Origin of the sequence: Pseudomonas sp. NFX224 (genome assembly GCF_048565165.1) — a bacterium.
Classification (GTDB): domain Bacteria; phylum Pseudomonadota; class Gammaproteobacteria; order Pseudomonadales; family Pseudomonadaceae; genus Aquipseudomonas.
In genome coordinates, this window is record NZ_CP183416.1 from 689,574 (window position 1) to 747,244 (window position 57,671).

A 57,671-nucleotide genomic window follows, 5' to 3' on the forward strand; every position below is an offset into this window, starting at 1 on the left:
GAACTGATCGGCAATACGCCACTGGTGCGTGTCAGCCGTTTCGATACCGGCCCCTGTACCCTGTTTCTCAAACTCGAATCACAGAACCCCGGCGGTTCGATCAAGGACCGCATCGGCCTGGCGATGATCGACGAGGCCGAGCGCGATGGTCGCCTCAAGCCCGGCGGCACGATCGTCGAAGCCACTGCCGGCAACACCGGCCTGGGCCTGGCGCTGGTCGGCCGTGCCAAAGGTTATCGGGTGGTGCTGGTGGTGCCGGACAAAATGTCCACGGAAAAAGTCCTGCACCTCAAGGCCATGGGCGCCGAAGTGCACATCACCCGTTCCGATGTCGGCAAGGGCCATCCGGATTATTACCAGGACGTCGCCGGGCGTCTGGCCGCAGAAATTCCCGACGCGTTCTTCGCCGACCAGTTCAACAATCCGGCCAACCCGCTGGCCCACGAATGCAGCACCGCGCCGGAGATCTGGGCGCAGACCCAACATGATGTGGACGCCATCGTCGTCGGCGTCGGCTCGGCCGGCACGCTGACCGGGTTGACCCGTTTCTTCAAACGCGTGCAACCGGACCTGGAAATGGTGCTGGCCGACCCGATCGGTTCGGTGATGGCCGAATACAGCCGCAGCGGCACCCTCGGCACCCCCGGCTCCTGGGCGGTTGAAGGCATCGGTGAAGACTTCATTCCGTCGATCGCCGACTTGTCCAGCGTGCGCCACGCCTACTCCATCAGCGACGAAGAAAGCTTCGATCATGCCCGCCAGTTGCTGCGCGCCGAAGGCATTCTCGGCGGCTCGTCGACCGGCACCCTGCTCGCCGCCGCGCTGCGCTATTGCCGCGAGCAAACCGAGCCGAAACGGGTGGTCAGTTTCGTCTGCGATACGGGCACCCGTTACCTGTCGAAGGTTTACAACGATCAATGGATGAGCGATCAGGGCCTGCTGCAAAGCAAGCGCTACGGCGACTTGCGCGACCTGATCGCTCGGCGTTTCGAGGATGGCCGGGTGATCAGCGTCGGCCCGGATGACACCCTGCTCACCGCGTTCCAGCGCATGCGCCTGGCGGACGTGTCGCAACTGCCGGTGCTGGTGAACGGGCAGCAACTGGTGGGCGTGATCGACGAATCCGACATTCTGCTGGGCGTGCAGAAAGGTGCTTCACACTTCCGCATGACGGTCACCAGCGCGATGACCGACAAACTGCAAACCCTGGCGCCCGACGCCAGCCTGGCGCAACTGGAAGCGGTGCTCGACCTCGGGCTGGTGGCGATCATCAAAGACGCCTCCGGCTTCCACGGCCTGATCACCCGGGTCGACATGCTCAATCATTTACGGAGATCCCTTGCATGAGTCAGCACGATAAAAACACCGCGCTACACGGCTTCGCTACCCGGGTGATCCACGCGGGACAAACGCCGGACCCTTCCACCGGCGCGCTGATGCCGCCGATCTATGCCAACTCGACCTATTTACAACAGAGCCCCGGCGTACACAAAGGCCTCGACTACGGGCGCTCGCACAACCCGACACGCTGGGCGCTGGAGCGCTGCGTGGCGGATCTCGAAGGCGGCACCCAGGCCTTTGCCTTCGCCTCGGGACTGGCGACGATCTCCACCGTGCTCGAACTGCTCGACGCCGGCTCGCACATTGTTTCGGGCAATGATCTGTACGGCGGCACCTTCCGCCTGTTCGACAAGGTTCGCCGGCGCAGCGCCGGGCACCGTTTCAGTTTTGCCGACCTGACCGACCCGGCCGCCTTCGAGGCGGCGTTACAGGACGACACCCGCATGGTGATGGTCGAGACACCGAGCAATCCCCTGCTGCGCCTCACCGACCTCGCCGCCATCGCCCGCACCTGCCGCGACCGCGGGATCATCTGCGTGGCCGACAATACTTTCGCCAGCCCATGGATTCAGCGACCGCTGGAGCTGGGTTTCGATATCGTGCTGCACTCGACTACCAAGTACCTGAACGGCCACTCCGACGTGATCGGCGGCATCGCCGTGGTCGGCCAGAACGCCGAACTGGCTGAGCGCCTGGGCTTTCTGCAAAACGCGGTGGGCGCCATCGCCGGGCCGTTCGACGCCTTCCTCACCCTGCGCGGCGTGAAGACCCTCGCGCTGCGCATGGAGCGCCATTGCAGTAATGCACTGGACCTCGCGCAATGGCTGGAACGTCAGCCACAAGTGGCGCGCGTCTACTACCCGGGCCTGCCCTCGCACCCGCAGCACGAATTGGCGCGCAAGCAAATGCGCGGCTTTGGCGGGATGATTTCGGTCGACCTCAATACCGACCTGGCCGGCTCCAGACGCTTCCTTGAAAACGTACAGATCTTCGCCCTGGCCGAAAGCCTCGGCGGCGTGGAAAGCCTGATCGAACACCCGGCCATCATGACCCACGCCACCATCCCCGCCGACACCCGCGCAGAACTGGGCATCGGCGATGCGCTGGTGCGGTTGTCTGTTGGAGTGGAGGATCTCGAAGACCTGCGCGCGGATCTGGCGCAGGCACTGGCACGGATTTAGGCTCACGCAAAACCCTGTAGGAGCGAGCCTGCTCGCGATGAGGCCGGTACATCCAAAATCGATGTCGCCTGATACACCGCCATCGCGAGCAGGCTCGCTCCTACAGTTATTACACCAGACTTACAATTTTCCGGATCATCAAGACATGTCCAATCTCAACACCTCCCTGCAAGACACCGCCGCCCCCGACGGCATTTGCTACGGCTGCGGCAGCAGCAATCCCCACGGGCTGCACATCAAGAGCCATTGGCATGAAGACGGCGTGCACGTCGTCGCCGAGCACGTGCCCGATCCCATGTACTGCGGCTGGCCGGATCTGGTCTACGGCGGCTTGATCGCGATGCTGGTCGATTGCCATTCCAACTGGGCGGCCATGGCCTATCACTACCGGGCGGAAAACCGCGAAGTCGCCAGCCTGCCACGCATCAACTGCGTCACCGGCAACCTTGGCATCAAGTTCATCAAACCGACGCCCATGGGCGTTCCGTTGATCCTGCGGGCGAAAGTCGAAGGCGAAGTCGGACGCAAAACCCGCGTTATCTGCGAGGTGTTCGCCGGGGACATGCTGACGGCGGTGGGCGACTCGGTGTTTGTCCGGGTCGATACCAGTCAACTGGCAGACGCGGCTCACGGCCGCTGAGCGTTCCTCATTCCTCTTCCATCAGCGCTGTGATCCGTCCGGACCTTTCCGCGGCCAGCAGCGCTGCATAGTCCTTGGCATTCTGATCGGCATAGGCCACGGCAAACTTGCCGATGGCCTGGTCGAACGAATCCGTTTTCCCCAGATAACCGCTGATAAGCGCCGCATCTCCGGATTTGGCATGGGCACGGGCCAGCGTCTGGCCGCACCATTCGGCGTAGCGCTTCAAACGCGCCGCCGATATGCCTTCAATCGGTGCCGACATTTTCATGTCGCGCAACTGGCGGACAAAAAAGTGCCGGCCTTTCTGGCCACGTGTCCAGCCCAGAAAAATGTCGCTGGAGGACTGCATCAAGCGTTGCCCGGAGACAACGCGCTGTCCCTGGTTGTTGAATTCGCTCTTGCCGGCATAGGGCGCCATCACCGAAGGGCAGGCTTCCTTGAATTGCAGGAGCAACGGATGGTTTTCCGCAGAGAAGAACAGACCGACAAAACAGTAGGTCCCCACGCTGCCGATGCCGACCGCTTTGACGGCAATGTCCTCAAGGCGATAGCGATCGAACAGCACACGCCGTTCATGGGCTAATGACAGTCGATAATCCTGCAGAGCCTCACGGGCGCGCTCCACGAAATCTTTTTCATCCACGTGATAAAGAATGGGTGGCTGATCGATCAATCGGCGCCGCCCCGCCACTTCGCTGCTGATTTTGGGATAGAGGTAATCGCCGACCCGCAGCCTGGCCTTGGCCACCACTTGTTCGCGAAACTTTTTGACTTCGCCGTTGGGCGCCATGTCGATGATCGCCTGGGCATCCAGGCGTTCATACCAAACCTGAAGCGGGCTCAACTTCGACAGTTTGCGCAGACGCTCGCGATAGGCACGCACGCATTCCATGGCGGTGGCCGCTGCCGCTTTGTCGCTGATCCGGTTGTCCCGCGCTGCCACGACAAAACTGATCGCCAGCCGTTTCACATCCCATTCCCAAGGCGCGGGCAGGGTTTCGTCGAAGTCGTTGATGTCAAAAATCAGATTGCGCTCGGGCGTGGCGAACAACCCGAAATTCAACAGGTGACAGTCGCCGCAAGCCTGCACCTCGATACCGGTGGTAGGCGTCTTGGCCAGGTCATGGGCCATCAACCCCGCCGAGCCGCGCAAAAAAGTGAACGGGCTGCGCAACATGCGGCCGTAGCGTACGGGCACCAGATTGGGCAGCCGGTAACGGTTGGACTCTTCCAGAAGTTCAATCGGGTCGCGGTGCTTGCTCGGCGGTTTCCACGTGGCGTGCAGCGAGTGCGGCAGGCTCTCGCGCAATCGCTCACCCGCACTCATGCGCTCCTTGCGCGAACGGAAGACCACTTCCTTGATGGCGATGCCGGATTTGCGGGTCTTAGCCTTGGCAGGCTTGCTTTTACGCGGGGTCATGTCCACTCCCTCGCCCAATGAAACCGACTCGCCTGGGCACGCGGAAACAAACGGGTTACCGAAGTATTTACAAGCGTAGCAGCTCTGATTTGAAGTGGATGACGATGTGCAGCGGCCTCATTTCGGGCCGCTGCGCCATTCAGCCCGGCTACTCGGGCGGATCAATCTGATCCAGCACCCGGTTCGCCGTGATCTCCGCCAGCATCACGCTGTTGGAAATGCCCAGCAGCGCATGGCGCGATTCACCGTCGAGGTGATCGACCAATTGATGGACCATCACATCGACTGAGGCCAGGGTCTCGACTAAATAAACGGCCAGGGTTTCGAGCGTCACCTCAGGGTCGACGGTGAAGAGGGTGCTGACGGTGCGCGGTGTGGCTTTGATATCGGCGGTTGAGGGGAAGTGAACGTCGAGGGCGCGTTCGGCGGCTTCGTTGAGCTTTTCTGAATCGGGTTCGTACGGGGATGCCGGATCGGTGTCCGGCGGGTTTGGCGTTACCTTGAACATAGATGCTCCCTTGTTAAGAAGGGCCGCAACCATCTCGCTACTAAACGATAGGGTGGCAGCTGTGCGCAAGTTAGTAGACCGGCAAGGGAAAGCAAAAACCGGCGCGTCCGAGGACGCCATGCGCACAGCTACCATCAAGCGCAGGCAGATACCTGATTGATGATGCTCATGCGACCGCTATACCTTGGCCGGGCTACTAAACCCGATCACTGATGGGCAGTGACGCGAACCAAGTTACCGATGGCCCCCAAGGCGCACAAGCCGGCGGATTCTGGCGTAAGCGTAGGCAACGGCGCAAGGTCTTGTAGCTTGCATGAAGTAACCTTGCACGCTTTTAAACAAGGGCTGTGCGGGGGATGTTTAATACGGCGCGCAGACTTTGGTAACTGGTAGAAACCGGCCAATAGCGGACACTCAGAGCGTCAAAAATCAACCACTGAATAACACCCATCCCTTCCGGTATCAGGGCGACTGTCTTGGCCAATTTCAAGCGGTTCGATCCGCAAGCCGCTCCTGAATGAGCGGTTACCCCGGCACGCTCGGCACATTGAGCCCGACTTTCACACGGTCCAGCGCCACGATTGTCTTGAACCAGGTAACGTTGGCGTTTTCGGCAAACAATCGCCGCGCCAAAGCCTGGTATTCCTGCATGCTGGCAACGGTTAACACCAGGACGAAATCCACTTCGCCGGTGACGTAGTAGCACTGCTGAACTTCGGGCACCGCAAAGTGTGCCTTCATCGCCTCCAGCGCCTCGATGCTGGTGCGCTCTGCCATCACTTCCACAATGATCGTGATCGGCCGTCCTACGGCGGTGGGATCGACGATGGCGACGTTGCCGGTGATGACTCCCACTTCTTCCATTCGCTTGATGCGGCGCTGAACGGCGGCCGTGGAAAGATTGACCTGCTCGGCCATAAGGCGCAGCGGCATCGTGTTGTCTCGCTGGACCAGGTCCAGGATGGCACGGTCGAATTTGTCCAAGGATTGAGGTGCAGCGTCGTTTTTGGCCATGGTCAATCCGTGAGAAATTTTCTCGAAAACTATCAGAAAACTGCGGCCCTTTATCTAGCCAAGAGAAATATTATTTTGCCAGCAGTCTGCATACGCAGCCTTAGTCGGGAACACACTCAGGATATTATTGGCATGCTCGCACTGTTCCATCTTTCCCCCGTCCTGTTGGTGACAGCCATGCTCGTCGTGCTGCGCCGTCCACCTGTTCACGCCGCCCTTGCAGGCACTCTATTGGTCATGGTGCTCTGGCTCGCCGGCGCTGCCGACGCGTGGCGCCTGGGCAGTATGGTGGCCGCCGCGCAAGATACGGCCGTGCTGTTTACAAGTACGGCTTTCGTGATCGTTCCAGGTCTGGTCTTCGTGATTTTTATCGAGCGCATGGGCGTCAACCTGGCGCTTAGCCAATGGGTGCGGTCACTGGGGCTTGGGCGCGGCGATCAGCTAGTGTTTATCGTCCTTGGACTGGCACCGTTACTCGAGGCGATGACCGGTTTCGGCGTGTCGTTGATCGCTACGGTGCCCCTGCTGCTCAGTCTCTTCGAACGTCGGATCGCGCTACGAATCGCACTGACCGGCATGGCAATCATGCCCTGGGGAACGCTGGGCCTGGCCTCTGTCATTGGTGCTTCGTTGGTTCACCTGGACGCCCCCGCGCTCGCATCGACCTCGGCACTGACCAGCGCACCGGTTTTTTTCGCCCTCAGTGCGATCGCGCTTTATCTTGCAGGCGTTCGTGACGCGCGGGAATGGAGGGCGTTGGGCGCTTTCTGGCTGCTGTTTGTGGGCGTGCTTTACAGTGCCAGTCGGTGGCTGGGCCCGGAAATGGCCGGCGTTGCCGCGGGCCTGGTGACGGCAGCAGCGGTACTCTCTGCCGGGCTGTGGCGCCTGCGCCGCAACGATAGCGAGCGCGGTGCGGTGCAATGGCCGCGTCAGGCATGGCCGTATCTGGTGTTGATTACCTGCATCGTCGCGTTGAAGGTGGTGTGGACGATCACCTCCTGGCAGGATCACTGGGTTGTACAGGGCGCCCAGGTCACCTGGAAGCCACTCGCCTCACCCGGCCTGGCACTGGTTCTGGTGCTGATCGGGCTAGGGTTTCACACGCGCAACGCACAACGCCAGACAGCACTCGACGTCAGCATGACTGCTGCGCTGGTGGCGCGGGCGAAGCGGCCATTGTTGACCATTTTCTTCTTTCTCGCGATGTCGCAGATGATGGTGAAGGCCGGCTTCCTCGCGGGTTTGATGCAACTGCTGGCGGGCCTGTCGCCCACCGCCGCGACGTCGCTGGTGGCCATGTTTGGCGGGCTGTCAGGCTACATGACCGGGTCGAATGTTGGCGGCAATGCGATCTTCATGCCGGCCATCGCGATGTTGCCCGAATCCTCTCGCCTATTGTTGGCTGCCGTCCAGAACAGCTCGGCAGGGCATGCAGCGCTGGGCTCGCTGTCGGTTGTCATGCTGATCCTGGGACTTGCCAAAACCCAGGCCAGGGAGGAAGGCGAACTGGTGAGGTTTGGCTTCATGCTGGTCTGTCTCAATACCGTGTTGGTCGCGTTGGGCGCAGCGTTGCTGAGTGGATGGTTTGGGTAGCAGGGTAGTGGCAGGTGGGCACCCGAATGAGGCCGATTGCTGTCTCACCAGAGGACCTCCTACGCTTGGAAGAATCGATCGGGCCGGCATGGGCAAAGGGCGCTGGACGCTTCGTCATCGATGATCTCCTCACTGGCAAGGCGTCCCACTACCGCCGCCAACGTAACGCCAGGGTGCATTACACAAACATAGACACCGCCCACTTTTGGTAGATAACCGATGATGGGGATGCCATCGGCAGGCATGGGCCTGAGGCCGACGCAAACCCGTTCCGGGTGTATGGAAACAACACCATGGAGATCGTTCTGGATTGTCCTGGCAGTACGAAGCGCAATCGCTCCCGGCTGATTTTCCATGGTGTCGTCCAGGTAATCTTCCGCTGCCAGCAACGCACCATCCGAAGTTTGCCTCACCTCCATTTCAGGGCTGGAGATGAGGGTGTGCACCAGGTTGGGTTGTGACTTGTAACGGATGAAAATGGCAGGCGAGGCCTCTATTGGCAGGGACATTCCAAGTATGTCTGTCAGCTTCGTGATGCCTGTCCCGGCTGCCAGTACGACGATATCGGCATCGATGATGCCTATTGTCGTTTCGACTCCGGTCACCGTTGCACTGCGGGTTACAAAACCAAGCATTCGCGTCTGAGTGAGAATCTTCGCCCCATACGCCTGGGCACCTGCGATCAACGCATGCGTAGCCGCCACTGCGTCCAGCGCTCCTTGTCCAGCCTCATATACAGCGGACTGGGGAGGGTTCTTGAGATTTGGTTCCAGGTTGAGAATCTGCGATCGGGACACCAGGTTTGCCGAAGCTTGGTGAGCTGAGAGCGGGGGGGCTCCAATCGCCGTCACGCTGTAAGACAAGGCACCTGTCCATTGTATCTCCAGACCAGGCAGCTGCGTTTCAAGTCGGTGGTACTCCTTGATGGCAGAACCGCGCAGTTGCGCAATTGGGTCAGGTTCGGGGTGTGAGGTATTGAGCCAAGCGAACGAGCCGCCAGTCACTCCCGAAGCTATATCTCCAGCCTCGACCAAGGTGACATTCGCGCCTTTAGCTGCCAAGTGATATGCCATTGACGCGCCAACGATGCCTGCACCAATGATAACGACTCGCTTGCCCTGACCATTTCCCATATCAACCTCCGTTCTGTCGATGTGCTGATGGTACGACAGCTGGATGATTTCATGACATGAGAACCTGATCGTTCAGCACGCTTTTTGAGTGTCTGCTTCTGGCCGATCTTTGCCTGTCGCGAAGGGCAGAAATCGGCCCAGAGTGTGTAAAAACGCCCGGACAAACCCTTGCTATGATTTCTGAGAATCTCATCGCAAGGGTCGCCTATGAAACGGTTTATCCAGGGTGAACACCGAGGTCAAAGTACCTTACTTCCCGAAAGCCTCGACGACTACGTCAGCGAAACCAATCCGGTGCGCGTGGTCGATGTCTTCGTCGATGAACTCGACTTAGCCAAGCTAGGCTTTGATGGTGTCATTCCAGCCGAAACCGGAAGACCTGCCTACCACCCTGCGATCCTGATGAAGATCTATATCTACGGCTACCTAAACCGCATCCAATCCAGCCGACGCCTTGAGCGAGAGGCTCAGCGCAACGTCGAACTGATGTGGTTAACCGGGCGGTTAATGCCCGACTTCAAGACCATCGCCAACTTCCGAAAAGACAACAGCAAAGCCATTCGCGGCGTCTGCCGCCAGTTCATTTTGCTCTGCCAACAGTTGGGGTTGTTTAGCGAAAACCTGGTCGCTATCGATGGCAGCAAATTCAAGGCGGTGAACAACCGTGACCGGAACTTCACCAGCGCCAAACTGAAGCGGCGCATGGAAGAAATCGAGGCGAGCATCAGCCGTTATTTGGCCTCGCTCGATGCGGCTGATCGACAGATCCCTAGCGCCTCCAAGCCCGACACGGTGAGCTTGGAAGATAAAATCGCCAAGCTCAAAGCACAGATGAAAGAGCTTCAGGGGATTGAGTCTCAGCTCAACGAATCGCCAGATAAACAGGTTTCGCTGATCGACCCCGATGCCCGTTCGATGATGACGCGCGGGAGCGGGATCGTTGGCTACAACGTGCAGACGGCTGTCGATACGCAGCACCACTTAATCGTTGCTCACGAGGTCACCAACAGAGGTTCTGACCGTGACCAACTCAGTTCAATGGCGAAGCAGGCTCGTGAAGCCATCGGCGTAGAAACGCTGTCGGTAGTTGCCGACCGAGGCTACTTCAAAGGCGAAGAAATCCTGGCCTGTCACGACGCAAGCATCACCGCCTACGTGCCGAAGCCGATGACTTCAAGCGCCAAAGCTGATGGCCGATTCAACAAAGATGCCTTCGTGTATAACGCGACGAAAAACGAATACACCTGCCCGGCGGGAGAGGCACTGATCTGGCGATTCTCCAGCGTTGAGAAAGGCTTGTATATGCACTGCTACTGGAATTCAAAGTGCCAGAGTTGCACGCTGAAAGCCCGGTGCACGCCAAGCACAAATCGTCGAGTAAGACGTTGGGAGCATGAAGCTGTGCTGGAGGAAATGCAGCATCGGTTGAACCAAGCACCAGAGATGATGAAGGTTCGAAAACGGACTGTTGAGCATCCCTTCGGGACGCTCAAGCAATGGATGGGGGCAACGCACTTCCTGACTCGAAAACTGAACGGGGTGAGTGCGGAGATGAGCTTGAATGTGCTTGCCTATAACTTGAAGCGCGTTATGAAAATCATCGGTACAGAAGGCTTGCTGAAGGCGATGGCGGCGTAAAAGCGGCAGCTTTTACTGCTCCAAGAGGAGCCAGAGCGCTTCATAAACGCTCTGACGCGCTATCGGCGCTGGTCTTGGCAAGTGTTCGGGAATCGCCTCGCCCAAGAGCGCTGGGCTTAGGCATCCAACATACGGAAAGTGTTTTTACACACTCTGGGCCAATAGAAGTCATTCAGATATGCCGATGAAACCAAACTCGATTCAGGTCTCCCAAGACAAGACCTGCTTTGGCAAAGATATCTGGTAGTCATTCGCTCATGACATCGTCGCCGCCAATGTGCAGTGTCCAAGGATTTAACGGTCCGACGATCGGGTCAAATCCGATGCAAACGACTGGTCGAAGCGAATGGGTGGTCAAGTCAATGCAATTACCCACGCAACAGCCTAAACCGTGGTCAGCCTCTGGTTGTCATTAGATGTGCTAATCATAGATCAGCTGTCTTCACCAACGAACCAGAGATTTTCACATGATTTCGATGAATCGAATACTTCACCCCACCACAGCCCTAGCGCTCGTGACGATCTTCAGCGTCCTGAGCGGACCGGCGCTAGCCGGCTTGGAGGAAGGCGTTGCGGCCTATCAAGCCGGTGACTTACCGCTGGCATTTAAGGAATTTAGCACCGTTGCGGACACAGGCAACGCCGATGGCCAGTTCAATGTGGCTCTAATGTACGAGCAGGGTATCGGGGTCGCCAAGGACGAAACACAAGCAATTAGTTGGTATGAAAAATCTGCGCAGCAAGGCAACTCCAACGCGCAATACAATCTCGGTGTGCTGTATGAAAACGGTCATGGCACTGCCGTGGACTTTGCGCAGGCCAATCAGTGGTATCGCAAGGCAGCAGCGCAAGGCGATGCGCTCGCCGTCGGTAATCTGGGCATGCTCTATATGCGCGGCGATGGCGTGAAGGTGGACAAAAATCTCGGCCTGGCTCTGCTTATACAGTCGGCAACCATGGACAACTCGCCTACAAACAAAGCCAAAAGTAACATTGCAGCGACCAGGGGTTTAACCACCAACATGATCACAACAGCCCAGACACTTTCGGATGAGCTAGGCCACGCCAAAAATCTGCTGATACCGCTGGATCAATACTTGAAAACCACGACGACTACCGCTGGCGGCGAATCGCAATAGGCTGGAACGCGTCCTCCGGAATACAGGGGGGCGCAGGTAGCAAATTACCACCTGCCAATAAGGGGCAGACCACGGTTTGCGAAATTTCGATTTAAACGTGAATCGCCCTGGTTTTGTAGTCACTACCTAATCTCATTACGACCGTGCCACCGGCCGCTCCTGGCCGTTCTCTACCGATCATGGTGACAACGTTCAGGCGGTCACGTGGAGTGCTATTTCGCGACATGGAGTCTGCGTACATGACCTGTTCATGGCGTCACGATGTTGAACCAGAACGGGAAGGTATCGAGCAGCCCCAAAAACTCATCCAGCTTCTCGCGATTGCCCTGCAGTTTCAGATCGCCGCTGGCAAGCGCATCGTCGATGGTGACTTTCTTCATCTGGATCGCGGCCAGCGTGGCCTTGCTCAGGCTCAATGTCACATCGGCGGCAACCAGTGGTTCGCCGTAGTTGAGCACGGCATTTTCCACCGCCAGGCCATATTGTTTGTGGAGGTCAATCAGGTCGAGGTTCAGGCCGATTTTCTTGCCTGCGGCTTTCGGTCCGTTCAGGCGCACCGCCAGGTAATCGAAGAGCAATTCCGGGGACATCGCCTTCATCGCGTCCGGCGAAACGGCGCTGATGCCTCCGGCGCTCGGTACGCCATTGCGCAGTTCGTAGGCACCTTGCAGGTAGACGCCGCGCCACGCGCCACTTTCTGCCTGATAACCCAGTTGCTCGTACGTATCGGCCAACAGGTCCTTGGCCGCCGCGTTTGCCGGATCGGCAAAGACCACGTGCTTAAGGATTTCCGCCACCCAGCGGTATTCACCTTTGTCGAAGTCGGCCTTGGCCTTGGTCATGACCGCTGCTTCGCCGCCCATGTAGTCCATGTACTTTCTCGCCGCCGCTTCGGGTGGCAGGTTGTCGAGGTCCGACGGGTTACCGTCATACCAGCCCATGTACCGCTGGTACACCGCGCGGGAGTTATGCTTGAGGGTGCCGTAGTAGCCTCGGTTCGGCCAGAACTTGTCCAGCTCCGGCGGCAGCTTGATCATCTCGGAGATTTCTTCTCCGGTGTAACCCTTGTTCATCAGGTTGACCGACTGGTCGTGGGTGTACTTGTAGAGGTCGCGCTGTTTTTTCCAGTAGTCGACAATTTTCGCGTTGCCCCACTGCGGCCAATGGTGGCTCTGGAACTTGACCTCGGCCCTGGCCCCGTAATGATTGATGGTTTCGTTTATATAGTGCGACCACATCAACGCATCGCGCACCTGGGCGCCGCGCAGGGTCAGGATGTTGTGCATGGTGTTGGTGGTGTTCTCGGCCATCCACATCGCCTTGAACTGCGGGAACCAGGTGTTCATTTCCGCCGGGGCTTCGGTGCCCGGGGTCATCTGGAATTCCATTTTCACACCGTCGATGTCCAGCACCGTACCGGTCTTGCTGACGAACTGTGTCGGCTGCACCAGTGAAGTGGTGCCGGTCGAGGTGGTCTGGCCCAGGCCACCGGTCACGCCACCGCGCTCGTTGCGGGGCAGCAGCGCGCCAAACATGTAAATGGCACGGCGACTCATGGCGTTGCCGGCGATGATGTTTTCGCTGACGGCGTGCTCGCTGAAACCTTCCGGCGCAATGACCTTGATCTTGCCCGACGCGAAGTCCGCATCGCTGGCCAGGCCCCGTGCGCCACCGTAGTGATCGAGGTGCGAGTGACTGTACACCACGGCCACCACCGGACGTGCGCCCAGGGCCTTGTTCGCCAGTTCAAGGGCTGCCTTTGCGGTTTCCGTGGAAATCAGCGGGTCGAACACGATCCAGCCGGTATCACCCTGGATGAAGGTGATGTTGGACAGGTCATAACCGCGCACCTGGTAGATACGATCGGTGACCTTGAACAGGCCGTATTGCAGGTTCAATTGCGCGTTGCGGTACAGGCTCGGGTTGATTTCCGCCGGTGCGGCCTGGCTCAGACCGATGTACTTCTTGTAGCTTTCCAGGTCCCAGACCACGTCGCCCTTGGCGTTTCTGATGGTCAGGGTATCGGGCTTGGCAATTAGCCCGCGCTGGGCATCACTAAAGTCGGAGGTGTCACTGAAGGGCAATTCGGCGAGCACTTTGGCATTCGCCGCCTGGGTCGCCGGCGTTGCCGGCTTTGGCTGGATCAGTGCCTCTTGTGCATGCACCAGCGGCATGGCAAACGCCATGGCCAGCGCCAGTGAGGTCTTTCGATAGGACTTTAGCAAGGTGCTGTTCATCGCTGCTTCCTGAATCGGGAAAAGTGCGCACCCCACCCCTGATAGCGAATGGAGGCTGATGGCTGGCCGCTACCTTAGGCGTCAGCACATCGACGACCAATACTGAAAAAGGATGACTTTCGACAGGATTCCGGCCATCACGGGAACAACTCGTTACATCCGTTCCCGTTCCTTCTGGCCGTGCTCTGCGACCTTGATAGACCAAGGCCCTTTCCAGCAAAAAACTCCCACCAAAGGATGACTTGCAAATTCACTCTTTTGTCCCGTTACCTCCCGCGCGGCGATTGCGTAGCGTTGCACTTGGCTGCCAGGCCGCCTCGTACCCGTCTCGATAAGGATAAAAACAATGAGCAACCGCAAGCACGTCATACACACGGGCGCCCTGCTATTGAGCCTGTTGGCCAGCAGCGTTATGGCTCAGGTCAGCCCACAGGAAGCTGCCACCCTGGGGAGCAAGCTGACGCCTCTGGGCGCAGAGAAAAATGGCAACGCCGACGGCAGCATTCCCGCCTGGACCGGCGGCCTGCCGGTGAACGCCGGTGCCGTGGACAGCAGGGGCTTTTTGGCCGACCCCTTTGCCGATGAAAAGCCGCTGTTCACCATCACTGCGCAGAACGCCAGCCAGTACAAGGACAAGCTGTCCGCCGGGCAAATGGCGATGTTCCAGCGCTATCCGCAAACCTACAAGATTCCGGTCTACAAGACCCATCGCACCGCGGCCGTGCCGGACGCCATCTATAGCGCCGCGAAACTCAGCGCCGTCAATACCCAGGGCGTCGATGGCGGGAACGGCCTGACCGGCTTCACCGAGAGTCACTACTACGCCTTCCCGATCCCGAAAAGCGGCATCGAAGTGGTGTGGAACCACAGCACGCGCTACCGCGGCGGCAATACCAAACGCCTGATCACCCGGGTCCAGCCACAAACCGACGGCGACTTCAGCATGGTCCACTTCGAAGATGAAGTGGCTTATCCCAGCGAGCTGGCGGACGAAAACAAGAGTTCGGCACAGAACATCCTGTTCTATTTCATCCAGCGCGTCACAGCCCCTGCGCGCCTGGCCGGCAACGTGTTGCTGGTCCACGAGACCATCGACCAGGTCAAGGAGCCGCGCTCGGCATGGCTCTACAACGCCGGTCAGCGTCGGGTGCGCCGCGCCCCGCAAGTGTCCTACGACGGCCCGGCCACGGCCGCCGACGGCCTGGCCACCTCGGACAACTACGACATGTTCAACGGCGCGCCGGATCGTTATGACTGGAAGCTGGTGGGCAAGAAGGAAATGTACATTCCGTACAACAGCTACAAGCTCGATTCACCCTCGCTCAAATACGGCGACATTCTCAAGGCCGGGCATATCAATCAGGACCTGACCCGCTACGAGTTGCACCGGGTCTGGGAGGTGGTGGCCACGCTCAAGCCGGGACAGCGCCACATCTATGCCACCCGACACATGTACTTCGATGAAGACAGTTGGGAACTGGCGGAGGTTGACCATTACGACGGACGCGGCGCGCTGTGGCGCGTCGGTGAAGGTCACATCCAGCAGTACTACAACAAGCAGGTGCCGGGCTACACCGCCGAAACCCTGTACGACCTGGTGGCGGGGCGCTACTCCGTGGTGGGTTTGAAGAACGAAGAAAAACGCAGCGTCGAGTTCGGTTACAAGACCATGGTATCCAACTACACCCCGGCCGCGCTTCGCCAGGAAGGTGTGCGCTGATCCTGCGGTAAGTCCAATTTCCTGCGACATCCCTTGAGGCGGCCTTCGGGCCGCCTTTTTTATCCGTTGGGGCAGGTTTATTTGCGTCATTCGCCCGGGCTCTGTAAGGATAAGCGCCACTAAAACAACAAATCGATCGCGTTCATGGTTCACTCTGCACTCAGCGTTCAAGGGGCCACTGCCCTGCCCCGCCTCAACCCCGGTCATCTCCTGCGTCCACGCCTGAGCAAGGCCCTGCTTGAAGCCGACTGTCAATTGCGCCTGCTGTGCGCGCCGCCCGGCAGCGGCAAAAGCGCGTTACTCGCCGAGTGCCTGCAACACTGTCCTGCCGATACCCGCCTGGTGTACCTGAACCTACGTGGCAAAGCCCTGACGACCGAGGCTTTACTCAATCACCTGGCCAATGCACTCAGGGTGCAAGCGGACCTGGCCGGTATCCGCCAGGCCCTTGAGCGGCACATCGGCCCGCTGTGGTTGATGATCGATGACTACCCGCACTTTCCCGACAGCGCCCTCGACGACCTGGTCAGCGAGCTGATGCAGTCGTGCCCGTCGAACATTGCCTGGTGGATCGCCAGTCGCCGTCGTCCGCAGTTGCAATTGACTCGCCTGTTGCTCGACTGTGAGCTGTTTGAACTGGGCCATACCGAGCTGAGCTTCAATGCCCAGGAACTCTGCGACTTGTTCCAGCACCATCAACTGCATTGGCCCGATGCAGAGGTCCACGCGCTGCTGGAGCAGTCCCAAGGCTGGTGCAGCGGTGTGCGCCTGCACCTGTTGAAGTTCAAGGCGCCGCAACCGCCGACGCCCTACGACCCGGCACATCCGACCCTGATGGAGTACCTCAGGTACGAAGTGCTCGATGAGCTCGCAGCGGAATGCCAGGAAGCGCTGTTCACCCTGGCGCAGTTTTCCTGCTTCGACCGGGATCTGTGCGAGCAGGTGCTGGGCATGGGTGACGGCGCCCGACTGCTGGCGCACCTGCAAGTCTGTGGCCTGTTCATCGAAGCGTCGCCGCAGCGGGAGTCCATGCTGCGGGTGCAGCCCGCGCTGGCGGCGGTGCTGGCCGCGCAGTTGCCGACGGTGAAAATCAAGTCGGTATTTCGCAAGGCCTGCCAGTGGTATGTCAGTCAGAACAACGTGCGCATGGCCCTGGAGTACGCCTTGCGCGCGGACCAGACAGACATGGCCGCCAACTTGCTGCAGCGCTTCACCGGTGACGCTGTGTTGCAGGGACGCAGCCTTGCGCAAGTGATCAGTTGGCGCCAGGACCTGCCCGAAGAGCTGCTGACCAGCACCCCGCGCCTTCTACTGCTCAGTGCCTGGGCCTTGATGCTCAGTGGCCGCCTCGACCAGGCAGCCGAATACACCGAACAATTGGCGCGCTTCCTGCCACAACCCAACGCCCGCAGCCAGCATGAGCTGATCGCCCAGTGGAAGGCACTGAAAGCCAACCTGGCCTTTCATCTGGGCACGGCCGACCAGGCCCGGGAACTGCTCGAGGAAGCCATCGACGAGTTGCCCGACAAAGCCTGGAGCCAACGCCTGTTCAGTTGCGCCTTGCGCCTGGAACAAGCCCTGATCGAAGGTCGCCTGGACGATGCACAGGAACTCAACCGCATCGCCATCAAACAGGCACGCCAACACGGCAGCCTGTCGATGGAAAGCGTGATGGCGCTGGGGCACGTGAAACTCCTGGAAATTCGTGGCGAACTGTTGCGTGCCGAGACCCTGCTCAATCGCCTGTTCAGCGAACTGACCGATGCCTGGGGTAACGAACCCAGCCCGATGCGCGGTCGTGTGCAGTTGCGTCGGGCCGGACTGTTGCTGCAACAGGGGCGTTATGACGAGGCGCAAGTGGCCTTTCTCGCCGGCCAGCACGAATGTCAGCAATGCGGTGACAGCGCGACAATCTGGGGCTATCTGGGGCTGGCGGAACTGGACGCGCTGCGCGGGGATTTCAATGGAGCCTTCCTGCGCCTCTCCGACGCCGAACGCCAAATGCAGTACAACCACGTCAACGAGTCGATGTACCAAGGCCTGCTGGTGCGTGCCAAAGCCAGGATCTGGCTGGCACAGGGGCGTGCGGCCCATGTCGAGCGGACACTGGCGGCCCTGCCAAGATCCGTCATGAGCTTTTCACCCTATGGCAGCCCGGAACTGCACCTGCGCCTGCACCTGCTGCAACTGCAGGCGCGCCTGGCCAACGGCGCGGTGGACGACGCACTGGCCAGCCTGACCGAGCTGTACAAGCGCGCCCGCAATGAGGGTCGGCGGACCCTGGCGTGCGAAATCAGTTTTACCCTCGCCGAAGGCCTGTATGCCAGCAACAAGCCGGCCCAGGCCAAGCAGATGTTGCTGGACGCCGTTGCTTTGGCGCGGCAGATCGGCCTGGTCAGCGTCGAGCGCGCCTTCGCGAAACGCAATCCGGCACTGATACGCTGGCGCGAGGAAACTCTCGCCGATGCCACGACGCCCTCCGAGCTGCTCAGTCGAAGGGAACTCGACGTGCTGAAACTGATTGCCCAGGGTCACTCCAACCAGCAAATCGCCGAACAGTTGTTCATTTCACTGCACACCGTAAAAACCCACGCCCAGCGGGTAAACGCCAAGCTGGGCGTCAAGCGGCGCACCCAGGCGGTGGCACGGGCCAAGGAGCTGGGCCTGACCTAAGCTTCCAGCAACTGACGCCGGCGTGCCCGCGGCGTCATTGCAAACCAGCGGCGGCACGCACGGTTGAACACACTCTGCTCGCTGTACCCCAACAAACCCGACACCTGAGACATCGGCATGCTGCGCTCGGCCAGGTAAGAGTCGGCGCGCTGGCGGCGCACGTTTTCCAGAATCGCCTCGAACCCCTGCCCCGCCTGCTCCAGGCGCCGTTGCAGGACCCGTTCGTGCAGGCCCAGTTGCTCGGCAATGATCGGCAGCCGACAGCGCTGGGTGGCAAGCGTACGCACGATCATCCATTCGACCTGCTCCACCAGGTCCGCCGGTGCCTGGCTGTTGAAGTGACTGAAGTACTGCACCAGCGTGCGGTGCAGTAGAGGATCCTGCTGCTCGATGGCATGCTCCAGCTGTTGGGCAGTCAGCACCATGGTGCTGCAGACCTGGCCACTGTAGACAGTGGTCTTGAAAAAACGCCGGTAGCGCGCCGACGATAAGGGCGAACTACCGCTGAGCAAGATGGCTTGGGCCGCGAACTTCGGACCACAGAGGAGCTTCATGATGTTGTGCGCCACGCCCATGGCCAGTTCGATCATTTGCCGTTGCTGCAATAACCCCGGCAAGCGAATGTCGATCAACAGCCGCGGTGCGCCGGCATCGCTGATATCCAGGTCCAGCTCGATACCCGGGCTGTGAAAACCGATGAACCGCACAATCTCCTCCAGAGCCTGCCCGACCGTCGCCGAGCTGCGGGCGATCAAGGCGATGGGCCCCAATACATCGAGGTCCTGATAATCAGCCATGCGCAGGCCGAAGTCCGGACATTTGAGTTCTCGTGCCGCGCATTCCAGCAACCCTACCAGTGAGCGCAAGGGCACCCTGGCGTCCTCTTCGAAGAGGCATTGCGGGTCTATGCGGTAGCGCTGCAGCAGCGCATCCGGTTGGCCGCCGAACTGCTCGGCCAACTCGCGAAACCCGGTCAGTGAAGTGGTACGGATCAATGCCGTCATAGTCGTTAAAAATCAAAAATAAGTCATGAAAGATCAATAAATCTACGCCCCATCGGTAAAGAATTCCATACCCGAGTTGTCCGTAGACCTGGCACGGCATAGCTCGTTTTTGTAGCGCAACCGAGAATAAAACCAATGGAATTCGACTACATCATCGTGGGTGCCGGCTCTGCCGGTTGTGTCCTGGCCAATCGCCTGAGCGCCAATCCGAACGTCCATGTGTGCCTGCTTGAGGCCGGACCGAAAGACTGGTCGCCCCTGATTCACACGCCCCTTGGCGTCGCGGCCATCCTGCCGAGTCGGCATGTCAACTGGGCGTTCAACACCGTGCCGCAGCCGGGATTGAATGGGCGCATCGGCTACCAGCCACGGGGCCAGACCCTGGGCGGCAGCAGCTCGATCAACGGCATGATCTACATCCGTGGCCACCGCACCGACTTTGACGACTGGGCCGCGCTGGGCAATGCGGATTGGTCGTTCGACGACGTCTTGCCGTACTTCCGCCAAAGTGAACATCACCACGCAGGCGCCAGCGCCCTGCATGGCAGCACGGGTGAACTCTATGTCGGTAAAGCCCAGTCGCACCCGGCCAGCGAGGCTTTCATTGCCGCCGCCGTCGCCGCCGGGCATCGCTACAACCCCGACTTCAACGGCATCGAACAGGAAGGTGTCGGCCCCTACGAGGTGACCATCCGCAATGGCCGGCGCTGGAGCACCGCCACGGCCTTCCTCAAGCCAATCCGCGACCAGCGCCAGAACCTCACGGTATTGACCGACGCCCAAGCCGAGCGCGTGTTGCTCAAAGGCAAAAAGGCCCATGGCGTACAAGTGCGGCACAAAGGCAAAAGCCTGACGTTGCAGGCGCGCAAGGAGGTGCTGGTCAGCGCCGGCGCATTCGGCAGCCCGCAACTGCTGATGCTGTCGGGGATCGGCGCCCAGGGTGACCTCAAGCCCCATGGCATAGCCCTGCAACACGAGCTGCCCGGCGTCGGCCAGAACCTTCGCGACCATCCCGATGTGGTGCAGTGCTACCGCAGCCCCGACAGCACACTGCCCGGCTTTTCGCTCAAGGGTGGCCTGCACATGGGCAAACAGCTGTTGGAGTACACGAGAAAAAAAACCGGCACCTTCGCCAGCAACTGCGCAGAGGCTGGCGCCTTCCTGAAAACCGATCCCGCACTGAGCCGCCCGGACATCCAGTTGCACTCGATCATCAGCTTGGTGGACGACCACAATCGCACGCTGCACTGGGGCCACGGCCTGAGCTGCCATGTCTGTGTATTGCGCCCGAAAAGCGTCGGCAGCGTCGGCCTGAACTCCGCCAACCCCGCCGCGCCCCCGCGCATCGATCCCAACCTGCTGGGCCACGACGATGACTTGCAGACACTGCTCAAGGGCTACCGCATCGCCCGCACCATCGCCGAACAAGCGCCCATGGCGCCTTTCAAACTAAAGGACATGTACAGCCACGGCTTGTATAGCGACGAGCAGTTGATCGAAGTGCTGCGCAAACGCACCGACACCATTTACCACCCGGTCGGCACCTGCAAGATGGGCAACGATGATAGCGCCGTGGTCGACGACCGCTTGCGCGTGCATGGTATCGAGGGCTTGCGCGTTGTCGACGCCTCGATCATGCCCACTCTGGTCGGTGGCAACACCAACGCTGCGACGATTATGATCGCTGAACGCGCCGCCGAATGGATCGCTAGTGCCTGCTGATTGGGTCGATTGCTCATCTTCAGTGCGTTGCGTGGAGATGAGCAGCGAGTAAATTATTTATCGCCTGAAATGTCGTATTGGAAATACTTCTTTTGAATTTTGTCATAGGTGCCGTCCTGTTTGATGGCTGCTAATGCATCATTCAGTTTGCCTACCAATGGATCATTTTTCCGCGTCGCGATACCGGCCCCAGTGCCAAAGTAAGCCTCATCCGTAAAGTTTTGATCGAGCACGTGATAGTCGGCGCCTTGAGGTGTTTTTAGAAAGCCGTCCTCAATGACAAGCGAGCCGGCGAGCGACGCGTCCAGGCGCCCAGTTACCAAGTCGAGAAAAACCTCGTTTTGCGTGCCGTACTTGACGATTTCAGCGCCTTCTTTCTCGAAAATTTCAGTTGCATAGCGGTCGAAGTTAGAGGCCCGTTGGACACAGATACGGTTCCCCGCTGTATTTACCAGCAGCACCTCCAATCCCGATCATAATTCAAAATCAAAAATTACCCCTTAAAGTATGCGCAAATGTTATGAGGTGAATCATGCGTATCAACCACCGCCAAGTTGAGGCATTCCACGCCGTGATGCGAACAGGCAGCATGACGGGGGCTGCCAACCTGATGTCAGTGACACAGCCAGCGGTTACGCGACTGATCAGGGACTTTGAGGAGGCTGTCGGATTACCGCTATTCCAAAGGCGGGGCAGTCAATTAATCCCTACTCCTCAAGCGCAAGCCCTCATTCCCGAAGTAGAGCGATCGTTTATCGGTCTTGATCGGATCGGTCGTCTGGCATCTGGGATAAGAGAAAACACGGCGGGCTCGTTAAGGATCGCGGCAATGCCGGCAGTGGCAAACACGCTATTGCCCAGATTTTTGGCGTACTTTCTTCCGGAGCGCCCGAACCTCCAGATCAGCATTCTGGGAGTTCCATCGCATCAAGTAGCGGAAATGGTGTCAGCTGGCCAAGTCGATATCGGTTACGCCGAAGGACCGCTCAATCCGCACGGCGTCGAAATGCTGTCTGTGGACATGGATGCAGTTGCGGTGATGCCCAGTAATCACCCGATGGCCAAGCTGAAGATCGTGGCGCCGAGCGATTTTGAAGGGCAGCGATTTGTCGCGCCTCGGCCAGGGTCAATTTTTTCTTCCGGGGTGCAGATTGCTCTGGCTCAAGTCCCCCGAATCACTCGGCTCGAGACGAGTTTGTCTTATACCGCTTGTGCACTCGTTGCCCAGGGGCTTGGCGTGAGTATCGTTGATCCGCCCACAGCATTTGATTTTGTGGGCAAGGGACTCGAAATACGCCCCCTCTCGGTGAAAGTGGATACCGGCTTCCTTGTCATCCGCTCAAGCAAAAGCGCTCAGCAGGCGTTAACAGAGGAGTTTTCTCATCAGTTCCTGACGTTCTACAAAAATGGCTGGATGAACCTGCCTGAGCTCTAAATCCCTGACCAGCACGATCAGTGGCCATAATTGACTGAGCTCTGCAAATTGCTGTCTTGCTGTCACAGGCCGCTATAGGCCAAAGGCGATCGGTTACGAACGGCTACTTTTGGCCGCTTTCTGCCTGTCGCGACTGGCTGAAAGCGACCCCCAGCAGCCGGTTGACTATTCGAGTTAGGAGCAGTGGATGTATTCCATGTAGGAATACATTGCGTAAAATAAATGAATTTTTATTGTCGCCGTATATGATGTTGCCGCTGGCGAAGTGACTTCACTAAAGGGGACAGATTTTTCTGAAAGTACATCTGTCCCTTTCCTTTCAATCTGTCCCCGCTGTCGCTCCCTTCATTTTTTGCTTTGTTATCGACGTTCGCCCCAGTGCATCACGCAGCCAGGTACCGGCTTTACCCGAGCGCAAACTTGAAGACCAGACCAGGTCGACGCCCACTTTCCAGTCAGTGCACGGGTAAGCCTCCAGTTGCAGTTCCACAAACTCCCCATTTCGAGCCAGGGTCTGCATTAATTGTCTGGGCACCGTGGCCCAGCCCATGCCGGCGCGCAGCATGTCCATCAAGGTCAAATAGCTTTCGACGCGCCAATGGTTGGGAGAGTTGAGGTATTCGCTGGTGGGCAAGCGGTCTTGGAAGGGCAGGTAGATCAACTGACGGTAGTTGCTCAACTGGTTGAAGCTGACCGTGGGTATCCCGGCCAGCGGATGGTCGCGGCAGGCGACATTGCTGAAAGTAATGCTACCAAGGCGTATGAACTGCAGGTTCCTCGGGTAATGGGTGCGGGTGCACATCACCCCAAACAAGACCTTTTTCTCCTCGATCATCGCCAGGACGTCCTGCCCCGAAAGGTGCAGCACGGTCAGATCAACATGAGTGAAGCGCCGGGAAAATTCTTCCAGCACAGGTGCGAGGGATTCATAGGGAATTGCCTCGTCGATGCTGATCACCAACTCGGTCTCTAACTCCTCCGCTAGGCTGCTGGCACGATTTTCCATGTTGAAGCACTGGCCCAGGATAGCCTCGGCATCACGCAATAAAGCCCGGCCTTCATTGGTCAGTTGCGGATAGCGCTGGCTGCGGTCGAACAGGGTTATGCCCAGATCGATTTCCAGATTGCCCACGGAAATGCTCACCGCGGATTGCGACTTGCCTAGTTTACGTGCCGCCGCCGAAAACGAGCGCTCGCTGACCACCGCTGAAAATGCCGCCAATTGTTCTAGGGACAACCTCATCGCTGCTCCATTAAAAAAATCAATAGGACCCATTTTTACAACGGGTACGGCCAGGCGCATGTTGGCTGTGCGCTACCCATAACCACAATAACTATTTAACTCATCACTGCCTCGACAACACTTTTCAGGAGAGGACACATGACCCATAGCGTGCACCCAGTCGATCAGCGCCTGCCGCTGATACAAACGGCAGTACTCGGTTTCCAGCATGTGCTTGTGATGTATTCGGCGTGCATCATCGTGCCACTGATTCTCGGCGCGGCACTCAGGCTTCCCAAGGACCAGTTGACCCTCATCATCAATGCCGACCTGTTTGCGGCGGGCCTGGCCACGCTCCTGCAGTGCGCGGGCAACCGATTCTTCGGCATCCAGTTGCCGATCATGATGGGCGTGACCTTCGCCTCGGTCACGCCGATGATCGCCATCGCCCTGACTCCCGGCATCGGCCTACCGGGTGTGTATGGCGCGATCATCGCATCGGGGCTGTTCGGCCTGCTGTTCGCGCCGGTGATGGGCCGGCTCATGCGCTATTTCCCGCCGGTGGTGACCGGGACTGTGCTATTGGTGATCGGCATCAGCCTTATGCGCGTCGGCATCGACTGGTCCGCAGGGGGCCAACCGACCCTAGCCAATGGCGGGCCCAACCCGGATTACGGCAATCCGGTCTACCTGGCCATTTCCTTGGCCCAGTTACTGTTGATCCTGGGGCTCAACCGTTTCGCCAAGGGCTTCATTGCCAATATCGCGGTTTTACTGGGTGTCCTGGTCGGCTTCGTCGTTGCCTTCATTCGCGGCGATATCGTCCTTGATGGTATTGCTCAAACCCCTTGGTTCTCCACCATCACCCACTTTGCCTTTGGCCTGCCAACTTTCGATGTCGTGGCGGTGGTTTCGATGTGCATGGTGATGCTGGTGACCATGGTCGAGTCGACCGGAATGTTCCTGGCGCTGGGCAACATGGTCGGCCGGCCGACTACTCGGGAGCGCCTGGTGCGCGGCCTGCGGGCCGATGGCATGGGCGCCATCGTCGGCGGCGTGTTCAACGCATTTCCCTACACCTCGTTCTCCCAGAACATCGGCCTGATCACCATGACCGGGGTCAAGAGCCGCTACGTGTGCATGGCCGGTGCACTGATCCTCATCGGCCTCGGGCTCTTTCCCAAGCTGGCCTATATCGTCGCCTCCACACCGCAATACGTGCTCGGCGCCGCCGGCATGGTGATGTTCGGCATGGTCACGTTGATGGGCGTTCGCATCCTCGCTACCGTCGACTTCGAGCAGTCGCGCTACAACCTGCTGATCGCCGCCACCAGCGTCGGCATCGGCATGATCCCGATGGTCTCGCCGCTGTACTTTCACCACCTGCCCCAATGGAGCCGGGTGTTCACCGAAAGCGGAATCATCCTCACCGTCGTCACGGCGCTGATCCTTAACCTTGTGTTCAATGGCCCCACCCAGCCAGAAGAAGCAGAGACCAGTGCAGTCCGCTCCGCGGTACTGGGCGAAAGCTGACATCCATCTTTCAATAAACACTCAATAAAAGGTCAAGCATGATGATCAGCGAACTCCTGCGGGCAGACGTAGTGCTCACCATGGACGCCCATAACACCGTCATTGAAGATGGCGCCGTATTGATCACCGACGGCGTGATTGCCGATGTCGGACCGGCGAGCGAACTGCTCGCCCGGCATCCCCTGGCCAAGGTCCGGCGCCTGACCGACCGGCTGCTGATGCCCGGCCTGATCAACACCCATTGCCACTCCGGCATACTTCGCGGCACGGCGGAAGGGCTACCGGTGTGGGAATGGCTGCAGCAGTACATCGACCCCATGCACCGCGTCCTGCTCCCTGCCGAAGCGCGCCTGGCGTCCATGCTCTGCTATAGCGAAGCCCTGCTGTCCGGCACCACGACCATCGTCGACATGTGGCGCTACATGCACGGCAGCGCCGAAGCGGCCAATGAACTGGGAATACGTGCCGTGCTGGTGCCCTACGTTGCCGAGCACCCGGACCACGACTATTTCGAGACCCTGGACAGCAACGAAGCCTTGATCGAAAGCTGGCACGGCGCAGCCAATGGCCGCATCAACGTGTGGGTCGGCCTGGAGCACCTGTTCTATGCCGTGCCCAAGGCCTGGCAGCGCATTGCCGATATCTGCAAGGCCAATCAGGTTGGCTTCCACACCCACAGCAATGAAAGCCGCTTCGACGTCGACGAAACCCTGCGCCGCCACGGCATCAGACCGGTGCAGGCCCTGGAAAAATTTGGCCTGCTCGATGCCAAAAAGGTGTTGCTGGCCCACTGCGTCTGGGTCGACGACGGCGAAATCGCATTGATAGCTGAGCGCAACGTGGGCGTGGCCCACAACCCGGTCAGCAACATGAAACTGGCATCCGGTGCAGCCCCGGTGGAAAAACTGCTGGCGGCCGGCGTCGCCGTGGGCCTGGGCACCGACGGCGAAAAGGAAAACAACAACCTGGACATGTTCGAGGAAATGAAAGTCTCATCCCTGCTGGCCAAATTCGCCAGCCTCAACGCCGCAGCCCTCGACGCCTGGTCGGTGTGCCGCATGGCAACTATCGACGGCGCCCGCGCCCTGGGCATGAACAAGCAGATAGGCTCCCTTGAAAAAGGCAAGGCAGCGGACATCATCGCGGTGCGCGTCGACACGCCAAGAATGACCCCGCTGATCACCAAGGGTCCGCTGGCCAACCTTCATCACAACCTAGTCCATGCCGTTCAGGGTGGTGATGTTGACATGACCATGGTGGCGGGGCGGGTGTTGGTTGAAAACGGCCAACTGAAAAACGCTGAACTGGACATGTTGATTACAGAGGTCAACGTCAGTGCTCCCGCTTTGTTTGCCCGACGTAAAATCTGGCTGGACAAAACCGGCGTATCAGTTAACGAGCTTGGTCGAGCGGCTGCTTCATAAGGCCTATCTCCGCGATGCAGGAAAGGGGCGCGTCAATACAGACTCCGCCCATTTCCTGACCGTAGGAAGCCCTCCTGGAGGAGCTAGCATGTTCGGTTGGCGGCCTTGAAAATCCCTCTGATTTAATCCGCCGCTTTGTAACTATGACCGTCGACCCGTTGCTGCCGGTTGTGACAGGCAGCAAGGGGCCAATCTCTCTCGTCCGCTGCGTCGGCAGCCGTGGTAGCACATCCTTGAGATAGGCATACGGATCATACCCATGCATACGTGCTTAGATATCCAGGCAAATTTTCCCGAAATGCTGGTTGGTTTCCTGATACTTGAACGCTTCGACAATCTCGCTCATAGGGAAATGACGATCGATAATCGGGCGCATGCCATTAGCATTGATGGCTCGGATCATGTCCTGCTGCTGGCTGCGGCTACCCACCAATACACCCTGCAGACGCACTTGCTTGATCAGTGCCGGTACAAAATTCATTGCACCGCTTACGCCACTCAATATGCCGATGACGGAGATGTGACCAGCAACCCGAATTGCACTCATCGATTGCTCAAGCGTCGCAGGGCCGCCGACTTCGATGATGTGGTCAACACCACGGCCACCCGTTAGCGCGCGTGCAGTTTCGCCCCAGTTGAGGTCTTTGCGGTAATTGATCACATGATCAGCGCCTAGCGCTTTCAGACGTTCAAGTTTTTCGTCGCTTGAAGAGGTCGCAATAACGGTAGCACCGGCCATTTTAGCGAACTGCAGGGCGAAAATTGAAACGCCACCAGTGCCTTGGACGAGCACGGTGTCGCCCGGCTTGAGTGAGTCATCGGCCATCAGGGCGCGCCATGCAGTAAGGCCGGCGGTGGTTAGCGTCGAAGCTTCAGCATGGCTGTAGCCAATAGGCGCGAGGGTGAACGATGTGGCGTTGGCCGTCACTTGTTCACGAGCATAGCCGTCAATGCCATCACCTGGCACGCTGACAAAGCCTTCAACCAGTGGCGCACCGTTGATCCATTGCGGGAAGAAGGTGCTGACGACCGAGTCACCCACCTTGAATTCAGTGACATCTGGGCCGACAGCAATGACTTCACCTGCACCATCGGCCATGGGGATGCGTTTTTCGCTCGGACCCCACATACCGCTGACCACCGCGAAGTCGTGGTAGTTGAGCGAGTTGGCATGAAGGCGTACGGTGATTTCGCCACGCGCTGCGGCTCGGACTTCGCTGCTGCCGACCACAACCTTTTCATAGCCGCCACCGGGTTCAACGAAGATAGTTTTGCTGCTCATAGGAGGGTTTCCTTATATTTTCTCATTACGCGAAATAACGAAATGAAGGTTTAAAAATTACAATTCGATGATCAGCCTAGCCGCAAAGTCATCAATCGCCTGCTCATTACGTCGGTAGTAAGTCCACTTTCCGATGCGGGTGGTCAGCACGAAGCCTGCACGTTGCAAGATAGCTAAATGTGCAGACGCGGTAGAAGGTGAAAGCCCGGCCTTGTGTTGCAAATGGGTGACACACACGCCTATCGCAGGATCGCCATGATCCTGAGGGGGGAAATTACTGAGTGGGTCTTTGAGCCACTCCATCATTTGCATGCGGGTGTCATTGCCCAGGGCTTTGAGCTGTTCGAGTATCATGGGCGGCAATGTTACGCTTTTTTACGAAATGTTCAATAAGTAATCTATTAACCAGCGCAAAAGATTGAATTTAAAAAACCCATCCAGTTGAATCGACCTTGCTTTTTGTGGACGTATTGAATGACTACTTGGACTACCCCGCTCTGGTAGACATCCCGGTCTATGCTTGAACGACTGCTTCTGGCCGATTCTGTTGAAAAAGTAGCTCCCCTGTTTGACCTGCGGCAAAATTGCTTCATTGGCCGGCGGGGGATCACACAGCATGATGGGACAGTTATCGAGTGGGCAGGAGCGACTGTTTTACTCGTTCAACCATGAAGATCACATCCCAGCCAATCACCTTCTGCGCAGCATTGATCGGTGTCTCGATCTGAGCGGTCTGCGCCATTACCTCGCCGATTTTTATAGCCCAATTTGGCGTCCGTCGATTGATCCAGAACTAATGATTCGCATGCTGATCGTGGGCTATTGCTACGGCATTCGCTCAGAGCGGCGGTTGTGCGAAGAGGCCCATTTGAACCTGGCGTATCGCTGGTTCTGCCGATTGAGCCTTGAAGATGAAGTCCCCAATCACTCGACCTTTTCCAAAAACCGACACGGCCGTTTTCGGGACAGCGATCTGTTTCGCTGGCTGTTCAATGAAGTGCTGCGTCGTTGCATGACGCCAGCATCATCAAAGCGGATGCCAGCCGGCAGCGCGGTGTACCGGGTGATGAACCGGTCAACTGGAGCGATCCGGCCCTGAGCACCCGCGCCGTACGTGAGTATCTTGAGGCACTCGATGAAGAGGCTCTGGCTGAAACGCTACCGAAGCGCCTATCGCTGACTGATCCTCAAGCCCGCTGGACCGCTGCTCCAGGTGGCCCAGCGTTCTACGCTTACTCCACGAATTATCTGATCGATACCGAGCACGGCGTGATCATGGATGTGGAACCCACACCGGCTCATCGAACTGCAGAAGTCGAGAGCACCAAGACGATGATCGATCGGGTCGAAGCGCAGTTCGACATCAAGCCGGAACGCCTCATTGGCGACACTGCTTACGGCACCGCGCCGATGCTGGCCTGGATGGTGGAGGAAAACGACATCGAGCCGCATGTGCCGGTGCGGGACAAAACTGAGCGCAAGAACGACAGCTTTTCGAGTAACGATTTCCACTGGAATGAAGAGGCTGAGGAGTACCGCTGCCCAGCCGGCAACCCATTGCGCAGCGAATGGCGAGCCTTCAAGAACGAGCGTTCGCACGTCACCAAAGCCAACACCATCATCTTCCGATCCCGGCAGGCCGACTGCGTTGCCTGTCCGATGAAAGCCAAGTGCTGCCCAAACACTGCGTTCCGCAAGATTGCTCGCAGCGTCCATGAAGCCGCTCGTGAGGTGGCTCGGCGCATCGCAGCGACGCCGGCATATCAGCGCTCTCGCCACGAGCGTAAGAAGGTCGAAATGTTGTTTGCTCACCTCAAGCGCATCCTGAAACTGGATCGCTTGCGGCTACGTGGCATGAGTGGCGCGACCGACGAGTTCACGCTGGCCGCTGCGGTGCAGAACCTGCGACGGCTGGCCAAATTTTCATCTCAAGGGCCACCAGTCACGGGATAGGTGCGCCTGCACCAAGCAAAAAAACTCAAATTAACCCACTAGCAGAGCAGCAAACGTCACCGAAGGGCCGAAGAACCACTCAATGTGGTGAGTGGGCTCTCCGGTGGTGGTCGTGCCTGAGTTCAGGCCATTTGAAAATCCGACTTTTTCAACAGAATCGGTCGATTACAGCCTGTCACAGTAGAGCTGCAATCAACCAAATGCAGTTCAGGCCGGCGCACTGTTTTTTCTTTCGACAACCCTGAACGTCAAGCGCATGGAGGTGACCTGTTGTTCGTGGTGGGCCATTGTGGCTTCCCCACCAAAGCTTTCCATGATTTGCTTCACCATGATCAACCCTATGCCGAGCCTGCCTTGTTTGGTTGTGTAGAAAGGTTTGAAGGCCGCCATTTCCTGTTGTCTGGACAGGCTTTCCCCCGTGTCAGTGATGGTGAGATGCAGCAATTGTTGGTCGTGACTCAGACTGGATTGGACAGTCAATGTCCCCCCTCCTGGCATTGCCTCAATGGCATGGGCTATCAGGCTATTGAGAATTTGAGATAGCAGAAGTGGGTTGCTGACTACTCGGGGAGTTGGCTCATTACTGAACACAACTTGGATTCTGGATTGGGCCAGTTGCGCGCTGAAGCTGTTCAGCGTGGTCTGCAGTACCGTAATCGGCTCCACCAGTTCCGCTTCGCCACGGATCGGGCGCAAGTACAGCAATAACTCATTGACCCACTTCGACATCCGGTCAACCTGGCTGACGATATCGGCGATATTCTTTCTGGCCGGCTGGCCGTCCATTTCGTCCGCCAACTCTGCACTTGAGCGGATGCAGGCAAGCGGATTTCGCAGGCTATGAGCAACCGCCGTGGACATCTCAACCAGCCCCAAATACGTTCTGTTGGCAACCAGCTGGGCCTCTTGTGACGCCAACTGGATTGATGCACGCCGGACAATCCAGTAAAGCCCGAAGTAAAGAAGCGCGCCTCCAAGTGCGGTAGATAACCAGATTATCCAGTGGCCGCGATTGAGCCTTTCGATCAGGTCGAACGGTTCCTTGTAAATTTCCACCACGGCCAGGGTATTACCCAGGTCATCAACCAGTGGGATGTAGCTCTCGATAAAAAACATTTTCGGGGGATGCAAAAACTGCTGCTCGGGACGGACTTCATCAGCCGTACTGTATTTGGTTGATACGCGGTCTTTGGAATGGAATGAAGCTTCAAGTGCCTCGTCGTTCAGGAATGTCTGACCGATCAAATGAGGATTGGTTGACCAGATCACTGTCCGCTGAGGGGAGTAGATGCTGATCAGCAGTGAGTCCGGCAGGTGTGAAAGGTGATCAAGAAATTCGGAACGCGCACGTTGCCTGTTCTGCGACAATTCTTCCGACAGCATTCCATACGAAATTTGCGCCAGAACATCACCCATCCGCATCCCGGAGAGCCCGTGATGGCGTATCTCTCCCGTTGCGATGGTCTGGATGAACTGCGCTGACAATAAAGCATCTCGTTCCAGGCTTTCGATCATCAGAAATTGCGTTGAAACACTGCCCAGCCCAAATGCGATGACGCTGATGAGAAAGAAACTGATTTGCGAAAACCGGCGCAGGAGATTGAATTGTTGGGTGGGGGCAATGGAGTCAGCGGCACCCCGATGCAAACGCTTGAGCAATGTTGAAATGGAAGGCATGAAGAGTGTCCTGTGTGTTGCATTTCCCTGTGTGGCTAACCGAACTACAAACCTCGTTCGGGTGTTGATTCCGACAGCTTAGCCGGTTACGACTCAAGATTTGTTCAAGGCAAATTCAGGGCATCTGACCCATTGATACGCGATCAACACATTGAGCTAAACAGCTGCTCAGCGTTCTTCGATTCACACACCGCTTCCGCTTCCGCTCGCGTTGAAAAATGAAGGGAAAGACGACACTTTCCCTTGTTGTCATAAATGTTGAATCCGGACGGCTCCGTGCTCGAATAAAAGCGCCCACCACTCCTTACCGATCCTGTCTCCTTAGGTGTCGCTGGTACGACAACAAATCTCAATACCATCTCGTCACCTATATTTTTAATCCTGATCCTATTGTTTTAGCGGCATATAGCCATCTCATCAATCTCCCGTCAGGGGACTCGACAAGCGGAATGAATCCTGCCCGAATGCAACAGCTAACCGATGGTGAGCCGATGCCAGCATTAGAGGCAACTGGTTCCGTATCTGCCCGAAGCTCGATCGCCGAAATCGATCGATAGCCTGCGCATCTGCAAGGGGGATTCAAATTTTGTACTAGGCTGAGTCGATTAATAGACGTGCAGCTTTGCTGCGCCTACCTGGGGGTCAATATGAAAACGGTGCTGCTCAAGTTAAAACATGAAGCTCTCAAGGCGCTTCCGCCTACCCTGTTCTTTTTCATCATTCTGCATATCGTGGCCCTCATTCGTGGGCTCATGATCAAAAGCACGGGCGTTCCGCTTCCAGTATCAGCATCGGTTCTGATCGCGTCCTTGGTGTTGGGAAAATCAGTACTGGTCGCAGATATGTTGCCCTTCATCAATCGTTTTCCCGAAAAACCACTGATCTGGAACATCACCTGGAAGACATTCATGTATGCGCTTGTCGCGCTGGCGGTTCATTATCTGGAGCGGCTGTACGAATTCTGGAAAGAGGCTCCGAGCTTCACAGAGGCTAACTCCATGCTTTGGACCTCGATGAATTGGCCTCAATTTTGGGCGGTTCAGATTCTGCTCATTACGTTGATATTCATGTATTGCGTCATCTCGGAATTGGCGCGGGCATTAGGGCATGATCGTCTGAAACAGATGTTCCTGGGACCGCTTCCTCCATCAACGCGTTGAACCTGAAGCCAGTGCGAAGAGCGCTTTTTTGTGAAGTGCCTGGGAAATAGAGGACGCTTAAACGCTTTAAAACGAAGAATCCCGGCATCAAGCCAGGATTCTTCTATCCCTCAACAGACCCGTTTCACATCGAGCATCGGGCCCCCATTCAAAGGATACCGACCACTAATTACGCCGTGCCGTGCGTCTTGCCACACCGGCAACGCTTACGGGGGTGAGGGGGCGTCCGACCACAGCCTCGGCCGATGGAATCAAGCTATGCACCCCAGGGATCGACAAGGTCTCTCCGAGCTCCAGTGCACACACCAGAACGAATCCGACCAGCAGGAAACCGCAAGACTTCATCAGGAGGTTCATTTGGTTTTTCCTCGTGCAAAGTTGCCTGGCAAATCCTCGGCGTTGGGCAGGTCTTTGAGTTCGATTTTCTTCGCATCGGTTGAGTTGTTAAAAACGAAATCTTCAGAGGCAACCGTATCACCGCTTTTCCAGTCTCTCAGCTGAATGCTGTACTGCGGGTTTCCGGCAACTTTTTTTGATGTGATGGAATATCGGCAAGGATAGGGCTGCTCACCCTGGGCAATCCATATTTGCCAATCCACCTCTTTCTTTCTGAAGGCGAAGTGGTCGCACTCGACACCACCGATAACGCCACTACCCAAGTCTTTGATGTTGGTTACCCCTGCCATCAATTGATCCTGAGGATTGGACATGAACAGGTCGGCACCGGGAAGCGGCCTGTTGTATTTATCCCTGAGCACATCGAGTAGGTGGTCAAGCGTGCCCGGGACTTCGACCTGCGAGTAAATGTTTTTACCTTTACCGAGCAACGTGAGCGTCTTGCCATCAAACAACAGTTCGATGTCTGCGAATCCGCTGGAGCGGGTACTGCGCAATTTGTCGGGCCGGTTGATCACAACAGCGCCGGAGCCTGCCAGGGCAAGTCGTTGCTGGTCTTTGGTGACAACTTCAAGGATGGTGTCGTAATTGAACGACAGTTTATTTTGCGCAGACATGTAGTCGGACATTTTCTTGAGCTGGCTTTTGGCAAAGGCCTCATCGGCATGTGCCGCCTCAGCCATGCCCAAACTAACGATCAGAGCAAGTCCGACTCCAGTTATGCGGGTAACGGATGGAGCGATAAAAGTTCGAGCGATCTTTTCCATTGCAGGTCACCGCGTTGGTTATGCCTGGATGGTAGTGCGGACTCATAACGCTAGTCGCATCGTCATGGATTTGCCGTGTATTGGCCGACCATTCATCAGATGTCAGATCCAAAGCGTGAAAAACTAACGCCTGAGGCGAGATAAATGAAAAGACAAAGGGGACAGATTTTCTGTTTAATCCGCAACCCAGTTGCTCCATCGATTGCGTGGAAGAAACTATTGAGCAGACACGCGTAGACCGAAAGTCGAGACTGGATCAGTCGAGCTATTGGGGCGGCCCCCATGTTGAACGACAGCGCGGTCGGGGGCGGGCTCCATCAGATTATGCTCATCCCAACAACGAAACCAATCGCGGTTCAATCGCCCCCTTCCCCACTTCAAGCAACGCCAACGTCACCGGCAACTTGAACCGCCGCGGCCCCGCGCTGCCCGGGTTGAGGAATAGCCGTTCCCCGCGCCACTCAATGCGTGGTTTATGGGAATGTCCGGTAATCACCAGCCTCGTGCCCGCATCAAGCAGCGCGGGTACATCGGCAATGTCATGCACCAGTAAGGTCTGCCAGCCCTCGATGTCGAAACTCAGGTGATCGGCGACGAGTTCTGCCCACGGGGCCGTCTGGTCATTGTTCCCGCGCACGACATGCAGCGGCGCAATCGCCGCCAGTTGTTCGAGGATCTCCTGCTTACCAATGTCGCCCGCATGAATGATCCGCTCACAACCCTGCAACGCCGCGAGGGCTTCGGGGCGCAGCAGGCCGTGGGTATCGGAGATCACGCCAACTTTCATGCAAGGCTCCAGGCCAGATTCAAGATTGAGCGTCTCCTACTTGGACGCATTCCGAGGATCATCATGGCTATCAATGTATTCAATCCCCAGCGGCCCCGTGCCGTAAACCTGTGAGATGTACTCCCCGGATTTCGCCCAGTGAAAGTGCGGCGTATTCGCCGGCAGTATCACGACGCTACCCGGCCCATAAGCAACCAGTTTGTCCGGATCAAAGACCTTACCAAACCCAATGTAGAAAACACCTGACATGACGGTGTAGATACGATTTTCTGGGTGGGTATGGGGCATCAATTGGGTGCCACTGGGCACTTTGACTCGCACAACGTAGGGTGCAGGCTTACTCGGATCACCGGCCACAACGGCCAGTTTTACTTCTTTCGGGAAAGCGGGAAAGCTGCGCCATTCCACGTCTTCGTTATGTAAAGCGCCGACTTTATCGAGGGGTAACGGTTGTGCCTGGGCAAACGGCACGGCTGCACTTGCGACAAGAAGTGCCGCCAAACCAGCCGTTTTGAGAATGTGCTGAAACATGAAAGACACCTTGGCGATGCAGTAGACAAAATCGTCAGGCTGACTCTATTTGTGATCGGCATTGCTGATAATGACGCGATCACGCATTACAGTTGATCCGCAATGTAATCAATGTTCTGACGCCTCCCGGGTTGCCAGGCGGTACCGCAACATCACACTCACCGGAGGTAGGTCGCTTGCCCTATCAATGCCGTCGATGCTCACCATCACTTCAATGAAGTTCTCTTAAAAAATCCACCGCGTAACATCTGCTCCATACCAAACCAAAACACCCTGGAGCACACGATCATGAAACGCCAAACCCTCCTCAGCATCGCTTTCTCGGTTTTCGCAGTTAACGCTTTCGCCGCAACTTCTGCTCAACCTGTGTTGGCTGAAGGTGGTTCGGATCGTCTGATCCAGAATCGTGTCGCTGAAGGCGGTTCTGATCGCCTTATCGAAAACCGCGTCGCTGCCGATGGCTCGGATCGCTTGAAAGGTAACGAAGTGGCCGCCGATGGCTCCGACCGCCTGCAAGGCAACTCCGTCGCCTAAACCAATCGCTTCACCGCAACACCCATGAAAAGCCCGGCCTGATCAGCCGGGCTTTTTCGTGCGTGCAATCTCCTGTGCGAGCCTGCTCGCGATGTTCTCCAATACGCTGCGTTTAATCTGGCAGTACGCGTCATCGCTAACGTCCATCGCGAGCAGGCTCGCGCCTACAATGGACCGCGTTTAAGTCCTCGCATCAGCCCCCCATCACCGAACTCGCCAACAACGCCTCCAACCCCATCGGCCTGGCAAAGTAGTAGCCCTGGGCCTGCCCCGCGCCCATCTCGCGCAGCAGGTCCAGCGTCGCTTGATCCTCGACACCTTCGGCTACCACGCTCAAGTCCAGCGATTCGGCCATGCGCACGATGGCCCGGACGATTGCGCGACTGCGGGCGCTGGTGGTCAGTTCGAGGATGAAGGACTTGTCGATTTTCAAGCCGCTGAATTGGTATTGATGCACATAGCTCAGGGATGAAAACCCGGCGCCGAAGTCGTCGAGCACCACCGACATGCCGTTGTCGGCCAGTTGCTGCATGGTTTGCCGGGCAATCGCAGGTTCGGCCACCAGCGCACCCTCGGTCAATTCCAGGCAGATCCGCGATGGCTCGACACCGTGTTGCGCCAACAGCGCCAGCACATCACTGGCGAAGTCCGGACGGGTCATGCTGTAACTGGAGCAATTGACATGCACCGCAGGCCAATTGGCGTGTTCGGGTTGTGCGAGGATCGCGGCGATGCTGGCGAGCATATACAGGTCCAGTCGCCCGATCAGCCGCAGCCCTTCAACATCGGGCAAGAACTCGCCCGGCGCGATCACCCGGCCTCCCGGCTGGTGCCAACGAATCAGCGCTTCCAGGGCCAACAGTTCACCGGTTTCGATGCTGACAATCGGCTGAAAATACGGCAGCAGCTCATCGGTGCGCTTGAGCGCGTTGCGCAAGGCCCCTTCCCGCTCGACCTGGTCCGAAACTTCGCGCCGCACTTCCTGGTTGAACACCGCGTAACTGTCGCGCCCGGCACTCTTGACCCGGTACATCGCCGCATCGGCATCGCGCAACAAGTCGGCCGGCTCGTGATGGAACTGGCTGTCGGCGCTGACAATGCCGATGCTGCAGGACGAAAAAACTTCATAGCCATTGATGAAAAACGGCAGGTCGAACGCCACCAGTATTCGTTCGGCGATTTCGATCACCACGTCCAGCGGCGCGTCGGGGGCCAGCACCGAAAATTCATCGCCGCCCAGGCGCGCCAGCATGTCGGTTTCGCGCAGGCAACCGCGCAGACGATGGGCGGCCTGCATCAACAGCAGGTCGCCGAAATGGTGACCCAGGCTGTCGTTGACCATTTTGAAACGGTCGAGATCGATGAACATTACCGCCAGGTGCCCGCCCTGACTGCCAAAGCGTGACCAGGCCTGATTGAGGCGCTGTTGCAGGTAGGTACGGTTCGGCAGACCGGTCAGCGCATCGTGGGTGTTTTCGTGCTGCAACTTGGCATTGGCGTGATCGAGTTCGCGCGTGCGGTTCTGCACCCGGGCTTCGAGCTTGAGGTTAGCGGCATGGATCGCTTCGGCGGCCGTACGCCGCGACAACGCGGTGTCGATGTGTCGCGACACGAATGTCAGCAGCTCCTGATCACGCAGCGTGTACCACACCTGCGAGGTGTAGCTTTGCACCGCCAGCACGCCACGCACCATGTCGCCATCGAACAAGGGAATGCCCAGCCAGGAACAGGATCGGACATCCTCATGGGCTATTTCGATTTCACCTTGCGCATCCAATCGTTCCGCCTCGCCGACGTCGACCAGGCAAGGTCGACGCTGACGGATCACGTACTCGGTCAGACCCCGACGCCCACGTCGCGCCGCCGGGCAGATCGTCTGTCGTTCATCCACAAAGTAAGGAAAGGTCACTTCACCGGTCGCGTCGTCGAACAGCGCAATGTAGAAGTTCTGTGCGAACAGCAGATCACCGACGATACCGTGCAAGGTTTTGAACAATTCGGCCATGTCGCCGGGCTGGCTCGACAGTTCAGCAATTTTGAACAATGCGTTCTGCAGATGCTCGGCGCGCTCGCGGTCTGCCACTTCCTGCCTCAGTGCGTCGTTGAGTGCAGAAAGCTCCAGGGTGCGGCGCATCACCGTTTGTTCCAGGTCCTCCCGGTGCAGAATCCGGCCCAACGCCATGGCCACGTGGCGCGCCACCACCAGAAACAACGCACGGTCTTCAGCGCTGTAGATACGTGCAACGTCATAGACCTGCATCGCCAACATACCGAACACTTCATCCGAGGCATTTTTCAACGGCGCGCCCATCCAGAACTCGGGACGATCACCCACGCAGAAAAAACGCCCCTCGGCCTGAGCCGCGAGAATGCCGGCGGCATCGATCAGCAATGGCTGGCCGGTGGTCAACACCTGGCCGGTCAATGACAGACGCGAAGGGACAAGGTACTCGTAATTCTCGGATTCCAGCGCATCAACGTCGATGATGTCGACGTAATACGGGTAGTCGATTTTGTGAGTGTGCGGGTCGTACAGCGCGAGATAGAAGTTCTCGGCGTCGATCAGGCTGGCCAGCAACTGGTGAACGCCCACCAGAAACACTGATCGGTCGCGAGTAGAGCTGGCGAGGTAGGTAATTTCATACAGCACACGTTGAGTAATCTGCGCACGGGCCAGGGTATTGGTCTGTAGCTCAACACCCAGGTGCAGGGCAAATTCGGCGAGCGCCGGCTCCGCGGCCTGGTCTTCTGGTGCGAGTAGCCAACCCAGCACGCTTTCGCCTCTACCGGTCGGCCAGCGGTGCAAGCCCCGGGCCTGGCAAAAGGCCTCGAACGCTTCATTCTCGATGTTTGAGGGCCATTGCGCCTGTGGGTCGCCCTGCCCGACCCAATGCATTTGTTCACCGGCGCGGTAAAACACCCATGCGCGGGTATGGACCCCGTTGCGCGCTGAGTCCAGCAATTGCTCGATCGAGTCTTCGTTGCCGGCGTAGGCCATGCCGACGTCATCCGGGTCATTTTTATGTTGAGGTGACGCTACTACGCAATCGGTCGATTGCCGTGGGGAGTCGTTCCTTGTACGAAAACTCATCAGCGCTCCCTGAGCCAGAAACTGGCGATACTCACCGGCTGCTAGCAATGTGCCAGTGATCTCTCATTTAAAGCTTGTTGTTATTTATTTCAATAATTTTGTTCGCTTGAGTGCCAACTATGAGACGAGCAGCAAGTTATTTGCGGCTTATTGAAAAAACAACCGTCATTCGGTGATGTGCTGCGTTAGCCATCAGAGTGCGCTTTTGCGCGTCGCGCCGGATCGGGCGTCGATCAGTTCGGCTCACTTTTTCAGAGGCGTCACCAGTGGCATGTCATCGCTGTCGACGACAAACACTGCCAACAGACGTGCTGGTTGACTGTCGCTGGCGTTGGCGCTGACCTCGTGCACGGAGCCCGGCTCTTCCACGAAGTTTTCGCCGACGTGGTAGACCTTTTCCGGCTCGCCTTTGATTTTGATGCGAAACGAGCCTTCCAGGACCGTTGCATAGATGAAAGCCGTTTTCGGATGGGTATGCGCTGGCGAGGCTGCGCCCGGCCCATACTCAACAACCACGCCTTTCATGCTCTTGCCAGGAATGTTGGGAATGGGACGGTCGAACACCACCGTCACCTTGCCGGGAGGCGGCTCAGCGGCCGACGTCGCGCCGATCGAAAGCACTGTGAAAACAGCGGCCAACAGGATGCGAGTAACCATGGGATTTGCTCCTTCGTGGGTGGGGATGTGATGGGGCGAACTGTCAGCGGTTCGCCGACCGGGCAAACCAGTCTTCGAAGCGGATCGCTCCCAGGCGCGCACTTTTGCCGGCGGTCAGCGATTGGTCGTCGAGCACGGCGCCGAAGTAGCGGGCGTTCACGTCCGGCACGACTTTGTGGTTGTCCCCGGTTGCCTGCATAAAGCGCCTGACCAGTTCGTCGATCGGCAGGGCTTCAGGGCCGGCGACTTCGACCGTGCCATTGACCGGCGCAGCCAGCGCGACATCGGCCAGCGCCGCCACCACGTCGTCGGACGCTATCGGCTGGATCAGCGCCGGCGAAGCGCGAACCTCCTCACCGACGGTGAACGACTGGACAATACCGCCGACAAATTCGAAGAACTGCGTGGCACGCAGCAAGGTGTAAGGAATGCCGGATGCCTTGATGATGTTTTCCTGCGCGACTTTGGCCCGGAAGTAACCGTTTTCAGGCAGTCGCTCAGTCCCGACAATCGACAGGGCAACGTGATGGCGAACCCCGGCCGCGGCTTCGGCAGCCAGCAGGTTGCGGCTCGACGTTTCGAAGAAATCGAGGACGGCCTGGTCCTCCCACGACGGCGCATTGGCCACATCGACCACCACATCAGCGCCATCCATCGCTTCAGCGAGGCCTTCGCGGGTGATGCTGTTCACGCCCGTGCTAGGGCTGGCGGCGAACGCGTCGTGGCCGCGCTCGCGCAGGGTGTTCACAAGTTTCGATCCAATGAGGCCGGAGCCTCCGATTACGACGATCTTCATGGGCTTTCTCCACTTGTCGACGGCAATCATTGCGTCGGTGTGGAGCAAGATTGCCTGCGCGCGCGCGGCGAGTCCTTGCGCCGGGCTTGGGTTTGTCTTGGCGAACGCTTGGATTTACGTCCAAAGAAATTCTTGATCGTCCAGCCGCCCTTGCCGCAGACGGTGCAGCGGCTTTTGACCTGCCGTATCATCAGCGTCAGGTACTAATCGCCAGTCGCCTGGGACACGGAGTTGAGGGCGCTTCGCCAGGGGATGCTCACTTTGCAGTTCGCATTTGATGACTTCGTGCTTGATCAGGATCGCCGGGAGCTGACCTTGCGCGGGCAAGTCGTGGCCGTCGGCCCGCAGGTCTTCGATCTGTTGCTGCTGTTCGTCAGCAACCCCGATCGCGTGGTCAGCAAGGACGAGTTGCTCGAGGCCGTCTGGAGCGGCCGGATCGTCTCCGAATCGACGATCACCAGCCACATCAATGCGGTGCGCAAGGCCGTCGGTGATACCGGCGAAGAACAGCGCCTTGTGCGCACGGTCGCCCGCAAGGGTTACCGCTTTGTCGGGCAGGTCTCGGTCGACAATAGCGCGCAAGCGCGTCAGCCTGAAACCAATGACCATGCGGCCTCCAGGCAAGCGCCCTCCTCTGCGCGGGTTCTTCCGGACAAGCCATCGATTACCGTTTTGCCCTTCCAGAACCTCAGTGGCGATCCGGAACAGGAATATTTCGCCGACGGCGTCGTGGAGGACATCATCACCGCCCTGTCGCGCATCCGTTGGCTGTTCGTCATTGCGCGCAATTCGAGCTTCACATTCAAAGGCCGGGCGGTGGACGCCAGAGGCGTTGGCCAGGAGCTGGGCGTTCGTTACGTGCTGGAAGGCAGCGTGCGAAAGTGCGGGAACAAGCTGCGCATCACCGGGCAACTCATCGATGCAATGAGCGGCACGCACATCTGGGCGGAGCGTTTCGAAGGTCTGCTCGACGACATCTTCGAGCTGCAGGATCAGATCGCCGAAAGCGTGGTCGGCGCCATCGCGCCGCAACTCGAAAGGGCAGAAATCGAACGTGCCAAACGCAAACCGACGGACAGCCTCGACGCCTACGATTACTACCTGCGCGGCATGGCCAAACTGCACCGCGGCAACCGGGAAGCCATCGAGGAAGCGCTGCCGATGTTCTACACGGCCATTGAACTCGATGCAGAATTTGCCTCGGCCTACGGCATGGCCGCTTGGTGTCACTTCTGGCGCAAGCTCAATGGCTGGATGATCGACCGGCCCGTCGAGATCGCCGAAGGCATTCGGCTGGCGCGGCTGGCGGTGACGCTCGGCCGCGATGATGCGGTCGCATTGACACGTGGCGGGCATGCACTGAGCCATCTCGCCGGCGAGGTCGACGGCGGCATTGCCCTGCTCGACCGGGCGCGCCTGCTCAACCCCAACCTCGCCCCTGCGTGGTTCCTGGGCGGCATCCTGCGTGCGCTGCACGGTGAAACGGACGCGGCCATCAAGGACTTGAACCATGCCGTTCGCTTGAGTCCGCTGGACCCGGAAATGTTCCGGATGCAGGTCGGCATGGCACTGGCGCACTTCTTCGCCGGGCACTTTGATGCCGCTACGGACTGGGCGGAAAAGGCCTTGGGCAACCTGCCCAGCCTGCTGCCCCCGGCGGCGCTGGTCGCGGCCAGTCATGCACTCTGCGGGCGAATGGATCAAGCCAAAATGGCGATGCGGCGCCTGCACGAACTGGATCCCTCTTTGCGCATCTCCAACCTCAAAGACTGGCTGCCGATCCAGCGCCCCGAAGATTTCGCCCGGTTCGCCGATGGGCTGCGGTTGGCGGGATTGCCGGAGTAAGCGCGGCTGGCTGGTCCCAGGGCTACCGGCAACAACTCTTTTCGGCCCGGCAAAAACACGACGCCTTGATCTGCACATCCGCCCGCGCCGTGGCCAGGTTGAGCCGCACCTGTGCAGCCGCCGCTTCGGCATCGCGACCCAGTCGCTTCAGACATTCCACATAGCCGTGCAAGCTCCAGACATTATCCAAATGCCATGACGCGCGACTGAGGGTGTTGTCCAGGCCGAGGTCGGCGCTGTAGGCGTGCAACGCTTCTTCGACCCTGCCCTGCTCCAGCAGCAGCGCACCGAGTGCATGACGCACCGGTTGCATCCAGCCCCAGGGTTCGTCGTAGGGCAAGTGGTCGTCCAGTGATTGCGCCTCGCGCAGGTGGGCGAAAGCTTCGTCGAAGTTGCCTTTGCGGTATTCGATTTCGCCGCGCAACATGCCGGCCGCTACGGCGAGGATGTCGTTGCATTGGTTGTTGAACAGGTAGCGTGTGTCCGGCACCCGGGCCCAGGCTTCGAGGAACAGGTGATGCTCGGTTTCGGCGGCGTCAACTTGCCCGCAAGCCGCATGGGCCACGCCTTTGGCGTAATGCAGCATGGCGGTGGTCACGCAGTACAGCGCCTGGTCATCCGGTAGCGGGGTGGCGAGAAGGTCGTGCCATTTGCCGAAGCGGATCTGCACATGGACTTTCATCGACACGAAGCTCTCCAGCCAGTCAGCCATGGGCGGTTGTTCGACGCGCAACAGCTCTTCCTTGATGGTTTCGCTCAGTTGCTCGGCGGCTTCCAGGGCCGGTTGGTATTGGCCGAGGAACATCGCCGAGTAGAGTTTGAAGTGGTAATTGTGGCTGCGATACAGCGTGTAGAAGTTGATCGGGCCTTCCTGTGCCAGGTATTGGCTGTCGGCCTGGATCGCCCGGTGATTGGTGATCATGGCGCCACGGTAGTCGCCGCAGAGCACGTCGATGTGCGACGGCATGTGGCGCAAGTGACCGGCGTCCGGCACCAGGTCGCGCAGGACATCGCCGGCGCGTAACGCCCGTTCCGGGTACGGCGACATTTCCATCGTGTGGACGTACATGTGCAGCACGCCGGGGTGCGGCGCGTCGCCGTGTTGCTCCATGCATTGCAACGCTCGCTCGAGCACGGCCACCGTTTCAAGGGTGTCGGCGCCTGCTGCCGGCTCGCCGGTTTTCAGATCCCATAACTGCCACGGCGTGCGGTCGATCAGCGCTTCGGCGAACAACGCCACCACGTCGGGATCATCGGGAAAGGATTGGTAGACATCGCGCATGGACGCCGCGTAGGCATCGTTCCAGGTGAAGAGTTCGTCAACGCTATTGGCCTGTTCGGCCTGGTAGCGTTGCGGGAGCGCGCGGATCAGCGCCTGCTCCACCGGTGTTGCGCCGTCGAGATGCACCAACGCGATTTGTGTCGCCAGCCGGGCCTGGGCCACGGCTTCCTTCAGTTCTTGTTCGATGAAGGCGTCCCAGCGTTTGTTGTAGTTGGGACCCGTGGCGTAGGCGATGCCCCAGTAGGCCATCGCGCAACGGCGGTCGTGTTCGAGGGCCTTCTGGAAACAGCGGATGGATTCGTCGTGGTTGTAGCCGTAGCACCATATCAGGCCACGGTCGAACCAGAGTTGGGCTTGCGGCGAATTCGTTGTCACCGGGCGGCTGTAGGTACCCAAATCGTAATAATCGTGCATCGGTTTATCCTCTCGATCAGAGTATGAAACCTGCGAAGAACCAGCATACCCCCGCGCTACTGGCCGGGCCGTGCAGCCGACGACAGGCTAGGGCGCATCATCACGCCCGCAAGGGGTATGCCGTTAGCCCTATCAATGCTGTCGATGTTCACAATCACTTCAATGAAGTTCTCTTAAAAAATCCACCGCGTAACATCTGCTCCATACCAACCCATAACACCCCGGAGCACACGATCATGAAACGCCAAACCATCCTCAGCATCGCTTTCTCGGTTTTCGCAGTTAACGCTTTTGCAGCAACTTCTGCTCAACCTGTGGTCGCTGAAGGCGGCGCGGATCGTCTGATCGAAAGCCGTGTGACGGAAGGTGGTTCGGATCGCCTGATCCAGAATCGTGTCGCTGAAGGCGGTTCTGATCGCCTGCTGGAAAAGCGTAACGCTGTAGCGGCCGATGGTTCGGATCGTTTGAAAGCTAATGAAGTGGCTGCCGATGGCTCGGACCGCCTGAAAGGCAATGAAGTCGCAGCTGATGGCTCCGATCGCTTGAAAGGTAACGAAGTGGCCGCCGATGGCTCCGATCGCTTGAAAGGTAACGAAGTGGCCGCCGATGGCTCCGATCGCCTGCAAGGCAACGCCGTCGCCTAAGAAAATTGCCCGCAACGCCCAACAAAAAGCCCGGCCTGATCAGCCGGGCTTTTTCGTATTCAACATCATGCGAGTGCTTGAAACTTCTTGCGGTACGCCGCCGGCAAAAATCCCACACGCTGACGGAAAAGCCTGCGGAACGAGTTACCGTCTTCGTAACCCACGGCGTAAGTGATGCTGTCCAGGGTCATGCGGGTCGATTCCAGCAGCTGTTTGGCTTTCTCCAGACGCAGGGTTTGCAGGTAGGTAATCGGCGTATAGCCCGTCGCGTCCTTGAAGCGCCGCTTAAAGTTGCGCACGCCGAAACCGAATTGCTGGGCAACGTCATCGATCAGCAACGGCTGGACAAAATGAGCTTCAAGCCAGTTCTGCGCCCGCAGTACTTCGCCATCGCCATGGTTTTTCGGCAATGACCACATCACATACACCGATTGCTCGCTGCGCACCGAGTCGACCAGCAGGTATTTGCCGCACTTCTGCGCCAGTTCCAGTGAAGCGAAGCGACGCACCAGATGCAGCAGCAGGTCCATGGTGGCGCTCGCGCCGCCGCTGGTGATCACGCGCTGGTCTTCGCAGATGATCTGCGTTTGCTCAAGACACGCCGCGCTGTAGCGGCGACGAAAGAGGTCGGCAAACGCCCAGTGCGTGGGCGATGGACCGGTCCGCGCGTAACGTCTGCCCACCCCACGCGGCGACTTGCGCGCCATCCAGCGACGCAGTCATCACCTGGAATCTGGACCTCAACCGGCATGTCACCAATGGCCGTTATTTCACCCTGGCCGATATCGGGCGCATGGATTACGTGTTGCGCAGTGGCGCCTTTCGTGTGGCGTTGCGCAACAAGGCAGTGCCCATCGTCGGCGATACCTGGGGCAAGTTTCGTCGTGAATTGAAGCTGTTCGAAGCGTTTGAAATTCACAGGCGGATGCTCGGCTGAGATCACAAGTGGAGCTTCATGGAGCACCGTTCCGTGAGCAATGGCCGAGTGGTCGGTGTGGTGGTGATGCGCGGCCTGTTCCGTGCAGCGAAAGGCACGGTGCCGCCCGGCGAATTTGCTCGCGAACTGGGGTTGTCGGAGCAATCGATGGAAATGCCGCAATGGCTGACAGACTGGTCGCAAAGCTGCGACGACATGAGCCTTCAGCTGCGGGACGAAGAGGCGCCGCGTACCCGGCAGGCACAGGCGGTCGAATGACAGTCTCGGGGGCACGCTCTATCCTGTCGCCTTCACCCACCGCCCGGAGACACCTGTGCCGCCCCTGACCGCCCGCGAGGTTTACCAGCAATTGCGCGATGCAGCCTTGGGCTTGCGCCCGCTCAAGCGCCTTGAAGATCAATCCGGCCCGCTGCAGGTCGACATCGAGCATTGGCGTTTCAGCCTCGATGTCGACGGCACACACCTGCGCCACTGCCTGCATTGCCAGAGCCCGGACGGTCGCGAATTCAACGGCGGACAGCGCTTCGGCACCGACCCGGTAAGTTTGCTCAGCACTTGGGAGCTGGCGCAGATTGAACGGCTGTTGGCCGCCACTGTAACGGGTTGAATACACGGTCGTGTTTCGTGCCTCGGGCTCAGCTGTGATACATAAGACCTGATGCGCATCCCACGCCCAAGAGGTTTGCTTATGTTTCACTGCCCACGCCTGCCGCAATTGCTGAGTTGTGCCCTGCTCGGCTTACTCGCCAGCGGCGCCCAGGCCGCCACGTCCTCCGCGGCACCTGACACACTGCAACCGCTGCTGAACACGATCAACGAGCGCCTGAACATCGCCGATGAGGTGGCGCTGACCAAGTGGGACAGTGGCAAACCGATCCAGGACACCGCCCGGGAAGCCTTGGTGATTGCCAACGCCAAAAAGCAGGCTGTCGAGCGCAAAGTGGACCCGGACGAAGCCGCGGACTTGATCGCGGCGCAGATCGAAGCCAACAAACTGGTGCAATACGGTTTGATCGCGCAGTGGCAAGCGGCGCACAAAGCACCGGATGCGCCACGACCGGACCTCAATCAAATCCGGCCAAAACTCGATGAACTGCAAACCCGTCTGTTGCAGGAGTACGCCGATTTCGTGCCCTACCGCGTCGACCCGGAATGCCCGACGTGGCTGGCCGAACAGCGCTCCGCCCTGATCAAGGATGCCCTGCACGGCCAGGCCCTGATCCGCGCTACCGGGGAATTGTGCTTCACCGATCAATGACAACGAATACGGCGCAGGGCAACCATTGACTCAATGAAGTTCTCTTAAAAACGCCAGGGCGTAACATCAGCGCCATAGCAACCGACAACACCCTGGAGCACACGATCATGAAACGCCAAACCATTCTCAGCATCGCTTTTTCGATCTTTGCCGTTAACGCTTTGGCTGCAACTTCCGCTCAACCTGTCGTCGCTGAAGATGGTTCGGATCGCTTGCACGGCAACCCCGTCGCTTAAACGAATCGCTTCACCGCAATACCAAGAAAAGCCCGGCCTGATCAGCCTAATGCGGTTCACTTAACCGATAGAGCAAACAACCGAAAACCTGTGGCGAGGGAGCTTGCTCCCGCTGGGCAGCGAAGCGGCCCCCAAACCTGCAACCGCGTTTCGTCAGGTACACGCCATTCGCTGGGCCTACGACTGCTGCGCAGCCGAACGGGAGCAAGCTCCCTCGCCACAGATTCAGTGTTCGTCCTTAAGTGAACAGCATTAGGCCTGATCAGCCGGGCTTTTTCGTGGGGAATGTTCGGGGTCAAGCTGATCGTCATCTCCCCTCTGCCACCGATTCACCTGTTTCCCGCGTTGCCGCAACCGCTGCGCTGGTATCTCGGTAACCGCGCTGCGCGCTTCAACGCGCATCTTGAGAGACTGGCGGATCGTCAGGATCGCTGTAGGATGCTGACAACCCGTTTGGCCCCCGTGGCCGGGGCGATGGCCCGGGATGGTTTCCATCCGGGCCCGGCCATCTACAGTGTCTGGGCGGACGATGCCGCGCAGGTCATCGCCCGAGAGTTTGGTCACACCGCATCAGGCACGCTTTGAACAACAACAAAAAACAGGAGTTGAATATGTCCGAACTGCAACTGCACCCCAAAGCCGCTGAATCCTTGAGCCTGTGGCACGCGATGATCCGCACCGGCGACTTGAAGTCCTTGCCGGCATTGCTGGACCCGCAAGCAGTATTTCGCTCGCCGATGGCGCACACGCCGTATCCGGGCGCGCCGGTGGTCTCGATGATCCTCAACACGGTATTCAATGTATTCGAGGACTTCACCTACCACCGTGAACTGGCGACCGCCGACGGCCTGAATGTGGTCCTCGAATTCAGCGCCAAGGTGGATGGTAAACAGCTCAAGGGCATCGACATGATCCGCTTCAACGAACAGGGAAAAGTCGTCGACTTCGAGGTCATGGTCCGGCCAATGAGTGGCTTGCAGGCCTTGGGCGAGGAAATGGGTCGACGTCTCGGCGCCTACCTGGCGGCCAGCAAAGCCTGATCGTTGTGCAACGCCGGTCGAGCCTTCGGCACCACCTGCAACTCGACCGGCTCACACAGAAACGCACTGCAGCGCGAACGTAGCCAGCGCTGGCCAGGGTCATCATGCGCCGCTGCGCGCCAGACCATGGAAAGCTCGGGGGCCGGCAATTGCAGCGGTGCCACCTCGGCCCTCATTCCCGCCATCGACGCCATCGCCTTGGCCACATAATCCGGCACGATGGCGAGCATGTCGCTTTGCCCCAGCAATCCCGGCAACGCACTGAATTGCGGGACGGTCAGCACGACGTTGCGCTGCCGCCCCAACAGGCTCAGGGCATGGTCGGTATCATCCGACGCGCAGCCCGTGGACGACACCACCACATGCGGGCGCAGACAGAATTCGTCCAGCCCCAACGGACCGGGACGGGTATCAAACCGCAGCAGCGATGGCCGGATCGGCCGCAAGCCTTTGCGTCGGGCACTGGCCGGCAGGTCGAGGGTATGGCTGATGCCTACGGAGATGTCGCCATTGAGCAGTCGTTGTGACATCTGCTGCTGATCGACCCTGTGCACAATCAACTTGATGCTCGGCGCCTCGACCCGCAGTTGCCGTAACAGCCGCGGCAGCAACGCGTACTCGACATCGTCGGACAGGCCGACATGAAACGTCGCCTCACTGGTGCGCGGGTCGAACGAATGGCAACGGCTCAACGCGGCGGCGATGCCATCCAGCGCCGGCGCCAGGTTGGCGAAGATTTCCTCGGCCCGTGCGGTCGGTTCCATCAATCGCCCGCAACGGATGAACAACGGATCATCGAACAACACGCGCAAACGGCCCAGGGCACCGCTGATCGTGGGCTGCCCCAGGAACAGCTTTTCGCCGACGCGGCTGACATTTCGCTCATGCATCATCGTCTCGAAAACCACCAGCAGGTTAATGTCGGCACGACGCAGGTCATTTCTGTTCATGAGGTTCGCTACCCGGCACGCGGCCATTGAGTTCGGGAAGGTGCCTGAACAGGGTATGGCGGCGGGCGCAAAACGTCTGTCGTACCTGCGGACAGAGCGATCATGCATTAGGTGAGTACGTTGATACCTCGGTATAACCCACGCAAAAAAAACTTAATCCAATGAAGCACTTCCGCGACTTTCCCCCTGACGCGCCATTCGCCGCCATGGCAGTTTTTTCGGGTTTTTTGTCCTAACGGGGTGCGAGCCCGTGCTTCTAGGATACTGAATCGATTCTCCGTCCCCTGCCCGAACAAACAATCGAGGCGCGCATGATCGAAATCCCTACAAAAAAGCCTGCCAACGCACGCCGCGCGCCCGCCTCTGCAAAAGGAACCTGCAGCAAAATGCTGTACAACTCAGGTCAAAGCGCCTCTCGTCTGTTGTTCGGTCTCAACCTCAAGCCGTTGGAAAACCTGCTGGTGTGGCTGACGGGATTGGTCGTGGCGTGCGGGATCCTGATCAACACCGAAACCCAATCCGACCTCACTACCACCACGCTCTACATCGCGTTGTTGCTGATGGCGATCAACCTGTTGTCGATCAGCGCGGTGATCGTGGTCGCGTTGTTCTGCATGTTGGTGCTGACGTCAATGTGCCTGTATCACGGTGGATTTAGCCGCTGGGACTCGGTCACGGACTTGCTGCGCAGCTTGACCGCGTTGGCGGCAATCATTTTCCTGGCGCTGCGCAGCAAACGGGTCTCCGACAACCTGCGCCACAAGGAAGTCTACATGGTCGGTGCGCAGCGCCTGACCCAGACCGCGTGCTTCGGCTTTCGAGCGGACCTTGGGAAAATGGGCTGGTCGGAGCAGGCGGCACGGATACTCGAATACCCGGCGGGCGCACCTTCCTCGGTGGACTTGTTCCTGGCGCGAACCCACCCCGATGACCTGCCGCTGGTACTGGCCGGTTTCGACAAGGCCGCACGCCACGCAACCTTGATCGAGGTCAAACACCGGCTGCTGATGCCTGACGGGCGCATCAAGTATTTGCACATGTTCGCCACCCCGCTCGGCCGCTTTGAGTACCTGGGCGCGTTGATGGACGTGACCGCCAGCAAACTGGCCGAAGAGGCGTTGTGTCGCGCCCAGACCCAATTGGCCCATGTCACCCGCGTGACGACGTTGGGCGAACTGGCAGCCTCCATCGCCCATGAAGTCAATCAACCGCTGGCGGCGATCACCAGCAGCGCCGAAGCCTGCCGCAATTGGCTCGGCCACCCGGAACCCGATGTATTCGAAGCACGCCAATCACTCGATCGGATCATCGCCAGTTCCAACCGGGCCAGCGAAATCACCCACCGCGTCAGGGCCTTGTCGCGCAAATGCGGTCCGCTGCGCCAGAACGAATCACTCAACGACATCGTCAACGAGACCCTGAGCCTGGTTCGCTATGAATTGGCGCATCACACGATCACCCCGACAATCGAGCTGACCGCGTTCGGCGGTCAAGTCAGCGCCGACCGCGTGCAACTGCAGCAAGTCATCATCAACCTCATCATCAATGCCTGCCAGGCCATGGACGCGGTCAGCCCTGGCGAGCGGGCGCTGTGCATCCGCACCTGGGTGAAGAACAACGAAGTGGTGCTGGAAGTGGCCGATCAAGGCCCCGGCATTCCCGCCGAAATCTTGCCGCAATTGTTCACGCCATTTTTCACCACCAAGGCAAACGGCCTCGGCATGGGCCTTTCCATTTGCCGTTCGATCATCGATTTCCACGAAGGGCGGATCTGGGCCACCAACACACACGGCCAGGGCAGCTCGTTCCTGTTTGCCCTGCCGATACGCGTTGCCAACGATCAAGGTTACGCAGCGGCCATTTAATACACAGGTATGAGTGCCGCCTGCCCGGCTGACAATTAATGTAGCGCCCATCGCCAGGAACACAACGCGGGCGGTTGCACGTCCACCCCTTGGGAACCAGCAATGAACGAACAGCACCCACTCCACAAAATCACCCGGAACGAGTCCATGGTTTTCATCGTTGATGACGATGCGCCGCTGCGCGAATCCCTCGGCAGCCTGTTGCGCTCCATCGGCCTTCGGGTCGAATTGTTCGGTTCGGTCGCCGAGTTCATGAAGTACCAGCGTCCGGACACGGTCAGTTGCCTGGTGCTGGATGTGAGGCTGCAAGGCAGCAGTGGCCTGGACTTTCAAAACGAACTCGCCGCCGCCGGTATCAACGTGCCTATCGTGTTCATCACCGGCCACGGCGACATCGCCATGACCGTGCGGGCAATGAAAGCCGGAGCGGTGGATTTCCTGACCAAGCCCTTTCGCGAACAGGACCTGATCGATGCGGTGTGCGCCGCCCATAGCCGGGACAAACAGCGACGCGAATCCGAGCGCCACGCCGATGAATTGCGCTCACGTCACCAGACCCTGAGCGCGCGGGAACAAACGGTCATGGCGCTGGCCGCCTCGGGTTTGATGAACAAACAGATTGCCGGTGAAATCGGCTTGAGCGAAATCACTGTAAAAATCCATCGCGGCCAGGCCATGCGCAAAATGGGGGCGCGTTCGTTTGCCGATCTGGTGCGCATGTCTGAAGTCATCTCGGCTCAGCCAGCAATCAGGTGACTATACCCACGTATACTGTGCGCCCTTTCAGGACAGCGTATCTTGCAATGATGGTGCAGAGCCTACTCAGTGCTCTGTGCTACCAGGCAGGACACCTCTATGTGCAATAAGGCAATAATTGCCGTTGTCGATAACGATGAAGCCGTTCGAATGGCGCTGGACAGTTTATTGCGATCCTATGGTTATACCGTGCGAACCTACGAGGGCGCGCATGAGTTTCTCTTCTCCGATGGCCCGGTTAATACGTCCTGTCTGATCTCCGACATACAAATGCCGGGAATGGACGGCATCACCCTGTATGAAGAGCTGGCGGCCAAAGGCATTCATATCCCGGTGATTTTCATAACCGGCAACCCCTACGCGCAGCGCTCGCCGCGCACTGGCGCCATGAAACCCATTGCCTTTTTCCCCAAGCCTTTTTCCACCGACACGTTGCTCGCCTGTATCGAAACAGTCCTTAACCGACGCAACTAAAACCCGCCGACTCAAGCAACTAACACCTTGGTATAGCCCGTTAACACTTAGTCATACTCAGGCTGACCCTATGTAGCAGTGCCAGAATTAAAACCCTCGAATAACATCTTCTCCAGATCAAGCCGAACCGTCTGCCTTGCGCTGTCCAGGTACATCGCAAAGGATCAGTTACCGCGCTCGTGCTTACGTCGAAGCAACTTTTTTACGCCCTCGATTGTTCTTCAGGAGCTAAACAATGAAACAGCAAATCTTGATTATTGGTGCAGGGTTCGGTGGGGTATGGAGCGCCTTGAGCGCGGCCCGTCTGCTGGACAAGCACGATCGAAATGACGTCGAGATCACCGTGTTGGCTCCTCAGGCCGAACTGCGCATCCGCCCGCGCTTCTACGAGCCTGACGTGCACACCATGAAGGCACCGCTGAACGATTTGTTCGACGCGGTGGGCGTGAAATTCGTCAAAGGCTCGGCCGAAACCATCGACGAAAAAAGCAAAACCGTCAGCTACACCAACGCCGCGGGCATTGAGGGCAAACTGAGCTACGATCGCCTGGTGCTGGCCGCTGGCAGCAAGCTGCAGCGTCCACCCGTTGAAGGCATGCTGGAACATGCGTTCGATGTCGACGAAATCGAATCGGCCAGCCGCCTGGAAGCGCACATCAAATCGCTGAAAGACAAACCGGACAGCACCGCCCGCAACACCGTAGTGGTGGCCGGCGGTGGTTTCACCGGCATCGAAACCGCCACCGAAATGCCGGCGCGCCTGCGTGCCGTGCTCGGTGAAAACGCCGACATCCGCGTGATCGTGGTCGAACGCTCGCCAAAAATCGGTTCAGCCTTGGGCGAAGGCATCAGTCCATCCATTGTCGAGGCTTCGGAGTATCTGGGCATCGAATGGGTTGTCGGCGCCACCGTTGCCTCGGTCGATGCCAACGGCGTCACCCTCGCCGACGGTCGTCGCATCGAATCCAACACCGTGATCTGGACCGTCGGTTTCCGCGCCCACTCGCTGACCGAGCAAGTGCAAGGCACCCGCGATCATCAGGGCCGCCTGCATGTCGATCAGAACCTGAAAGTGCGCGGTCACGCCGATGTCTACGCCTCCGGTGACGTGGCTTACGCCGCGACCGATGACCTGGGCAACTTCGCGGCGATGTCCTGCCAGCATGCGATTGCCCTGGGCCGCTATGCCGGTAACAACGTCGCCGCCGAACTGCTGGGCGTCGAGCCGATGGCTTACAGCCAACCCAAGTACGTCACCTGCCTGGACCTGGGCGCCTGGGGCGCGGTGTTCACCGAAGGTTGGGATCGCCAGGTGAAACTGGTGAAAAAGGAAGCCAAGGACCTCAAGACCCAGATCAACACCGTGTGGATCTACCCGCCAGCGGCGGATCGTGCCACCGCGTTGGCGGCAGCCGACCCGCTGATTCCGGTGGCCTGAAGACGACGGATGCGGCCGTGATTGCCACGGCCGTAACACTTCAAAACGGAGGTGATCGAAATGTATGGTTTTTTTGAGCATCCGTATCAGGTTTTGAAGTTGTCCCACGCCATGCTCATCGGCGGACTGATCGCGTTAGTGGTCGGGGCGATTCTGGCCTACGGCCTGGATCAATACCTGTCGCTGCCCAGCGTGGTGATGGCCCATGCCATGACGATTCTTGGCCCCACGGCCATCAAGCTCGGTTACGTGATGCGCCTGCTGACGCTGCATCGTCTGCGGCGCCAGCAAGTCATCGATTCACCTGGCCTTGCCAGGTGATGTGAAGTTAAACGCCTGTATCCCGGCCCGCCCACTCCTTGCTGGCCCGGGACATTTCCCAAGCGCCCGCCACTGGTTTTTCTGGCGGGCGTTTTTTCTCAAGCCGGATCGACCCGACATCGCGCTAAACCTTTGCTCCAAAGGATGGATGACCAACCCGTTTCAGCAGCGCCTTTGCACAACAACACCAACACCCCTCACAAAGAGTTTGCCCGGCATTACCGATGCCTTGCGAGTTGCCGTTCGATAGCAAAAATCCGGAAGAACAAATGTCTATCATTAAACGTTGCAAGAAACTTTTTATGTCAGATGCCGTCGCCTGGCTGGCCGCCCTTGCAGTCGGATGCATGATCTTCATTACCAACGCCTATCTCGACCTCGATGTGGCTCCGACGCTGTTTTACATCACCCTGGTGTTCACGTCGGCGAACTTCTTTCCCGTTCCTGTCTTCCTTGCCGTTGCCCTGGGTTGCGTAGCCATTCTGACCGCCACTTTTATTGCCGATGCGGGCTATCGTGATCACCGCTTGATCGCCGGATTCGTGCGCTGCCTGATCGCCTTGACCACCATTACCCTGCTGGCGCTGCGTAGCAAACGCGCGACCGACACGTTGCGTCGTAAAGAGGCGTTCTTCTTGGGCGCACAAAAACTCAGTCATACCGGCAGTATCGGCTTCACCATCGACGACGCTGTCATCGTTTCGTGGTCGGACGAAGCTTCGCGCATTTTCGAGTTCCCGGTGGGCGAAACGCCCACGCTGGCGATGGTCCGGGAACGCACTCATCCCGATGACCTGGCGATTTTCGATAGCGTTCTGGAACAGGCCGCACACCAGCAAAACCTGATCGAAGTGGAACATCGACTGCTCATGCCGGATGGCCGGATCAAGTACGTGCAGATGATCGCCAATCCGTTGTTCAAGCAGGGCCGGCGCATTGAATACGTCGGCGCGTTGATGGACGTGACGGCCTCCAGACAATCCGAAGAGGCACTGTTTCACTCCCAGGCGAAACTCGCGCACGTGACACGCGTGACGTCCATGGGCGAACTCGCGGCGTCCATTGCCCATGAAATCAATCAACCTCTAGCGGCGGTGATCACTAGCGGGGAGTCCTGCAAACGGTGGATCAATCGCCCTGAACCGAACCTCGAAGAAGCACGCCGTTCTCTGGACCGGATCATTCAAAACTCGGCCCGGGTTTCCGATGTCATCGCCTGTATCAGAGCGCTGTCGCGACAGAGTGAGGTGCAGCGCAAAGCCGAACCATTCGACGACATCGTCAGTGACTCACTGACGCTCATGCAACATGACATAGGCAACCATCAGGTTCGCCCACACTCACAACTGCGTGCCCCTGGCGCTCACATAAACGGCGACCGGATTCAACTGCAGCAAGTCATCATCAACCTGATCATCAATGCCTGCCAGGCCATGGCAACCGTGCATGACCGCACTCGAACACTACGGATTCAGACCTCCGTGCAGGACAACGAGGCGGTGCTCGAAATCGCCGACTCAGGCACCGGCATTGACCAAGACATTCTCCCGTCGCTCTTCGATCCGTTCTTTACCACCAAACCCACCGGCCTGGGGATGGGCCTCTCGATCTGTCGCTCGATCATCGAGTTCCACGGCGGGCGTATCTGGGTCAGCAGCACCGTGGGCGTCGGTACGCAGTTCCTGTTTGCAATTCCGCTAACCCCCCTGAGACACGATGAATAACCTTCATCCACCCCTGATGTCGCTTCGCGGCGACATGGAGATCAAGCAGTGTCTATCGATGAAATGAACCACCGCTCTGAACACCAACACCCAGCGCAGGTGCAACCGCGCACCGTTATCTTCGTAGCGTATCCACAAATGGGCTTGCTCGATTTGACTGGCGCCCAGACCGTTTTCTGGGCGGCGACCCGCAGCCTGGGCGAACTCGGTTTGCCGGGTTATGACTTGCATACGGCCAGTCTGGACGGCGGATCAATCCGCACCGGCGAAGGTCTGGTGGTGGAAACCCAGCGCTTGGGTGAACTGGCCGATAGTCTGATTGATACGTTGATCGTTCCCGGCTCGCCACACATGCGCCAGGTCATGGCCGACAGTGCGCCGCTGGTGGACTGGCTGCGCGTCGCGGCAACCACGGCCAGGCGCACGACATCGGTGTGCAGCGGTTCGTTTTTCCTGGCCCGCGCCGGTTTGCTCGATGGCCTGCGTGTGGCGACTCACTGGCTGATGGCCGATCTGTTCGAGCGGATGTTCCCGCAGGTGGAGCTCGACCGCGAGGCGATTTTCGTTCAGCAGGGCTCGGTGTGGACCTCCGCCGGGGTCAGTGCCGGGATCGATCTGGCGCTAGCGATGGTCGAGGCCGACAACGGCCGTGAAGTGGCTATGCAGGTCGCCCGGCGCATGGTCGTGTACTACCGTCGCCCGGACAATCAGGAACAATGGAGCCCGCTGTTGCAGTCGCAATGCCCGGCCGGCGCCTGATCGACAGGCCTTGCGCAGGCAAGGCCTTGTTTACTTTCGTTGCAGCAGCCACTGCAGCAAACCGGTTTTCTTGACCTCCACCGCTTTTTGCATGACCAGGGTCTGACGGATTTCCTGGCGCTGATCCTGCAAATTACTCAGGGCGGTTTTCAATTCAGCAAGATGCTCCAACTGGCTGCCGAACAGGTTTTTCTCGATGCGGAACAGACGTCCGCTGGTGATGCTGCGGAACTCCCCTCGCGAAGGTTTATCGGCAAGAATGCCCTCCTCGCCCAAGACCTCACCCGGCCCCATGCGTCCGACCTCCACCAGCTTTTCGTCGTCATGAATCGCCACCGACACTACACCGGTGCTGATGATCATCAGGCAATCGGCAACCTCGCCGAATGCCAGTATCACCTCGTCGGCCTGATAGTCCACGGGGCTCATTTCATCGGCGAGGCGGTCACGCTCGTCATTGCTCAGCGAGCGAAATATCCGCACGTCCTCCAGTAACCGGCGCTGACGGTTCCAGTGCTGCTCGTCCTGACCGGGGCCCCAGCTGACACCTGCGGCTTCGAGGTGACGATGGGCCAGGTCGAACATCAGGTTGCAGACTTCATTTTTGCTTTTGGCCGAGGCGATGAAGCCCTTGAGTTCGTACTCGGTGTAATCCAGCTGCGAGGCTTTGACCGAGACTTTGGCCGTGCGCGCCGGCAATAGCGCACGGGTGCCGCGCAAGGTTTTTTCCAGGGCATCGATGGCCCGACGCGGGCGCACAGTGCTGGGCACGGCGATGATCACACTGACCCCGTGCACATCACCAGGCCGACTGAAGTTGATGATCCGCGCCTTGGCCGCCACCGAGTTGGGCACTACCGCAATGCCACCCATGTCGGTCATCAAGTGGGTCGAGCGCCAATCGATCTCGACCACTTTGCCCTGGGTGCCGTCGATGGAGATGCTGTCATCAAGTTGGTAAGGCTTGGTGGTGTTGAGCACGATGCCGGAAAACACATCGCTCAGGGTGCTTTGTAACGCCAGGCCGACAATGATCGCCATCGCTCCGGACGTCGCCAGCAAGCCCTTGACCGGCAACTGCAAAACGTAAGCGGCGGCACCGACAATGCCGATCAGGAAAATCAGGGCGCCCAGCAGGTCGTACAGCAAACGCGCGCTGTGACCGGCCCGGGACGTCAGGCCATAGCCAACGATGATGGTCACGGTCCGGGCCGCGAACAACCACCAGCCAATGCCCAGCACCGTGCCCATCAGGTTGAGGACCGCGTCGTCCGGCCACAGTGGCGGTTGCAACGGGCTGATGCCGGCCGAGGTCATGACCCAGCTGAACGCCACAAAAAAAACGATGCGAACGCACAGGCGCAGGTTGTGTCGCGACGCGCCGATCAGTTGCCAGAGCGCCAGGTCGATCACGACCAGGATGACACCGCAGATCAAGGGATGAGTTTGCAGGAACGTGAACATGAACGATTTCTCCACTGCCCTTTTCAGCAGTCAGGATCCTGCGGGTAATTGCC

At 58.6% G+C, this 57,671-nt stretch carries 47 protein-coding genes and 5 pseudogenes (1 of these 52 only partly in view); 30 read left to right on the forward strand and 22 right to left on the reverse strand.

Going from position 1 to position 57,671, the window contains the following annotated elements:
• From ACNYC6_RS02955 to ACNYC6_RS02965, 3 genes are all read left to right on the forward strand, one after another.
• Positions 1–1,347, forward strand: partial view of a pyridoxal-phosphate dependent enzyme gene (locus ACNYC6_RS02955; protein ID WP_419711006.1) — the 3' portion only. The gene continues 30 nt to the left of window position 1, outside the view; 1,347 of the gene's 1,377 nt are visible here — the last part of the coding sequence; its start codon lies beyond the left edge, outside the window; it ends in the stop codon at positions 1,345–1,347.
• A complete protein-coding gene (locus ACNYC6_RS02960; protein ID WP_419711007.1) occupies positions 1,344–2,522 on the forward strand; it encodes a trans-sulfuration enzyme family protein in 1,179 nt (392 codons plus the stop codon). Before ACNYC6_RS02955 ends, ACNYC6_RS02960 begins: the two co-directional genes overlap by 4 nt.
• A 145-nt stretch (positions 2,523–2,667) precedes the next feature.
• Positions 2,668–3,162: a PaaI family thioesterase gene (locus ACNYC6_RS02965; protein ID WP_419711008.1), complete on the forward strand. Its 495-nt coding sequence runs from the start codon at positions 2,668–2,670 to the stop codon at positions 3,160–3,162.
• 7 nt (positions 3,163–3,169) lie between these two features.
• On the opposite strand, the gene ACNYC6_RS02970 is transcribed toward ACNYC6_RS02965, so the two are convergent.
• The 3 genes from ACNYC6_RS02970 to ACNYC6_RS02980 form a co-directional block, all read right to left on the reverse strand.
• Positions 3,170–4,585 carry a DUF2252 domain-containing protein gene (locus ACNYC6_RS02970; protein WP_419711009.1) on the reverse strand — a complete coding sequence of 472 codons (1,416 nt, stop codon included), beginning with the start codon at positions 4,583–4,585 and terminating at the stop codon, positions 3,170–3,172.
• A gap of 148 nt (positions 4,586–4,733) precedes the next feature.
• A complete protein-coding gene (locus ACNYC6_RS02975) occupies positions 4,734–5,093 on the reverse strand; it encodes a DUF6124 family protein (protein WP_419711010.1) in 360 nt (119 codons plus the stop codon).
• A 525-nt stretch (positions 5,094–5,618) separates the two neighbouring features.
• On the reverse strand, positions 5,619–6,107 hold the full coding sequence (locus tag ACNYC6_RS02980; RefSeq protein ID WP_419711011.1) for an Lrp/AsnC family transcriptional regulator: 489 nt from the start codon (positions 6,105–6,107) through the stop codon (positions 5,619–5,621).
• Positions 6,108–6,239: 132 nt separating this feature from the next.
• Here ACNYC6_RS02980 and ACNYC6_RS02985 point away from each other — a divergent pair, with 132 nt between their 5' ends.
• Positions 6,240–7,700: a transporter gene (locus ACNYC6_RS02985; protein ID WP_419711012.1), complete on the forward strand. Its 1,461-nt coding sequence runs from the start codon at positions 6,240–6,242 to the stop codon at positions 7,698–7,700.
• A 59-nt stretch (positions 7,701–7,759) separates the two neighbouring features.
• Here ACNYC6_RS02985 and ACNYC6_RS02990 read toward each other — a convergent pair whose 3' ends face one another.
• Positions 7,760–8,833 carry an NAD(P)/FAD-dependent oxidoreductase gene (locus ACNYC6_RS02990; protein WP_419711013.1) on the reverse strand — a complete coding sequence of 358 codons (1,074 nt, stop codon included), beginning with the start codon at positions 8,831–8,833 and terminating at the stop codon, positions 7,760–7,762.
• 207 nt (positions 8,834–9,040) lie between these two features.
• Between ACNYC6_RS02990 and ACNYC6_RS02995 the strand changes: the two genes are divergently transcribed.
• On the forward strand, positions 9,041–10,471 hold the full coding sequence (locus ACNYC6_RS02995) for an IS1182 family transposase (RefSeq protein WP_419711014.1): 1,431 nt from the start codon (positions 9,041–9,043) through the stop codon (positions 10,469–10,471).
• A 467-nt stretch (positions 10,472–10,938) separates the two neighbouring features.
• The gene (locus tag ACNYC6_RS03000; protein ID WP_419711015.1) at positions 10,939–11,610 is read left to right on the forward strand and encodes a tetratricopeptide repeat protein; all 672 of its coding nucleotides are present in this window, start codon (positions 10,939–10,941) and stop codon (positions 11,608–11,610) included.
• A 248-nt stretch (positions 11,611–11,858) separates the two neighbouring features.
• Here ACNYC6_RS03000 and ACNYC6_RS03005 read toward each other — a convergent pair whose 3' ends face one another.
• Positions 11,859–13,847: an alkyl/aryl-sulfatase gene (locus ACNYC6_RS03005; RefSeq protein ID WP_419711016.1), complete on the reverse strand. Its 1,989-nt coding sequence runs from the start codon at positions 13,845–13,847 to the stop codon at positions 11,859–11,861.
• A gap of 346 nt (positions 13,848–14,193) precedes the next feature.
• Here ACNYC6_RS03005 and ACNYC6_RS03010 point away from each other — a divergent pair, with 346 nt between their 5' ends.
• Entirely contained in the window at positions 14,194–15,567 is a 1,374-nt protein-coding gene (locus tag ACNYC6_RS03010; protein WP_419711017.1) for a DUF1329 domain-containing protein, read from the forward strand.
• A gap of 144 nt (positions 15,568–15,711) precedes the next feature.
• Entirely contained in the window at positions 15,712–18,240 is a 2,529-nt protein-coding gene (locus tag ACNYC6_RS03015; RefSeq protein WP_419711018.1) for a LuxR C-terminal-related transcriptional regulator, read from the forward strand.
• Here the strand turns inward: ACNYC6_RS03015 and ACNYC6_RS03020 are convergent.
• Entirely contained in the window at positions 18,237–19,244 is a 1,008-nt protein-coding gene (locus ACNYC6_RS03020) for an AraC family transcriptional regulator (RefSeq protein WP_419711019.1), read from the reverse strand. The genes ACNYC6_RS03015 and ACNYC6_RS03020 overlap by 4 nt on opposite strands.
• A gap of 135 nt (positions 19,245–19,379) precedes the next feature.
• Here ACNYC6_RS03020 and ACNYC6_RS03025 point away from each other — a divergent pair, with 135 nt between their 5' ends.
• Positions 19,380–20,966 (forward strand): GMC family oxidoreductase, encoded by a 1,587-nt coding sequence (locus tag ACNYC6_RS03025; protein ID WP_419711020.1) that lies wholly within the window; start codon positions 19,380–19,382, stop codon positions 20,964–20,966.
• 53 nt (positions 20,967–21,019) lie between these two features.
• Here ACNYC6_RS03025 and ACNYC6_RS03030 read toward each other — a convergent pair whose 3' ends face one another.
• The gene (locus tag ACNYC6_RS03030) at positions 21,020–21,427 is read right to left on the reverse strand and encodes a transporter substrate-binding domain-containing protein (protein WP_419711021.1); all 408 of its coding nucleotides are present in this window, start codon (positions 21,425–21,427) and stop codon (positions 21,020–21,022) included.
• Between the two features lie 71 nt (positions 21,428–21,498).
• On the opposite strand from ACNYC6_RS03030, the gene ACNYC6_RS03035 reads away from it, so the two are divergent.
• On the forward strand, positions 21,499–22,401 hold the full coding sequence (locus tag ACNYC6_RS03035; protein WP_419711022.1) for a LysR substrate-binding domain-containing protein: 903 nt from the start codon (positions 21,499–21,501) through the stop codon (positions 22,399–22,401).
• A 319-nt stretch (positions 22,402–22,720) separates the two neighbouring features.
• Here the strand turns inward: ACNYC6_RS03035 and ACNYC6_RS03040 are convergent, their stop codons facing one another.
• Positions 22,721–23,704, reverse strand: coding sequence for a LysR family transcriptional regulator (locus ACNYC6_RS03040; RefSeq protein ID WP_419711023.1), 984 nt, complete (start codon positions 23,702–23,704; stop codon positions 22,721–22,723).
• 78 nt (positions 23,705–23,782) lie between these two features.
• Here ACNYC6_RS03040 and ACNYC6_RS03045 point away from each other — a divergent pair, with 78 nt between their 5' ends.
• Positions 23,783–25,156, forward strand: a complete 1,374-nt coding sequence (locus ACNYC6_RS03045; RefSeq protein ID WP_419711024.1) for a nucleobase:cation symporter-2 family protein — start codon at positions 23,783–23,785, stop codon at positions 25,154–25,156.
• Positions 25,157–25,197: 41 nt separating this feature from the next.
• Positions 25,198–26,580, forward strand: a complete 1,383-nt coding sequence (locus tag ACNYC6_RS03050) for an amidohydrolase family protein (protein ID WP_419711025.1) — start codon at positions 25,198–25,200, stop codon at positions 26,578–26,580.
• 175 nt (positions 26,581–26,755) lie between these two features.
• Here ACNYC6_RS03050 and ACNYC6_RS03055 read toward each other — a convergent pair.
• The 3 genes and pseudogenes from ACNYC6_RS03055 to ACNYC6_RS03065 all read right to left on the reverse strand — a co-directional run.
• A pseudogene (locus tag ACNYC6_RS03055) lies at positions 26,756–26,851 on the reverse strand (transposase domain-containing protein); the annotation flags it as partial.
• Positions 26,852–27,862: a zinc-dependent alcohol dehydrogenase family protein gene (locus ACNYC6_RS03060; protein ID WP_419711026.1), complete on the reverse strand. Its 1,011-nt coding sequence runs from the start codon at positions 27,860–27,862 to the stop codon at positions 26,852–26,854. It lies immediately after the preceding pseudogene.
• Between the two features lie 57 nt (positions 27,863–27,919).
• On the reverse strand, positions 27,920–28,216 hold the full coding sequence (locus ACNYC6_RS03065) for an ArsR/SmtB family transcription factor (RefSeq protein ID WP_072405141.1): 297 nt from the start codon (positions 28,214–28,216) through the stop codon (positions 27,920–27,922).
• A gap of 262 nt (positions 28,217–28,478) precedes the next feature.
• Here ACNYC6_RS03065 and ACNYC6_RS03070 point away from each other — a divergent pair.
• Positions 28,479–29,815, forward strand: a pseudogene (locus tag ACNYC6_RS03070) (transposase).
• A gap of 207 nt (positions 29,816–30,022) precedes the next feature.
• On the opposite strand, the gene ACNYC6_RS03075 reads toward ACNYC6_RS03070, so the two are convergent.
• Complete coding sequence (locus ACNYC6_RS03075) at positions 30,023–31,492, reverse strand: sensor histidine kinase (protein WP_419711027.1); 1,470 nt, start codon at positions 31,490–31,492, stop codon at positions 30,023–30,025.
• A gap of 647 nt (positions 31,493–32,139) precedes the next feature.
• Between ACNYC6_RS03075 and ACNYC6_RS03080 the strand changes: the two genes are divergently transcribed.
• Entirely contained in the window at positions 32,140–32,652 is a 513-nt protein-coding gene (locus ACNYC6_RS03080) for a hypothetical protein (RefSeq protein ID WP_419711028.1), read from the forward strand.
• Positions 32,653–33,005: 353 nt separating this feature from the next.
• Here the strand turns inward: ACNYC6_RS03080 and ACNYC6_RS03085 are convergent, their stop codons facing one another.
• The 3 genes from ACNYC6_RS03085 to ACNYC6_RS03095 all read right to left on the reverse strand — a co-directional run bounded on the left by ACNYC6_RS03085 (position 33,006) and on the right by ACNYC6_RS03095 (position 35,133).
• Positions 33,006–33,815 (reverse strand): DUF2092 domain-containing protein, encoded by an 810-nt coding sequence (locus tag ACNYC6_RS03085; protein WP_419711029.1) that lies wholly within the window; start codon positions 33,813–33,815, stop codon positions 33,006–33,008.
• 328 nt (positions 33,816–34,143) lie between these two features.
• Complete coding sequence (locus ACNYC6_RS03090) at positions 34,144–34,602, reverse strand: metallophosphoesterase family protein (protein ID WP_419711030.1); 459 nt, start codon at positions 34,600–34,602, stop codon at positions 34,144–34,146.
• Positions 34,603–34,638: 36 nt separating this feature from the next.
• Positions 34,639–35,133: a cupin domain-containing protein gene (locus tag ACNYC6_RS03095; RefSeq protein WP_419711031.1), complete on the reverse strand. Its 495-nt coding sequence runs from the start codon at positions 35,131–35,133 to the stop codon at positions 34,639–34,641.
• 288 nt (positions 35,134–35,421) lie between these two features.
• Here ACNYC6_RS03095 and ACNYC6_RS03100 point away from each other — a divergent pair.
• A pseudogene (locus ACNYC6_RS03100) lies at positions 35,422–35,664 on the forward strand (hypothetical protein); the annotation flags it as partial.
• 196 nt (positions 35,665–35,860) lie between these two features.
• Here the strand turns inward: ACNYC6_RS03100 and ACNYC6_RS03105 are convergent.
• The 3 genes from ACNYC6_RS03105 to ACNYC6_RS03115 form a co-directional block, all read right to left on the reverse strand.
• A complete protein-coding gene (locus tag ACNYC6_RS03105; protein WP_419711032.1) occupies positions 35,861–38,758 on the reverse strand; it encodes an EAL domain-containing protein in 2,898 nt (965 codons plus the stop codon).
• A gap of 243 nt (positions 38,759–39,001) precedes the next feature.
• Positions 39,002–39,415, reverse strand: coding sequence for a cupin domain-containing protein (locus ACNYC6_RS03110; protein ID WP_419711033.1), 414 nt, complete (start codon positions 39,413–39,415; stop codon positions 39,002–39,004).
• 43 nt (positions 39,416–39,458) lie between these two features.
• Positions 39,459–40,211, reverse strand: a complete 753-nt coding sequence (locus ACNYC6_RS03115) for an SDR family oxidoreductase (protein ID WP_419711034.1) — start codon at positions 40,209–40,211, stop codon at positions 39,459–39,461.
• A 261-nt stretch (positions 40,212–40,472) separates the two neighbouring features.
• Here ACNYC6_RS03115 and ACNYC6_RS03120 point away from each other — a divergent pair, with 261 nt between their 5' ends.
• Positions 40,473–42,056: a winged helix-turn-helix domain-containing tetratricopeptide repeat protein gene (locus ACNYC6_RS03120; protein WP_419711035.1), complete on the forward strand. Its 1,584-nt coding sequence runs from the start codon at positions 40,473–40,475 to the stop codon at positions 42,054–42,056.
• Positions 42,057–42,078: 22 nt separating this feature from the next.
• On the opposite strand, the gene ACNYC6_RS03125 is transcribed toward ACNYC6_RS03120, so the two are convergent.
• Positions 42,079–43,752 carry a hypothetical protein gene (locus tag ACNYC6_RS03125; protein WP_419711036.1) on the reverse strand — a complete coding sequence of 558 codons (1,674 nt, stop codon included), beginning with the start codon at positions 43,750–43,752 and terminating at the stop codon, positions 42,079–42,081.
• 236 nt (positions 43,753–43,988) lie between these two features.
• Here ACNYC6_RS03125 and ACNYC6_RS03130 point away from each other — a divergent pair, with 236 nt between their 5' ends.
• Complete coding sequence (locus tag ACNYC6_RS03130; RefSeq protein WP_419712903.1) at positions 43,989–44,396, forward strand: hypothetical protein; 408 nt, start codon at positions 43,989–43,991, stop codon at positions 44,394–44,396.
• 65 nt (positions 44,397–44,461) lie between these two features.
• Here ACNYC6_RS03130 and ACNYC6_RS03135 read toward each other — a convergent pair.
• A pseudogene (locus ACNYC6_RS03135) lies at positions 44,462–45,128 on the reverse strand (GlxA family transcriptional regulator); the annotation flags it as partial.
• Between ACNYC6_RS03135 and ACNYC6_RS03140 the strand changes: the two are divergent.
• The 6 genes and pseudogenes from ACNYC6_RS03140 to ACNYC6_RS03165 all read left to right on the forward strand — a co-directional run bounded on the left by ACNYC6_RS03140 (position 45,049) and on the right by ACNYC6_RS03165 (position 47,867).
• Positions 45,049–45,591: pseudogene (locus ACNYC6_RS03140) on the forward strand (acyl-CoA thioesterase). The pseudogenes ACNYC6_RS03135 and ACNYC6_RS03140 sit on opposite strands and share 80 nt — an antisense overlap.
• 55 nt (positions 45,592–45,646) lie before the next feature.
• Positions 45,647–45,940, forward strand: a complete 294-nt coding sequence (locus tag ACNYC6_RS03145) for a DUF7693 family protein (protein ID WP_419711037.1) — start codon at positions 45,647–45,649, stop codon at positions 45,938–45,940.
• 81 nt (positions 45,941–46,021) lie between these two features.
• Positions 46,022–46,591 (forward strand): chorismate mutase, encoded by a 570-nt coding sequence (locus ACNYC6_RS03150; protein WP_419711038.1) that lies wholly within the window; start codon positions 46,022–46,024, stop codon positions 46,589–46,591.
• A 107-nt stretch (positions 46,592–46,698) separates the two neighbouring features.
• A complete protein-coding gene (locus ACNYC6_RS03155) occupies positions 46,699–46,827 on the forward strand; it encodes a hypothetical protein (protein ID WP_419713061.1) in 129 nt (42 codons plus the stop codon).
• 285 nt (positions 46,828–47,112) lie between these two features.
• Complete coding sequence (locus tag ACNYC6_RS03160) at positions 47,113–47,412, forward strand: hypothetical protein (RefSeq protein ID WP_419711039.1); 300 nt, start codon at positions 47,113–47,115, stop codon at positions 47,410–47,412.
• A gap of 26 nt (positions 47,413–47,438) precedes the next feature.
• A complete protein-coding gene (locus tag ACNYC6_RS03165) occupies positions 47,439–47,867 on the forward strand; it encodes a nuclear transport factor 2 family protein (RefSeq protein ID WP_419711040.1) in 429 nt (142 codons plus the stop codon).
• On the opposite strand, the gene ACNYC6_RS03170 is transcribed toward ACNYC6_RS03165, so the two are convergent.
• A complete protein-coding gene (locus tag ACNYC6_RS03170; RefSeq protein ID WP_419711041.1) occupies positions 47,843–48,817 on the reverse strand; it encodes a LysR family transcriptional regulator in 975 nt (324 codons plus the stop codon). The genes ACNYC6_RS03165 and ACNYC6_RS03170 overlap by 25 nt on opposite strands.
• 386 nt (positions 48,818–49,203) lie before the next feature.
• Here ACNYC6_RS03170 and ACNYC6_RS03175 point away from each other — a divergent pair, with 386 nt between their 5' ends.
• The 7 genes from ACNYC6_RS03175 to ACNYC6_RS03205 all read left to right on the forward strand — a co-directional run bounded on the left by ACNYC6_RS03175 (position 49,204) and on the right by ACNYC6_RS03205 (position 56,154).
• Entirely contained in the window at positions 49,204–50,682 is a 1,479-nt protein-coding gene (locus ACNYC6_RS03175) for a sensor histidine kinase (RefSeq protein WP_419711042.1), read from the forward strand.
• A gap of 102 nt (positions 50,683–50,784) precedes the next feature.
• The gene (locus ACNYC6_RS03180) at positions 50,785–51,438 is read left to right on the forward strand and encodes a response regulator transcription factor (RefSeq protein ID WP_419711043.1); all 654 of its coding nucleotides are present in this window, start codon (positions 50,785–50,787) and stop codon (positions 51,436–51,438) included.
• Between the two features lie 99 nt (positions 51,439–51,537).
• Positions 51,538–51,912 (forward strand): response regulator transcription factor, encoded by a 375-nt coding sequence (locus ACNYC6_RS03185; RefSeq protein ID WP_419711044.1) that lies wholly within the window; start codon positions 51,538–51,540, stop codon positions 51,910–51,912.
• 235 nt (positions 51,913–52,147) lie between these two features.
• Entirely contained in the window at positions 52,148–53,350 is a 1,203-nt protein-coding gene (locus ACNYC6_RS03190; RefSeq protein WP_419711045.1) for an NAD(P)/FAD-dependent oxidoreductase, read from the forward strand.
• Between the two features lie 60 nt (positions 53,351–53,410).
• Entirely contained in the window at positions 53,411–53,671 is a 261-nt protein-coding gene (locus ACNYC6_RS03195) for a transmembrane sensor/regulator PpyR (RefSeq protein WP_338581807.1), read from the forward strand.
• Positions 53,672–53,973: 302 nt separating this feature from the next.
• On the forward strand, positions 53,974–55,395 hold the full coding sequence (locus ACNYC6_RS03200) for a sensor histidine kinase (protein WP_419711046.1): 1,422 nt from the start codon (positions 53,974–53,976) through the stop codon (positions 55,393–55,395).
• 48 nt (positions 55,396–55,443) lie between these two features.
• On the forward strand, positions 55,444–56,154 hold the full coding sequence (locus ACNYC6_RS03205) for an AraC family transcriptional regulator (RefSeq protein ID WP_419711047.1): 711 nt from the start codon (positions 55,444–55,446) through the stop codon (positions 56,152–56,154).
• Positions 56,155–56,184: 30 nt separating this feature from the next.
• Here ACNYC6_RS03205 and ACNYC6_RS03210 read toward each other — a convergent pair whose 3' ends face one another.
• Entirely contained in the window at positions 56,185–57,618 is a 1,434-nt protein-coding gene (locus ACNYC6_RS03210; protein ID WP_419711048.1) for a mechanosensitive ion channel family protein, read from the reverse strand.
• Positions 57,619–57,671: the final 53 nt, after the last annotated feature.

Excerpts from the sequence above, each read along its gene's own strand:
- ACNYC6_RS02960 (WP_419711007.1), top strand. The coding sequence starts at position 1,344 with ATGAGTCAGCACGATAAAAACACCGCGCTACACGGCTTCGCTACCCGG.
- ACNYC6_RS02965 (WP_419711008.1), top strand. The coding sequence starts at position 2,668 with ATGTCCAATCTCAACACCTCCCTGCAAGACACCGCCGCCCCCGACGGC.
- ACNYC6_RS02970 (WP_419711009.1), bottom strand. The coding sequence starts at position 4,585 with ATGACCCCGCGTAAAAGCAAGCCTGCCAAGGCTAAGACCCGCAAATCC.
- ACNYC6_RS02975 (WP_419711010.1), bottom strand. The coding sequence starts at position 5,093 with ATGTTCAAGGTAACGCCAAACCCGCCGGACACCGATCCGGCATCCCCG.
- ACNYC6_RS02980 (WP_419711011.1), bottom strand. The coding sequence starts at position 6,107 with ATGGCCAAAAACGACGCTGCACCTCAATCCTTGGACAAATTCGACCGT.
- ACNYC6_RS02985 (WP_419711012.1), top strand. The coding sequence starts at position 6,240 with ATGCTCGCACTGTTCCATCTTTCCCCCGTCCTGTTGGTGACAGCCATG.
- ACNYC6_RS02990 (WP_419711013.1), bottom strand. The coding sequence starts at position 8,833 with ATGGGAAATGGTCAGGGCAAGCGAGTCGTTATCATTGGTGCAGGCATC.
- ACNYC6_RS02995 (WP_419711014.1), top strand. The coding sequence starts at position 9,041 with ATGAAACGGTTTATCCAGGGTGAACACCGAGGTCAAAGTACCTTACTT.
- ACNYC6_RS03000 (WP_419711015.1), top strand. The coding sequence starts at position 10,939 with ATGATTTCGATGAATCGAATACTTCACCCCACCACAGCCCTAGCGCTC.
- ACNYC6_RS03005 (WP_419711016.1), bottom strand. The coding sequence starts at position 13,847 with ATGAACAGCACCTTGCTAAAGTCCTATCGAAAGACCTCACTGGCGCTG.
- ACNYC6_RS03010 (WP_419711017.1), top strand. The coding sequence starts at position 14,194 with ATGAGCAACCGCAAGCACGTCATACACACGGGCGCCCTGCTATTGAGC.
- ACNYC6_RS03015 (WP_419711018.1), top strand. The coding sequence starts at position 15,712 with ATGGTTCACTCTGCACTCAGCGTTCAAGGGGCCACTGCCCTGCCCCGC.
- ACNYC6_RS03020 (WP_419711019.1), bottom strand. The coding sequence starts at position 19,244 with ATGACGGCATTGATCCGTACCACTTCACTGACCGGGTTTCGCGAGTTG.
- ACNYC6_RS03025 (WP_419711020.1), top strand. The coding sequence starts at position 19,380 with ATGGAATTCGACTACATCATCGTGGGTGCCGGCTCTGCCGGTTGTGTC.
- ACNYC6_RS03035 (WP_419711022.1), top strand. The coding sequence starts at position 21,499 with ATGCGTATCAACCACCGCCAAGTTGAGGCATTCCACGCCGTGATGCGA.
- ACNYC6_RS03040 (WP_419711023.1), bottom strand. The coding sequence starts at position 23,704 with ATGCGCCTGGCCGTACCCGTTGTAAAAATGGGTCCTATTGATTTTTTT.
- ACNYC6_RS03045 (WP_419711024.1), top strand. The coding sequence starts at position 23,783 with ATGACCCATAGCGTGCACCCAGTCGATCAGCGCCTGCCGCTGATACAA.
- ACNYC6_RS03050 (WP_419711025.1), top strand. The coding sequence starts at position 25,198 with ATGATCAGCGAACTCCTGCGGGCAGACGTAGTGCTCACCATGGACGCC.
- ACNYC6_RS03060 (WP_419711026.1), bottom strand. The coding sequence starts at position 27,862 with ATGAGCAGCAAAACTATCTTCGTTGAACCCGGTGGCGGCTATGAAAAG.
- ACNYC6_RS03065 (WP_072405141.1), bottom strand. The coding sequence starts at position 28,216 with ATGATACTCGAACAGCTCAAAGCCCTGGGCAATGACACCCGCATGCAA.
- ACNYC6_RS03075 (WP_419711027.1), bottom strand. The coding sequence starts at position 31,492 with ATGCCTTCCATTTCAACATTGCTCAAGCGTTTGCATCGGGGTGCCGCT.
- ACNYC6_RS03080 (WP_419711028.1), top strand. The coding sequence starts at position 32,140 with ATGAAAACGGTGCTGCTCAAGTTAAAACATGAAGCTCTCAAGGCGCTT.
- ACNYC6_RS03085 (WP_419711029.1), bottom strand. The coding sequence starts at position 33,815 with ATGGAAAAGATCGCTCGAACTTTTATCGCTCCATCCGTTACCCGCATA.
- ACNYC6_RS03090 (WP_419711030.1), bottom strand. The coding sequence starts at position 34,602 with ATGAAAGTTGGCGTGATCTCCGATACCCACGGCCTGCTGCGCCCCGAA.
- ACNYC6_RS03095 (WP_419711031.1), bottom strand. The coding sequence starts at position 35,133 with ATGTTTCAGCACATTCTCAAAACGGCTGGTTTGGCGGCACTTCTTGTC.
- ACNYC6_RS03105 (WP_419711032.1), bottom strand. The coding sequence starts at position 38,758 with ATGAGTTTTCGTACAAGGAACGACTCCCCACGGCAATCGACCGATTGC.
- ACNYC6_RS03110 (WP_419711033.1), bottom strand. The coding sequence starts at position 39,415 with ATGGTTACTCGCATCCTGTTGGCCGCTGTTTTCACAGTGCTTTCGATC.
- ACNYC6_RS03115 (WP_419711034.1), bottom strand. The coding sequence starts at position 40,211 with ATGAAGATCGTCGTAATCGGAGGCTCCGGCCTCATTGGATCGAAACTT.
- ACNYC6_RS03125 (WP_419711036.1), bottom strand. The coding sequence starts at position 43,752 with ATGCACGATTATTACGATTTGGGTACCTACAGCCGCCCGGTGACAACG.
- ACNYC6_RS03130 (WP_419712903.1), top strand. The coding sequence starts at position 43,989 with ATGAAACGCCAAACCATCCTCAGCATCGCTTTCTCGGTTTTCGCAGTT.
- ACNYC6_RS03150 (WP_419711038.1), top strand. The coding sequence starts at position 46,022 with ATGTTTCACTGCCCACGCCTGCCGCAATTGCTGAGTTGTGCCCTGCTC.
- ACNYC6_RS03155 (WP_419713061.1), top strand. The coding sequence starts at position 46,699 with ATGAAACGCCAAACCATTCTCAGCATCGCTTTTTCGATCTTTGCCGTT.
- ACNYC6_RS03160 (WP_419711039.1), top strand. The coding sequence starts at position 47,113 with ATGTTCGGGGTCAAGCTGATCGTCATCTCCCCTCTGCCACCGATTCAC.
- ACNYC6_RS03165 (WP_419711040.1), top strand. The coding sequence starts at position 47,439 with ATGTCCGAACTGCAACTGCACCCCAAAGCCGCTGAATCCTTGAGCCTG.
- ACNYC6_RS03170 (WP_419711041.1), bottom strand. The coding sequence starts at position 48,817 with ATGAACAGAAATGACCTGCGTCGTGCCGACATTAACCTGCTGGTGGTT.
- ACNYC6_RS03175 (WP_419711042.1), top strand. The coding sequence starts at position 49,204 with ATGCTGTACAACTCAGGTCAAAGCGCCTCTCGTCTGTTGTTCGGTCTC.
- ACNYC6_RS03180 (WP_419711043.1), top strand. The coding sequence starts at position 50,785 with ATGAACGAACAGCACCCACTCCACAAAATCACCCGGAACGAGTCCATG.
- ACNYC6_RS03185 (WP_419711044.1), top strand. The coding sequence starts at position 51,538 with ATGTGCAATAAGGCAATAATTGCCGTTGTCGATAACGATGAAGCCGTT.
- ACNYC6_RS03190 (WP_419711045.1), top strand. The coding sequence starts at position 52,148 with ATGAAACAGCAAATCTTGATTATTGGTGCAGGGTTCGGTGGGGTATGG.
- ACNYC6_RS03195 (WP_338581807.1), top strand. The coding sequence starts at position 53,411 with ATGTATGGTTTTTTTGAGCATCCGTATCAGGTTTTGAAGTTGTCCCAC.
- ACNYC6_RS03200 (WP_419711046.1), top strand. The coding sequence starts at position 53,974 with ATGTCAGATGCCGTCGCCTGGCTGGCCGCCCTTGCAGTCGGATGCATG.
- ACNYC6_RS03210 (WP_419711048.1), bottom strand. The coding sequence starts at position 57,618 with ATGTTCACGTTCCTGCAAACTCATCCCTTGATCTGCGGTGTCATCCTG.